Source organism: Flavobacteriaceae bacterium, assembly GCA_014075215.1.
Lineage (GTDB): Bacteria > Bacteroidota > Bacteroidia > Flavobacteriales > Flavobacteriaceae > Polaribacter.
On record CP046177.1, the window covers coordinates 3342639 to 3400309 of the forward strand.

A 57671-nucleotide genomic window follows, 5' to 3' on the forward strand; every position below is an offset into this window, starting at 1 on the left:
TTAACAACAGGACCCCACCTGCACTTCGAGTTGTGGAGTGGTGGATATGCTGTAAACCCATTAAATTATATAGATTTCAACTAAATGAGTTTTAAATCTGCTCTTGCCATTCCCTTTGCTAAATTTGTTACAAAAAAAGTATATAGATGGGCTAAGACCCCCTATAAAACCCAGGAAAAAGTATTTAAAAAATTAATTTCCGAAGCAAAAAACACAGCTTTCGGAAAAGATCATGATTTTAAGAATATTACATCGTATGACGATTTTAAGCAACGTGTAAAAATACAGGACTATGAAGGGTTAAAACCCTATATAGATAGGGTTGTAGCCGGAGAATCTAATGTATTGTGGAAAGGGAAACCTTTATATCTGGCAAAAACATCGGGGACTACTTCCGGAGTGAAACACATCCCGATTACAAAAGATGCTATGCCTACGCATATTAAAGCAGCCAGAAATGCACTGCTGTTTTATATTGCCGAAAAAAAGGATGCAAGCTTTGTAAACGGTAAAATGATTTTCTTACAGGGTAGCCCGGTTTTAAAGGACAAAAATGGTATAAAATTAGGAAGGCTTAGCGGAATAGTTGCACACTATGTTCCATCCTATTTGTTAAAAAACAGGCTACCTCGTTGGAAAACCAATTGCATTGAAGATTGGGATACAAAAGTAAACGCTATTGTAGAAGAAACGGTTCATGAAGACATGTCAGTCATTAGCGGTATTCCCTCTTGGGTGCAAATGTATTTTGAAAAACTGATTGCAAAAACAGGAAAAACGATTTCCGAGCTATTCCCGAATTTCAATTTCTTTATTTACGGAGGCGTTAATTTTGATCCCTATAAAAATAAATTCGAATCATTAATAGGTAAAAAAATAGATTATATAGAGTTATACCCCGCTTCGGAAGGGTTTATAGCCTATCAAGATTCACAAACAACACCGGGAATGTTATTACAATTGAATAGTGGCATTTTTTATGAATTTATTTCTGCGAATGTGTTTTTTGATGAAAACCCGCTACGGATTTCTCTAAAAGATGTTCAAAAAGGAGTAAACTATGTAATCATTTTAAATACCAATGCCGGGCTTTGGGGGTATAATATAGGAGATACCGTAGAATTTACATCCGTAAATCCGTACAGAATTAAGGTAACAGGAAGAATAAAACATTTTATTTCTGCTTTTGGAGAGCATGTCATTGGAAAAGAAGTAGAAAAAGCACTCAATGATGCTATTTTAAATACCAATATAACGGTAAGTGAATTTACGGTAGCACCTCAGGTAAACCCTGATAAGGGATTGCCGTACCACGAATGGTTTATCGAGTTTGAAAACGAACCGGAAGATTTAAATGAACTGGCATTGAAAATAGATGCTTCCATGCAAAAACAAAATATTTATTATTTTGATTTAATTAAAGGGAACATATTAAGACCTTTGATTATTAGAAAAGTACAAAAAAACGGATTCCACAAATATATGAAATCCATAGATAAGTTTGGAGGGCAGAATAAAATTCCGCAACTGTCCGATAATAGAAAAATTGCAGAGGTATTACAGCATTTTTTAAAAGAATAAAAAAGGGTTCAATCATATTCACCCTTTAACGGAACAGGTCGCTTCTATTTACATACTATTTAGCAAAGTCTGGGTGTTTCGGATAACCCTATCAAAAATGACTATATACAGCTCGGAAAATGCAATAGATATTAAAGAATATACGATTAGGAAAAGCGGATGTTACCCTATACGATTTGTAAAGACGTCCAAAATTCAAATCATTTATTTATATAGGTTTGTAACAAAGAGATAATAATTTATCACTTGAAATTACCGTAATAAAATGCTCTTTTTTCCTTTCTTGTTCGCTATAAAAAGAAACCGTAGGACTAAGGCTACGCTTTATTTTTCTAACTCTAATAAAGAAAAAAACGATCATTTTTTTTTACAGTAACTTCAAATAATAACTGGTATAATAGTGCTAAGCAGTTATTATTTTATGCTTTGGTTGTATCTTTGTAGAAATTTTTTTCATGAAAGACCGCTTTCCTTTCATTGTAAAAGCTGCATTAATCAGTTTATATTTAATTTTTATAGCCGGTGCTATTGTACGAATGACCGGTTCCGGAATGGGGTGTCCGGACTGGCCTAAATGTTTTGGTTATTTGATTCCGCCTACATCGGAAGAGCAAATCACCTGGACAGCCAATAAGACATATAAAAAAGGAGCCATTATAGTTAAAGATAAAGCCTTATACGTTGCAGAAAAAAACCTTACCACTACCACGGAATTTAATCCAAAGAACTGGGCCCTTTATACCAAACACAACTATGCCAAATTCAACAAATTTCATACCTGGACAGAATATATAAATCGTTTGGTAAGTGTAGTAACCGGGTTCGTATTCTTATTTTTAATTGTGGGTGCGGTTAAGTTTTGGAAAGAGAATAAGCAAATTACCATTTTGTCATTTATTGCTTTTATTTTATTGCTTTTTGAAGCTTGGTTGGGCAAAACAGTAGTAGATACCCATCTTACGCCAACCATTATTACCATTCATATGGTGGTTGGATTGATCATTGTTGGCCTTGTTTTAAAAATCCTTTTTATTGTATCTGAAAAAGGAAAAACATATCCATATCATTCGCTATTCAATAAGTTGCTGATTGTTTCTGTTATATTCTCGCTGATTCAAATTGCATTAGGAACCCAGGTAAGGCAATTTATAGATGAACAAGTAAAATTATATGGTTTTGAGAATAAGCAATATAGTTTGTTAAATCCCGACTTTAAATTCTATTTCCATCGTTCTTTTACAATTGCTATCATAGGGGTAAATTTAGGGTTGTTTTATTTAAATCAGGTAAAAAGTTTAGGTTATGAATTAATTAACTGGATACTTCTTTTATTATTTCTGGAAACGATTACAGGTGTTTTAATGTACTACGCAGATTTTCCAATAGGAACACAGGCAGTTCATTTGTTATCCGGGGCATTATTGTTTGGAGTACAATTCTATTTGTGGTTGCAAAGCAGGAAAATACAAATGAAATAATGCAGTTAGTTATTCTGGTATTTTAAAGGAATTGTCTTAAGAACTTTCAACTTTTATACTTTCAAACTTTAAGAGCATTCGGAAAACTCAAAAGATGTTGCTGATAATCGCATATTTGAAAAATTTCATGTCTGGATAGAAAAAATAGGCACAAGCTAAAAAGTATCAGACGAAAATTTGATTACACTCCAGATGAGTTTTTCTTAATATGTTGATTTATAACTTTTTATTGAACTCGTTTAGATTTTTTGGGTTTAAGCGAACATTAGAAGTTTTTAGATATGTTGAAAGCTTTTTTGAGTTGCATAGCAGCGCTACGGAAGGAAAAAAAGACAAGAACAGAGCTAAAAACACCCATTTTTTAGCAAATTCAAAAAGTTTAAACGAGTTCATTTCCATTTAACTATAATTCCATAGATTTTAAAATAAAAATTGTATTTTTTGGATATCAAAAATATCATATTATGAAATTTCTATTAAAATTATTCTTCTTAGTCTCAATTATTACATCTTGTAACAGTCAAAAACCTATAATTAAAAAATCAATAGAAGACTACAAAAAAGAAGGCTATATTCTAGGTGTAATCGAATTTAAAGATATAACTGATTGTCGCTGGGTTATTACTGTAGATAAATCCAAATTACAATATGATCCTATAAATATTGAAAACAAAAAATTTTCTCACTTTACATCATCTAAAAAAACAAGTATTTTTTTTAAATTTTTTCCTCTTAGAATGAAAAACAGATGCGACGGAATTGTTCCAATACAGCTTATTGAAGTCATTAAAAGCTAAACAAAAAAGAGAATTTTTAAATTCTCTTTTTTGTTTAGCTTTCTCTGTTTATTATTATTCTACAACAATCCTCTTACTGATTCCGGAAGAATTGTTCCCAATCCTGATTAAGTAAATTCCTGAAGAAGCATGCGACATATTTAGTTTGTATCTATAACTACCCGATTCTTTCTTCAGCGTTTTCCATAGTAGGTTTTGACCCAACATGTTGTATACATTCAAATCTAGATCTTCGAATAAGATGTCAGAAGTTATTACAACCTCAAATAGGTCATTTCCTAAATTCAAAATTTTAACATCACTCTCTAAATCATTTTCATCTAAAGACAAAGTAGGGGTAGAACAAATTTGCAATGACCAATCTGATAATACACCTCCATCATTATTAAATTCATCTAAAATTCTCAATGTCTAATCTCCTGCTGATTGCATTCCATTAAAATCTGACAAGCTTCCTTGAGGGCTAAATGTTCCACTAAATGGAGGTGAGCCATCTTCAACAGGAGTTGATGCATCATCATCTAATACAGTGTTTAAGAAATTATCCTGAAAGTTTCCAACATTTTCAAACAAAACAACCTCAGTACTATTATCCGGCGCAATCAATCTTACATCTAAATCGGAAGTATAAGTATGCCTTATGTTTAAGATAACATTCATATCGGAGATAATAACATTATCTGTAATTGTAATTACTGATTCTATTTGAAAATTAGGCGTAGTATCAATAATAATTGCCGTATCGTTGATAACCGTGTCACATGCTGTATTTTCAATAGTTACTTGAGTTGAATTATTAGAAGCGTCAGAATCAGATGGAAGTTGTGTTTGCGCATTTAATACATAGGAACCATCTACAGAAAAATCTCCTAAATTTGTAAACGCATATTCCATGCTCATATTAGGGAGTAAAGGCCCGGTTATTTGTTCTACTACCGGTACACCCCCATTAATTGAGTATGAAACATCAAAATTAGACTGAGAAGTAGTCCCAAAATTTTCAACGGTTACGGTTATTTGCTCATTCCCTATATTTTCTCCACTTACCGGAGAACTTATAGCTGTAACTCCTATATCATTTGAAAAAATATGGGTAATTGATGCAGAGGTAGAGTCGTTCGTATTATCCTCATCACTTTGATAGTTTGCAGAGGCAATAATATTATAGGTTTGTCCTTCTACAGACATATTAGCCGTAGTTGAAAAAGTAAACTGAGCAGATCCTGCGGAAGGAATTGGTTGTCCGGTATATGCTTCACTTATTAGAGCACCTCCGTTTATCTGATAGGTAACATTGAAATTAGAAGCAGTACTTTCGCCAAAATTGAAAATAGTTACTGTTATGCTTTCATTTGACGAGAGAGCTCCTGAGATTGGATTATCAATACTTATGACCCCAATATCATTATTAAAATTTGGTGCAATTTGGAAAACTCCTGCAACATTCTTTCTACCATTATTCATTACTTCATTTACAAACCAGAATTTCTTGTCGTTGGATGGGTCAACATCTATCTTACTATAATCTCCATACCGAGTTGATGGAATGGCACCATCTCCTGCTAAGATTGTCCCTTCAGCAACTGTCATAGTACCTGGAGGATCGTTTACAAAACGGCCCGTATAATAAGAGCCTACAAACACTTGAGAATCCGTACTTTTGGCACTAGACATTCCTGTATATCCCATACCGATATTTCCCTGAACATCCATAATCAAACTTGCATTCCATGCATGCCTACTATCCGGAGCTGTATACGTCCCTTCTTGATGAACTGTCCATGGTTGCCCATCAGCAGTTTGCCTTAATTCGTACCATCTAATACCAGCTTGTTCAGTTGCACTACCATCAACATCTGCAACAAAGTTAAAAACTGCAGAATTGTGTGCCCCAAACTTTCTATACTGTGCTTGATTCATAATTGTCGCCTGTAAGGCATCTACTGATGATCCCCCATTAGGTTGCTGAAGGTTTGAAAAACTTCCTCCGTCAAAGACACCAATGTAAGAAGTGACCCCTTCTGCTGCACCTAAAACCTGTGCCGCTGATACTGTTGAGTTACTTGTGTCTGTCCAATCCATATCTATGGTCCAAATTTTAATATGATCTTCTGTTACTCCTGTCCACGCATCATCTTGCATATATACCACGGTAGCACTTCCCGAGGTTGGCCATGTCCCTCCACTAATATTTAATACTTGAGGGCTATGAAATCCACTAGTAACTAGTCCCGGTAAATTAAAAGAAACAATTTGTGGAGTTGTTCCCGCACTAGCTGCATCAATCATAGCAGACCTTTCAAATACGTGAACTTTATTGGCATTCCCTGTATTCTCTGTCATATAATAACCATCTCTCCAGACAGATAGTTTTTGATAGTCAGTTACCACAGAATAAGTATAAACTGTCCAACCATCGTTTACCGGATCCGGTCCGTCTGAAACTGCTACCTGTACTCCTCCTCCTAAAAATGAGAGTATCCAACGATCTGCATTATTATCATAACTAGCTGTCAAATCACAACATCCGCCAGATGGGAATATCGTAGGGTTTGGAGATACAAGCCCATTTGTAAGTGAGTTTCCACTTTTATCAAATATTTGAAATGCAGTATTAATTACAGAAATATAGTGGTTAGGCCCTACTGCTCCGGCTGGATCCGTAGGCTGAGAACTAGAAGCGCCTGTTTCAAAAACTAATTCTGGGGTTCTGGCAGGGATTCTTCCTGCCAACCTGTGTTTACTTTTAGTCAAAGCATCATCACCTGTAGATCCTTTACCAATAACTACATTGTATTTTGAAGATCTACCATCTTTTATGATGTGTTCTTTTGATAAGTCAGGTCTTATAAGAGAGTTCATACGTGAAGCTAATGATGGAACTTTTTCTACTTTAGAGGGAACTCCCACATAAAAGGGCTTTTGAGGTTCATTTTTCGCAATCTGTGAAAATGCTGTTTGTAATGCAATGAAGAACAAACAAACAATAATTGAGGGGTATTTTTTATTCATTTGATAAAAGTTTAAATAATTAATTTATTAATTAAGTATAAAAGTAGGTTTTTTTCTATTCCACCCCAAAGATTCTATCAGTTTAATTATGTCTTTTTTAATATAAGCTGCTGCCGGTAATACGGAATCGTAGTTGGGCTTTGCATAGAAATACAATGCTCCTTTTAAGAAATTTTTAGTACTGTCCGTTACATGAAATTGAATTTGAGATGCCGCATTACCAGTTATTTCATGTAAGCTACCATATACTTTTTTTTCTTCGTTTATAAAATCTTTAGGAATAATCTGCTCTGCTTTTAGCGTATGTTTATAGACTAGCTTTTCAGATTCAATCAATAGCTCTTTTAAGTTATCTTTTACAGGCCTGTATGTTATATCTATGGAAGCTTTTAGTTTCGGATACATAATTTTAAGCCAATGATTCTCTTCATCTTTAATAACAGCTTTATCAGAAACTAAAAATACATAGGGTCTTTTTACAGCTAGTTTTTTATACACTGCTTTTGCATACGTTAAACTCAAGTATGCTTTAGGTTTGGGCAGTACATCATTTTTGCAGGCAAAAAATATTGATGAAAAAAGGAATATGATTGTTTTAACTTTTAATGTTTTCAAAAAAACAACACCGGTTCCCCAATGTTTTAAAAGAGCTGAGTACACTTTAAACTTGGAACTTTCATACGTTAAATCTGAAACTTTCAAACTATACAACTTTTCTTTCTGCTTTTATTTGAATAATTCGTTTCCTATCTGAAACCTCTATAGTAAACGTATAATTGTTGAAGTTTATTTTGTCTCCTTTGCGGGGAAATTTTCCCGATATTTCCAAAATAAAACCAGCCAATGTTTCCGATTCTCCTTTTTCTTCCTCAAAAATAGCTTCATCTCCTTCAAAAACCTTGCAAAAATCTTTAATACTTATTTTTCCTTCAAAAACATACGTATGGTTATTTATTTTAGAATAAGACAAATCATCCGTATCAAATTCATCATTAATATCGCCGACAATTTCCTCAATAACATCTTCAAGAGTAACAATTCCGCTTGTTCCTCCATACTCGTCAACTACAATTGCTAAGTGGTTTTTCTTTTCTTGAAATTCACTCAGCAAGTCATCCAGTTTTTTGTTTTCCGGAACAAAGAAAGGCTTTCGTAACAACTTTTGCCATTTAAATTGTTTTTTATTCAAGTGAGCTAATAAATCTTTTGCATATAAAACGCCAACAATAGTATCTATATTTTCGTGGTAAACAGGGTTTCTTGAATAGCCGTTTTTAAGGATCTTTTTCACCACATCTTCATAAGGTTCATCATCGGATAATGCAAAAATATCTATCCTCGGTTTCATGATCTGTACCGTCTCCGTACTTCCAAAGTTTACGATTCCTTGTAATATTTTCTGCTCATCTTTTGTCGTAGATTCGTCTGAGGTCAGCTCCAGAGCTTGCGATAGTGTTTCCACTGAAAAATAATTGCTTTTATAGCCGAATCTTTTTTCGATAATTTGAGTAAAATGAATAAGAGGATAGCTAAATGGAGTAAATATAATATTTAAAAAACGGATAGGTTTATGCATCAAATTAGAGAAAAATAGCGCTTTTCGAGAGGCATATATTTTTGGTAAAACTTCCCCGAAAAGTAAAATCAAAAACGTAATAAGTACGACTTCTATTAAAAACCGAATATGAATTTTTAATAAATATAAATCTAAATAATAATTTAAATCCTTAAAAACAACTTCCCCGATTGAGGCAAATAAAAATACAATAAGAATATTGATAAAATTATTGGTTATTAAAATGGTCGCTAGTAATTTTCTGGGCTTTTCAAGGAGTAGGACAATACCATTTTCTCCTTTGGATTTTTCAGATAATATATCCAAATCTGTTTGTGAGAGTGTAAAAAAAGACACTTCACTTCCGGAGATTAACGCAGAGCACGCCAAAAGAATAGTAAGAGCGAGTAAACTAACAACGAGCATATTATTTATACCGGAAAAAAACAGAAAAATACATATAGACTCTGGTGCCAAATTTTAAGAATTCGTTAAACTAAAACAGAAGGTATTTTTCCATACAGCTATAATTCTTTGCTCCGTAATACTACTATGCAATACAAAAAATCCTTCATACGGAAACAAAACCATCAATTTTTGTTTCAATTCAAAAAGTGTAAACGAACTCATTAACTGTTTCGGCTATCATACAAAAATTAGATACTCAAATATACTAAAAAAATCAATCTCTCCCGGATGAAAATGATTTGATGAAATTTGATATTAGCTTAGGTACGGGAAATACTTCTATTGAATTCCAGGAAATAGTTGAATGTCTCATTTCAGGAGTCTCAATGATCCAAAAACGAGTGTATAAATGCTGATGAGAGAGCTTGTGAATAATTTCTTTTTCATTAAACAATGTTATTGATGATGTGGTTGGGAATAATTTTGAGAATTCTTCGGATTGGCAAATATATTTTTCACCTACTGTTTTTTTTGATTCTACAAGCGGGAATTGATATAGTCCCTGCCAAATTCCTTTTCCTTTTCTTTCCTTTAAAATGGTTTTTCCATCATCAGTAACAGTAACTAAATAATTAAAATATCTTTTTTTGACTTTTAACTTTTTCTCTTTAACCGGTAATTTGTGTATGCTTTTTTTTGAAGTGCCAAACAGCTTGAGGAAAACGGACAGGTTTCGCAAAGCGGATTTTGAGGTTTGCAATGTAAAGCTCCAAATTCCATGATGGCTTGATTGTATACTCCGGGTTGGTTTTTATCAATTAACTCTTGGGCTAACCCTTTAAATTTTTTTACGCCTTCAGGTGAATTGATGGGAATATCAATATTAAAATATCTGGCCAACACTCTGTACACATTTCCGTCTACAACAGCATGAGGTTCATTGAAACATATAGAGGAAATTGCCGAAGCAGTATAGTCTCCTACTCCTTTTAGTTTCAAAATCTCTTTATATGTATTAGGAAAATGTCCATCCAAATCATGCACAATTTGTTTTGCGGCAAAGTGCAAATTCCTGGCACGAGAATAATAACCGAGCCCTTGCCACAGTTTTAGAACAGTTGCTTCCGATGCTTTTGCAAGATGAAAGATAGTAGGAAAAGAATGTACAAATTTTACATAATATGGCATTCCCTGAGCTACCCTGGTTTGTTGTAGAATAATTTCCGATAACCAAATAAAGTACGGGTTTTTTGTTTTACGCCACGGGAGATCTCTGTCGTTCTGTAAGTACCAGTGAATTACTGTTTTAGAAAAAATCATGATCACTTTTAAGGACTACAATATTACATTAAACTGTTCATTATTGTTTGATTAAAATTAAAATGTGTTTTTTGTACTGGTAATTTATCCCCGATACTTTTTTCGAAATAGATTAATTATCATATATTTGCCTCCGCATTTTTGAAAATAAATAACTAAAAACAAGAAATATGACGAAAGCGGATATTGTATCGAAAATCTCTGATAAATCGGGTATTGAAAAAACAGATGTATTAACCATTGTAGAAGCATTTATGACCGAGGTAAAAGATGCATTGGAAAATGGAGAGAATGTTTATTTAAGAGGCTTTGGTAGTTTTATTATTAAAACCAGAGCAGAAAAAACAGGAAGAAATATCTCTAAAAATACAACTATTAAAATTCCTGCACACAACATACCGGCTTTTAAACCATCAAAAACGTTTACTGAAGGGGTAAAAAACAAGGTAACAGTAAAGTAAAAAAACAATAATCAAGGCCATAAAGACCTTAACATAAACGAATAATTATGCCAAGTGGTAAAAAAAGAAAGAGAGCAAAAATCTCTACACACAAGCGCAAAAAAAGAGCTAGAGCAAACAGGCATAAGAAAAAGTAAGATCATTTTTCTCTTAACATTTAGTTTAGACGTTCATTGACATTGAGGTTGTTAGACCTCGCACGGTATAGTACCTGACAATATTAAACCATCTGCACAGTTCTGTGTAGTATAAAAACCATTTCAGTATGAAAATAACGTTAATCATTCGATCTAATTCATCTGATATTGATTTTGCCCTGCTAAAAGATGGAAAACTTATTGCATTAAATAGAGAAACAACCGATAACAAATTTTCAGTTGGGGATATTTTTTTAGCCAAAATAGGAAAAGTGTTAACGGGCTTAAATGCTACTTTTGTAAATGTAGGTCATCCGAAAGACGGATTCTTACATTATCATGATTTAGGCGCGCAAGTTCAATCTTTAAATGCATTCATTAAAAAAGTAAGCACAGGTAAGTATAAAGAATTCACTTTAAAAAATTTCCGTTTTGAAAAAGATATTGATAAAGACGGTGGTATTAATGATGTACTAAAATCAGGCCAGAATTTACTAGTACAAATTGTAAAAGAACCAATATCTACCAAAGGGCCGAGAATAAGTTCGGAGCTTTCAATCGCGGGTAGATATTTGGTATTAGTACCTTTTTCCAATAGAATATCAGTATCTCAAAAAATTGAAAATACTAATGAAAAAGAACGCTTAAAAAGATTAGCAAAAAGCATTAAACCCAAGGGGTTTGGTGTTATTTTAAGAACGGTTGCCGAAGGCAAAAAAGTAGCAGAATTGGATAAAGACCTACAGAACTCTTTAGAACGTTGGAAAATGATGTGTAGAAGAATCCCTAATACAAATACGCCAACAAAAATATTGAGTGAATTAAACAGAGCATCTTCGATTTTGAGAGATGTAATGAATGAATCTTTTACAAGTATAATCACCAATGATAAAGACCTTAACCTGGAAATTAAACAGTATTTAAGGGAAATTTATCCGGAAAAAGAAAAGATTGTAAAACTTCATAAGTCTGCCATTCCTATTTTTGAAAGATATGGGATAGAACGCCAAATAAAAACATCTTTTGGTAAAACGGTTTCTATGAGCAAAGGCGCCTATTTGGTAATAGAACATACGGAAGCTTTGCATGTTATCGATGTAAATAGCGGAAATCGATCCAATAAAATAGGATCTCAGGAAGAAACAGCTTTGGAAGTAAATTTAATTGCTGCAACCGAAATTGCACGACAATTGCAATTACGCGACATGGGAGGAATTATTGTAATTGATTTTATAGACATGCATAAAGCTGAAAATAGAAGTAAGTTGTATCTTCATTTAAAAGAGCAAATGTCTTTTGATAGAACAAAACACAAAATATTACCTCCAAGTAGATTTGGTTTAGTACAAATTACACGTCAACGAGTAAGGCCTGAGTTGAGTATAAAAACAACTGAACCTAATCCGAACAAAAACGGAGAAGTTGAAGCACCCATCGTTTTAATTGATAAAATTGAAACGGAGATGAAAAAAATCATCTCTAATCCTAAAAATAAAAAGGTAGTGTTAAATACACATCCTTTCATTGCTTCTTACTTAACCAAAGGGATTTTATCTATCCGGTTCGGCTGGTATTTAAAATACAAAAAGTGGATTACTATTGTGCCCAGAGATGCTTACACATATTTGCATTATAAATTTAAAATAAACCGCAAATAGGGCAATACGCATATATCAAAAAAACCCGCTTCTTACTAAAGATACGGGTTTTTTTATTTAATGAACTCATTTAAACTTTTTGGATGTAAGCGAAAATTAGAAGTTTTTAGGGCTGTTGAAGGATTTTTTGAGTTGCATAGCAGCGCTACGGAAGGAAAAAAAGACAAAAACAGAGCGGAAAACAGTAATTTTTCAGCAAATTGAAAAAGTTTATAGAGATCAGTAGTTAGTTACATATAATTTCACTTTGATAAATTTTATCACTCATGACCATTTTAGTTATTAAGTTATTGAATATTGTGTTTTTGTTTTGCGAGCGATTAATTCTAAAACAAAACTCATTAAAGTATCGGTTTAGATTAAACTCACTTACCCAAGAATAAGTTGTCCTAATCCATGATTTTATTTGATGAATCATCGTATGTAAGGCTTTAAAGTTTAATCCTTTGTCGCTATCAATCTGGGTAATGTTATAGGCTTTTGCAATAGGCCTGTAGCCTTTCCATTTGTGAGTGATTACTTGAGCCTTTCTATCAATATGCTTAATGAACATATATTGCAACGATTGTGCAGAAAAATCTTTGATGTTTAAAGCATACATACGCTTTACTTTGCCCTGGTCTGTGAACTCAACAGCAGTAATAGCCTTCTTTTTCTTAGCATCATAACTACGACCTATCTTGTTTTGCTCATAACCACCCAACACAAATTCATCAACCTGTACATGACCATCCATAGGGTTATTTTCACTAGAAGCCATAGCTTCTCTTACTTTAAGCATAAACAATCGTGCTGTCTTTTCTGTAATACCATAGCGTACACCCATTTGTGTAGCTGATAAACTCTTGGTGGTAGTTGCCATTTCAAAACAGATAAAAAAGGCTTTTCGTACACCAAATCGCACTCTGTGAAAAATGGTGTTAGCCGTTGGGCTTTCTGTATCACCACATTTATTGCATGTTCTTGAAAAGTTCTTACGTACTTGGTAACTGGTATTACCACATTTACGACATACATAACCCTCTTTCCACTTGATTTGACCTAGATATGCTTTGCAATCTACATCTGTTTTAAAGCGTTCAGCGAACTCTAAAAGGTTTTGACCCTTGAAAATTTCCATAAAATCCCTATTTTTATTGACATACAAGTTATGAAATTATCTACTGACCTCTAAAAGTTTAAATGAGTTCAATACCAAAATGAATACTGAAGTGGTCTAAAGATTGTGTGAGGAAAATTTTAAAGTTCGAGTTAAAAAACACAGGCATAACCTTAGCTACGCCGAGTATTTTTAGTGATGAAATTTGAAATTTTCATAGCGAGATTGGACTATTTTAGTATTCATTTTGGTATAATACCTATCTCTTGATATTTTGATTTTTTAATCACTTCTTCCAAACTATATATACTAAATACTAAAAACATACGTTGTTAATGCCATAATGAGTTTTTTACCTGCTATTTTCTTTTTGCTATAAGAGGAAGAAGTAGTATGAGGGAGTTTTATTAATATTTTAATTGACTTAGGCGTTTTATAACTATAAATAAAAATAGTAAATTCAATGGATTAAGTCCAGGTACTATAGAGCAAAGATTTAAAGCCTATCCTTATTTGAATTTCAAGATCGTTTTAAGGCCTCAGAAGATTGTTTAATTTATCTTTCCGAGCTTAAGTGGAAAGATGGTTTTGTATGTAAAAATGGTAATGGCGAATCCTTGTCCTATCAAAAATATTAGTGGTTAAATGCCTAAACCAATATTTTAATTACCAACTAAAACCAATAAAAAAATGGATAGAAAAAAATTTTTAAAAAAAGGTGTATTGGGAATAGGTAGTATCATTGCTATTCCATCTGTTATTTCATCTTGTAATAGTGACAACAATAATATAGGTGATAATAATACGGGTGTTGTTGACCCTAATTGTTCCGTATCTCCTGCGGAAACAGCAGGGCCATTCCCCATTAGGACACCGGCACAACTAATACGTGAAAACATTGTCGGCAACCGCAGTGGAGTAGCCCTGATGATCACACTGAATATCCAAAATACAAATGCCAACTGTAGTCCGATACAAGGGGCATTAGTAGATATATGGCATTGTGATGCAAAAGGCAACTATTCAGAATACGACGGGCAGATAGAAGGCGATTTTACCAGTGAAAATTTTCTCCGGGGAAGGCAAACAACAGATGCTAACGGAAATGCAACATTTGTAAGTATTTTTCCGGGGTGGTATCCGGGTCGTACACCTCATCTTCATGTAGAAATAAAACGTAGCAACGGAACTTCTCTGCTGATTACCCAAGTTTCCTGGTCGGAAGCCATTTCCAATACGGTATATGCCTCTCCAAACTATAACGGAAATGCGGATACCAATAACTCAAACGACGGAATTGTATCCGATGCTAATCTTGCGGATAGTCTTGTTGGAAATGTAACGGACGGATATGTCTTGATGAAAAATATAAAGGTTGCAGGTTGATCATTTTGAGTAATAGAAATTTTACCACAAGTTATTATAACTGGCTGCCACCCTGCTACTAATATACTTTTTAGAAATTTGAGACCTTTGCAAAATAGTGATATATTCTGTATTGAAATTGATTTGGCTTCAAATTTCTTCCTTCTCGAAAATTTTAAATCCTCAAAACCAACAGGTTATTCCGGTTTAAAATTTTCTTCGGGTGTCGAACTTTTTTGCCAAATCAATTTTGCAAAGGTCTCATTTATTTAAACCCCGTCAGCAATTCGTTGAAGCGATTTGGAATCCAAAATATAAATCTGTTTTCCTTTGAGGTCAATTAATTTTTCTTTTTTGAAGGCGGATAACAACCGAATTGTAGATTCCGTGGCGGTTCCGACAATACTGGCAATATCTTCGCGGGAAAGCTGAATATTTAAAGGCTCGTTGTCAGTTGTTTTGAAATTTTCCTGCAAATGCAGTAAAGCTTCAGCCAGTCGTTGCTTCACATTTTTTTGTGCCATGTCTACCACCATATTATCAGCTTCTTTAAGAGACAATGCCAGGCTCTTGAGAACACTCATAGTAAACTGGTTGTTCTTTTTCAAATATTTAACAATCTCTTCTTTAGGAATAAAGCATACCTCCATATCATTAATAGCTGTGGCTTTTAGATTTGAAGCCTCTTCGCTAATCAGACTACGTTCACCTATCAGATCTCCTTTTTTAATCAGTTTAACAACTTGATCTCTCCCGTTTGTACTCATTTTAGTTACTTTACAAACACCCTCTTTGATACAAAAAATTCCATTGATATATTGGCCTTCCTCAAAAAGCACATCTCCTTTTTTAACAAATTGAGATGTTTTACAGGTAGAAATACGAATCAACTCATCCTTAGATAGTTTCCCCAATGAGTTGAGTTGACGGATAATACATTGTTCACATCTGTTGCTCATAGCCTGTTCAAACTGGCAATCCAAATTAGTAAAAAAAGCTGACAATTATCATGTTTTTTGATGAAAGAATGCTCGAATTTTGCCATAGGCAAAGAGCAAATAATATTTATGAAATCACAACCTTGTTTTCATTGTGGTACGCTGTGTGATGATAAGCTTATACAGATAGAAAACAAACCGTTTTGCTGCATGGGTTGCAAAACGGTTTACGAATTACTGTCAGAAAATAACATGGCTTGTTATTACGATTTTGAAAACAATCCCGGAGCCATACCCTCAGAGTTCAAAGGAAAATTTGATTATTTGTCAAATGAGAGTATTGTTTCTAAACTGATTGAATTTGAAGACGATTCTTTTCAAATTGTCAATTTATACATTCCGCATATCCATTGCAGCTCCTGTATTTGGGTTTTGGAAAATCTACAACGATTAGATAAGGGAGTTATTTCCTCTCAAGTGAATTTCCCTAAAAAAACAGTTAGGGTGCATTACGATAATCAACGGACTTCTCTGAAAGATCTGGTTATTTTACTCAGTGCTATCGGGTATGAACCCTACATCAGCTTGGAAGATACCGTACAAAAGAAAAATACTGTTAATAGAACTATTTATTATAAACTGGGAGTTGCAGGGTTTGCATTTGGTAACATTATGTTCTTATCTTTTCCGGAATATTTTGAGGTTTCGGAGTATTGGCTGGAAAAGTACAAATATGTGTTTCGGTGGTTGATGTTATTGTTTTCGCTTCCCGTTGTGTTTTATGCGGCAAGCGACTATTTTGTTTCCGCATACAAAGGGCTGCGGTCAAAATTGTTGAATATTGATATTCCTATTGCTTTGGGAATTTCAGTGCTCTTTGTACGAAGTTCGGCAGAAGTAATCTTTGATTTGGGAACGGGCTTTTTTGACAGCTTGACAGGGTTGGTATTTTTTTTGCTTTTAGGTAAATTTTTTCAGCAAAAAACGTATAGCTTTTTATCTTTTGAGCGCGATTATACCTCTTATTTTCCTGTTGCCGTAACCAGGATGAGGGACAGGAAAGAAGAAAATATCGAAATCTACGATATTGAGAAAGGAGATAGATTGCTGATCAGAAATCAAGAACTTATTCCCGTAGATGGAATATTAATAAGCGCTGCTACACAGATTGATTATAGTTTTGTTACAGGCGAATCCAAACCTGTAATTAAAAAATCGGGGGACAACATCTTTGCCGGAGGAAAACAACTGGAAAAAGCCATTGAAATGGAAGTACTTACATCAGTATCTCAAAGCTACTTGACACAACTTTGGACAAATGACGTTTTTAATAAAGATAAAATCTCAACATTTCAATCACTAACAGATAGTGTTAGCAAATACTTTACAATTACAGTAATAGGCATTGCTCTCATAGCAACTATATACTGGTTATATTTTGATACCGGCAAAGCACTGTCCGTTTTTACTGCAGTACTCATCATTGCTTGCCCTTGTGCCATTGCTTTGGCTGCACCATTTACATTAGGGAATCTATTGCGCATTTTTGGTAAGCATAAACTCTATTTAAAAAATACGGAAGTCATAGAAAAACTGGCAAAAATTAACAGTGTTTTTTTTGATAAAACCGGAACAATTACCAGCAATAGTGAAAGTGACATTATTTACGAAGGGGAAGAACTAACCGATAGGCAAGTTTCTGCTTTGGGCACATTACTGAGAAATTCGAATCATCCGCTAAGTCGTAAAATTTACCATCAGATACGAGAGCCCGAACCACTGACTTTGAAACACTATCAGGAGTTCGCGGGAAAAGGAGTTCAAGCTTGTGTTGAAAGAGATTTTATCAAAGCAGGATCCGCATCATTTGTCCGGGCTGTAGAAGCTCAACACCATTACGATACGGCTGTGCACTTGAGTTTTAATGGCCATTATAAAGGGAAGTATGTTTTAAAAAATACGTACAGAAAAGGCGTTAAAAAGGTATTTATCTCATTAGAACCAAATTATGAATTATCGATTCTTTCGGGAGATAACTCAGGAGAAAAACAATATCTCCAATCAATATTACCGGAGAAAACTACGTTGTATTTCAACCAAAAACCAGAACAGAAATTAGCTTTGATTCAAAAAAATCAACATAAAAACCTGAAAGTCATGATGATTGGGGATGGATTAAATGACTCTGGAGCCCTTGCTCAAAGTGATGTGGGAATTGCTATTTCAGAAGATATCAATGTATTCTCCCCTGCTTGTGACGGAATACTATCAGCAGAAAATTTTGAAAAAATACCTTTATTCTTACAACTGGCTCAGCATTCCATCAAGATTATCAGGCTGGCATTTTTAGTATCGTTAATTTATAATTTGATAGGATTGTACTTTGCTGTCACCGGACAATTATCACCGGTTATTGCTGCAATTTTAATGCCTTTGAGTTCTATTAGCATTGTTGTTTTTACAACCTTAGCAACAAATTTCACCAGCAGGAAATTAACCCGGATGATGTATTAGAGAATCTATTACAGCTTAAAATCGCTTCAAAACAGATCGCTTCACTACATTTTTGAAATGAAGCTATAAACATTGTCCTTCAAAAAAGTCCCCGGATGTCAAAAAAAAATCAAAACATGATAAATGTCATTTTTTAGAATCTGATCCCGAGGTAATTTTACCTTGATTTTATCAGGCACTTATGAGCGTAATTTACCTACTTCTTGCACTAAGTATATTAGTTGCTTTAATATTTTTTGTAGCATTTATCCTATCGGTAAAGAGTGGTCAATATGACGATTCGTATACGCCTTCTGTCAGAATATTGTTTGACGATGAAATCGTAGAAGAAAGTAAGGAAAATTCATCAACTAACAACGTTTAAACGATTTAATTATGGAAGTACAACAATTTTATTACGATAACAAGATCGTAAAAAAATTCATCTATGCAACCATGCTCTGGGGAACTGTTGGATTTACCGTTGGGTTATTGCTTGCATTTATGTTTTTGTTTCCTAACATTACAGACGGTATCGCTTGGTTGAGTTTTGGCCGTATCAGGCCTTTACATACCAACGCAGTGATATTTGCATTTGTTGGGAATGCCATCTTTGCGGGGGTTTACTACTCGTTGCAACGGCTTTTAAAAACAAGAATGGCGAGTGATGTTCTTAGTAATTTCAATTTCTGGGGTTGGCAGCTAATTATTGTCGCTGCAGCCATTACACTACCATTAGGGTTCACAACATCTAAAGAATATGCTGAATTGGAGTGGCCTATTGATATTGCCATTGCATTGGTTTGGGTAGCCTTTGGAGTAAATATGATCTGGACTATCTTAAAGCGAAGGCAAAGACATTTATATGTAGCAATTTGGTTTTACTTAGGAACCTTTGTTACTGTCGCAGTACTTCATATATTCAATAGTCTGGAATTGCCTGTAGGGTTTTTAAAGAGCTATTCAGTATATGCAGGAGTTCAAGATGCTTTGGTTCAGTGGTGGTATGGACACAATGCCGTGGCTTTTTTCCTGACCACACCTTTTTTGGGACTGATGTATTATTTTGTTCCCAAAGCTGCTAACAGACCTGTATACTCATACCGATTATCCATTGTACATTTTTGGTCACTCATTTTCATTTACATTTGGGCAGGGCCACATCATTTATTGTATTCGGCTTTACCCGATTGGGCTCAGAATCTAGGAGTTGCTTTTTCAGTGATGTTGATTGCTCCATCTTGGGGAGGTATGATCAATGGGTTATTAACGTTGCGCGGAGCATGGGATAAAGTAAGAACGGATCCGGTTCTAAAATTTATGGTTGTGGCAATTACCGGGTATGGGATGGCTACTTTTGAAGGCCCCATGTTGTCTTTAAAAAATGTCAATGCTATTGCACACTTTAGCGATTGGGTAATCGCCCATGTACACGTTGGGGCTTTGGCCTGGAATGGGTTCCTGACTTTCGGAATGTTATATTGGCTGATTCCGAGAATGTTTAAAACACAATTGTTCTCAAGAGCCCTTGCAAACTTCCACTTTTGGATCGGAACATTGGGTATTGTGATGTATGCCTTACCCATGTATGTGGCCGGATTTGTACAGGCTTCTATGTGGAAACAATTCAATCCGGATGGAACTTTAACATATGGAAACTTTTTAGAAACGGTCAATGAGATTATCCCGATGTACTGGATGAGAGCCATTCTTTAGATTAGCAAATAGAAATAATTACTTAAAATAAAAACATAATAGTTATGATGAAATTTCTTTTTTTGCTTCTTTTTTTCTTTGTTAATAACTCTTATTTTGTTGATAACCAAAAACACAAAAGAACGGAGTGAACTTTAGCGGCCAGCTAGCTTTTTAGAGCCATCCCCCGTATTAGTCTCCGTTCTTTTTAAAAGTTACTTAGAACCATATAGAATTTCAGTTTCTGCCCTTATTAAAGGTCTTAGTTTAAGTAACTATTATTAATATCTAATTACAAAATTATGAAAACAAATGAAATTATCGGAATCGATGTCAGTAAATTATTAATTGATGTTTGTATCTATTCTAAACAAATTGTTCAACAGTTTGAGAACAGTAAATCTGGATTTAAATTAATGCTAAAGTGGAGTTTTAAAAATTCGTCTTTCTCTAAAGAAGAAACCATGTTTGTATTTGAACATACAGGAATGTACTCTCATTTATTATCTGTGTCTTTAACTGAACAAAAATTATCTTTTTTCATAGCTTCTGGTTTAGAAATTAAAAGATCTATTGGTATTGCTCGTGGAAAGGATGACCAAATTGATGCCAAACGCATTGCTCTATATGGGTATCGATTAAAAGAAGAACTTAAACCCAGTAAGCTACCTAAAAGAAGTATATTACAACTAAAAAGTCTCTTATCTTTAAGGACAAAACTTAACAAACAAAGAGCTGGTTTTAAAGTTACTTTGAAAGAACAAAAAAGAATTTATAAAGCAAAAGAGTATAAAATAATCTTTGACGTTCAACAAAAAATGATTGCAGAACTAACCAAACAAATACACAAGATTAATACTCAAATGCAAGCTATTATTGACCAAAATATAATGTTAAAAGAAACCTATAAACTTGTTACTAGTGTTAAAGGTATAGGAATGCAAACTGCTATAATGATGATTGTGTTTACTGACAATTTTTCAAAATTTGAAAACTGGAGAAAGTTTGCCTCTTATTGTGGTGTTGCTCCTTTTCCTTACCAATCTGGAACTAGTATTAAAGGACGTACAAAAGTCTCTCATTTGGCTAATAAAAAATTGAAAGCAATTATTAATATGTGCGCTATTTCTGCTATACAACATAACCCAGAAATGAAATTATACTATCATAAAAGAATAAAACAAGGCAAAAGTAAAATGAGTACCGTTAACATTATTAGAAACAAATTAATAGCAAGAGTGTTTGCCGTTGTCAAACGACAAACACCCTATGTAGATACTTTTAAATTTGCTGCATAAATTAGTAAAAATAATATCTCAACTTTTACTTGTTTTTATCATAGAATACGGGGGGAGCTTGTTTATTATAGGGTCATTGGTAATGCTTTACAATGTAATCATGACGGTTCGTTCAGGATCAAAAGTTACAGATGAATTGGCAGAAGCACCGGCATTAAAGAAAGTGCCTAAGAAAAGACAAAAAAAGGAAGGATATCATACCTGGTTGGAAAGAAAGCCGGTAAAGTTGACCATCTATGCAACTATTGCTATTCTCATTGGAGGAATTGTACAAATTGTTCCAACCCTATTAGTAGATTCTAATATCCCGACTATCACCAGTGTAAAACCTTATACTCCCTTAGAATTGGAAGGCAGAGATCTCTATATCAGAGAAGGGTGTGTGAGTTGCCATTCACAAATGATCAGGCCATTTAGAAGTGAGGTTGAGCGTTATGGCGAATATTCCAAAGCGGGAGAATATGTATACGATCATCCTTTCCTGTGGGGAAGTAAACGAACGGGCCCCGATCTTTTTAGAATCGGAGGGAAATATCCGGATAGTTGGCACTTCAATCATATGTACGATCCGCAGAGTACATCGCCGGGGTCTATTATGCCGGCTTATCAATGGTTGATCCGAGATAAGCATGACCGATCTCATATTGAAGATAAAATGAAAGCCATGGTAGCTCTTGGAGTTCCATATACGGAAGAAGATATTGCCAATGCTCAAAAGCATATGGCAGAACAATCTCAAAAGATAGTAGCGAATTTATATGAAGATCCGGATATCACGAGTTCTTTTGAACAAGAGAAAGCAGATTTGGGAGGTGATTATATACCGTTGAAAGAACGTGAAATTGTGTCGTTGATTGCTTATTTACAACGATTAGGAACTGATATCAAACTCATAAATACAGAAGATAGCCTAAGTATAAAAAAATAATACCATGTTGAAATTTGTAAAAAATCATTTAGAGACTATTGTTGGAATTGAAGTGTATCCTTTGATATCGCTACTTATCTTTTTTACCTTTTTTGCCGCTCTTTTTTGGTGGGTATTCACAGCGAAGAAAGAGCATATCAAAAAGATGAGCAGCATGCCGTTAGACGAACAGATAAAATTATAACCCATGAAAAAATATTTTCAATCAATAGCATACACTCTGTGTTTATTTGCGGCTTTGTATGCATTATATATAGCCTTAGCATCTTATGAAAATCCATTCGATATTTATGAAAACCCTCTGGTATGGATCATTATCATAGCAATTGTTGTGATGATCATTATGAAGGAGATCCTCAACGTGGTTACATTGGAAAAAGTAGAGCAACTGGAACTCGAAAAACAAGGAATCAGCTCGGTAGCTACCGATAAATATATGTGGCTTAAAACATTATTGAAAAGGTGGGCTAAAACCAAATCTATCGAAGAGGAGGAGGAAATCATCTTAGATCACAATTACGATGGAATTAAGGAATTAGATAATTCACTTCCGCCATGGTGGCTGTACTTGTTCTATGTTACCATTCTATTTGGGGTAGTTTACCTGGCAAAATACCATATTTTTGGCGGAGATAGCCAAGCTACCGAATATAGAAAAGAAGTAGCGGACGCAATGAGAAAGCTAGACCAACATAAAGGTAACACCAAAGAAAAAATCGTAGATGCCTCCACAGCGCAATATTTAACAGATGAAGCATCTCTAAAGAGAGGAAAAGCCATTTTCAATCTCAACTGTGCCAGTTGTCATGCAAAAGACGGAGGTGGAGGCATTGGCCCTAACCTTACCGATAAGTATTGGATCCTTGGCGGAAATATGGAAAGCATATTCACCACCATCAATGACGGGGGAAGATCAGGAAAAGGAATGGTAGCCTGGAAGACCACATTGAAATCTGTTGATATTGAAAAAGTGGCCGGTTATGTACTGTCACTCCAGGGAACCTATCCGCAAAAGCCGAAAGATCCTCAGGGCGAACTTTGGGATGAAGAATAAAGCAGCGTGTTAAGTTAGTTTTAATAGTTGTAATGGAAACACCCGGGAACGAACAATTTAGAGATAATATTGGAACTATCAATGAAGAAGGAAAGCGATCTTGGGTGTATCCTAAAAAACCCGGTGGAAAGTTTTATACCTATAGAAAATGGGTAAGTTATTTTTTACTGACTTTCTTATTCTTGGCACCATTTATAAAAGTAAACGGGAATCAGTTTTTGCTATTCAACGTTTTGGAAAGAAGATTCAATATTTTCGGATTTCCGTTCTGGCCGCAAGATTTCCATTTATTCGTGATATCCATGATCATAGGAGTTGTTTTTGTGACCCTTTTTACCGTAGTTTTCGGGCGAATCTTTTGTGGTTGGGTGTGTCCGCAGACTATTTTTATGGAAATGGTTTTCCGTAGAATTGAATACTGGATAGAAGGCGACAGAGGAAAACAAATTCGGTTGGATAAACAACCCTGGAATACTAATAAGATTAGGAAAAGAGTACTGAAATGGAGTATTTTTTTTATCATTTCTTTTTTGATAGCGAATATTTTTTTGGCCTATTTGATAGGAAGCGACAGGTTAATAGACTATGTATTTTCTTCTCCGTTTGATCATGTAAGTACATTAATTTCACTGTTGATTTTTACCGGGGTTTTCTATTTTGTATTTATATGGTTCCGTGAGCAAGTATGTATCATAGCTTGCCCATACGGAAGATTACAAGGCGTCCTCTTAGACAATCAATCTGTAGTAGTTGCTTACGATTATAAACGCGGTGAAAAAGAAAAGGGAAGAGCCAAATTCAAGAAAAATGAAGACAGGGCAGCCAGCGGAAAAGGGGATTGTATTGATTGCCAGCTATGTGTACATGTTTGCCCGACAGGAATTGATATCAGAAATGGAACACAACTGGAATGTGTAAACTGTACAGCTTGTATTGATGAGTGTGACCACATAATGAAAAAAGTTGGTTTGCCAACCGGGCTCATCCGTTATGCGAGTACTGATAATATTGAGAAAAAATCACCTTTTAGATTTACTGCCAGGATGAAAGGCTATACAGCAGTTCTGGGAATTTTAATTGCTGTTTTAGTAGGAATGTTGTCTTTAAGAAATGATGTGGAAGCTACTATTTTAAGATTACCCGGTCAGTTATATGAAAAGAAAGGACATGATAGCATCAGTAATGTGTATACCTATAAAGTGATTAACAAAACAACTGAGAATATTAAAAATGTAACGTATAAATTATTATCACATGAAGGAACCATCAAACTAGTGTCAAGAGAAACATTTCTAATCCCAAAGCAGGGATTGGCAGAGGGAACTTTGTTTATTGAGATTCCAAAAAAAGAATTAAATAAAAATAAGATACGGTTGCGAATTGGAGTCTACAGTGGATATAAGTTAATAGAAACGGTAACGACAAATTTTCTAGGCCCCAGGAATTATAGATGATTAATGTAACAATGGGGCAATGTAATGATTTGAAGGTTTGAAAATATACGATGTTTGTAATCTTTGATTTTTAAATGCTTCAATCTTTAAATTTTTAAAATCATTCAATAAAAAATAAATACCATGAAAATCAATTGGGGAAAAGGCATTGTAATTGCTATCATCTTTTTTGTAGGATTTATCATGTATTTTGTGATAACGATGACTACGAATACTAAATTTAATTATGATTTGGTAACTGAGAAATATTACGAAAAAGAGTTGACTTATCAGCAAAAGATCGATGCAAGTAAAAATATTCAAGCACTTGAAGGGAAAATTTCTCTGGAAAAAATAGCGGATGGCTTACTTATCAAATTTCCAAGAGATTTTCAAGATAAAGTTTTGGAAGGAAAAGTGTTCCTATACAGGCCATCTGACAAACAACTGGATTTTGAACTTCCGCTTTCAAAGATCCGGAATTATTTGCTCGTGCCTGACAAACGTTTGTTGGATGGCCGTTGGAACATTAGTATCGAATTTACGGATCAAAATAAAAATTACTTTTTTTCCGAAGAAATTATTTACTAATGATTTACACTGCACTACTTTTTGGATTGTTTGGAAGCTTTCATTGTTTAGGAATGTGCGGCCCTATTGCTTTTATGCTTCCCATTGACAGGCAGCAAAAAGGAAGAGCTATCTGGCAAACCGTTTTGTATCATTCGGGACGGATTTTTTCATATGCTTTGATCGGCGGCTTATTTGGATGGTTAGGTAAAGGGTTTTATTTTTTTGGTTTACAGCAACAGTTGTCTATTGCTGTTGGATTGATTATGATTTTACCTGTTATTAGCCCTGGGCTTTTTTTAAGATTTTCGGTAACCCGGCCTCTATTGCGATTTACAGGTAAGATAAAAAATGCTTTGGGGGCATCTTTGAAACAAAAAGAAAACACTGCGTTTTTTACTATTGGGTTTTTGAATGGTTTGTTGCCTTGCGGATTGGTCTATATAGCCATGATTGCGTCCTTGACTTCAACCACTATTTTAGAAGGAATCTCCTATATGACTTTATTTGGATTAGGTACTGTTCCTTTGATGAGTGCTGTGGTTATCCTGGGAAATCTTACTCATTATGTGAATCGGCGAAAGGTTCAAAAACTGATTCCTTTTGTTGTTTTCATTATTGGATTTGTCTTCATATTGAGAGGCCTGGGTTTGGGAATTCCATATATCTCTCCCAAGCCTATTCTTGTGGATGCTTTGGAGGTAACCCAAACTTGTCATTAATCCTTTAATTTTCGAATCCGTGAAGCGCTAGACCAGTATAAAATGTCATCATTTAAAGATTTAATTGACTCTGGAATCAAGAACCATAGCTTTCTTGATTCTTAATTCTAGTAGTGTAAGCGGTCTTGTTTTAAAATCTATCCACAAGTCTTATTTATGTTAAGTTATGTTGATTTAGCCCTTATGTTTGTAGAAGTAGCTGAAAGAAAATACCTGTGTATTTTTAAGTACCTTTAAGTCTTTAATATAATACCCGTCACGTGTATTTTAAAAGCACTTTCGATCCCATTTTTTTCAAAAAAATAAGCTCACTTTTTACACTTTTTCCGACTTTAAACTATATTACTTCAGCTTATATTCTCCGAGTCAGAATTGTATAATCGGAAGATAATTCTTACATTTAAAACCGTATTCCTAATAATTTTAACGGATATTATAGTATATTTATCCCTTGATAAAGGTTTCGCAATTATATAAATTACCTAAAAAAATTATATCCACGATGATACAAAAAATTATTTTTCTTTTTTTTGCATTACTTCTTAGTAAGAATAGTTATTCCCAGGTAGAAGCATCAGATTGGGTAAAAGGTTCTTACTCTAACGTGGAAGGGAAGAATTCAAAAGAAAAAATCATGGGCCAATTGCCAACAAACTATTCTGTTTGGAAAATATCTACTGAAGGATTTACAAATAGAATGCATAGTATTGAAAATCAGGAAATTACGTTACCTACCCCCGATGGAAAATTTGAACAATTTATAATCTCTCCGTCTCAAGTAATATCAGATGAAGTAACGCACCTATATACAATTAAAACGTTTACGGGTTACAAAAAAGATAATCCGGGCACTCTCATTTCTTGTGACATAAGTGAAACAGGGTTTCATGCGGCCGTTTATAACAAAGATAATTCATTTTTTATAGAGCCTGTTTATAAAGAATCTTCGGAAACAGTGATCGCTTATTATAAAAAAGATTATATCACTGAAAAATTAAAATGTAATACAGAAACTGCACCCATAGAAGAAATGACAACAGAAATTCTTAACAGGCAAACACCTACTACTAAAATAACATACAGATTGGCTATTGCGGCAGCCGGAGAATATTCACAGCAATTCGGAGGCAGCCCATATAGTGCGACAAACGTATTAAATGCTTTAGCTTCCGGAGTTAATATGATCAACCCTGTTTTTTTAAGAGATTTGGGGGTTACATTTACACTAGTTAGTAATACTGCTTTAGTGTATCCGGATCCAAATACAGACCCATTTAACATAGGAGATGATGTCTCTGCGGCTCATACAGCCTGTACCAATGCCCTAGGCTCTTCAGGTTTTGATGTAGGTCATATGGTTATTTGGGCTAATACCGGTGGAGCGGCAGCTTTTGGAGTGGTCTGCAATGATGCTGCAAAGGGTCTCGGTTTTTCCGGGAATACTAATAGTACTACAACGTTATGGATAGATTATGTATCACATGAGATTGGCCACCAGTTCCGTTCGGAGCATAATTTTGTATCGCAAGAATGTAACCAATCTGCGTCTGGTTTTAGGTATGAGCCCGGGGAAGGATCTTCAATTATGTCGTATGCTAATGTTTGCGGAGGAGCTGCTCAATATGCACCAGGCTCCGATCCGTTTTTCCACTACGCCTCTATCGATCAAATGCAGGCTTTTTTAAATACCATATCTTGCGGAACCATGGATAGTTCGGGAAATACTGCTTCCCCTACCGCTAATGCCAACGCTGATATTACGGTACCTAAACAAACACCGTTTATCTTGGTAGGTACGGGAACTGATGCAAATGATCCTTCCGGTAATTTAACCTACGGATGGCAACAATACGACGGTTCCGGTACTGAAGTTACCGGTTCCCCCAATTGTAACGCTACCAATGCACCTATGTTTCGGTACCGTCCGCCAACAAGTAATAATTATCGTAGTTTTCCACAGTACGGCGATATATTGGCCGGGAATAATGACCGGCAATGGGAAAGACTGCCTTGTGTAGCAAGAACCATGAATTTTTCATTAGCTGTAAGAGATAACAATAGCTCTTTTGGGAGAATTGGGGAAGACAGGGCCGTAGTTATGGTGGCTGATACAGGTCCATTTAATGTAACGAGTCCGAATGGTGGGGAAACGTTAACAGGTAATGCTTCACACACTGTAACGTGGACTGTCAACGGAACGAATGCGCATTGCGGAAATGTAGATATCTTGGTTTCAACTGATGGCGGAAATACCTACTCGGTAGTGGCGAACGCAACTTCTAATGATGGTACAGAAAGTATAACCGTTCCAAATACGGCTTCAACTACGGCTCGTGTATTGGTTAGATGTGATGTTGCAGGAGGCTTTAGAGCTGCTTCTACATTTTATGATGTATCGAATGCTAACTTTACTATAAATACTGTTTTGGGTATTGATGATGTAGAAAGTTTAGGGGTTTCTGTATACCCTAATCCGGTGTCAAACGAAGTATTTATTAAATTAACAAATTCTGAAAATTATACTTATCAATTATTCGATGTTAGTGGCCGAAGTATTAAGAAAGGAGAATTCAATGATTCTATCTCTATTCAAACAAGTTATTTTCAGACAGGAATCTACTTCTTAGAATTAACTCTGGTAAATTCCGGTAAAAGAGTGGTTAAAAAACTTATCATACAAAATTGACTCTGAACTCATTTAAACTTTTTGGATTTAAGCGAACATTAGAAGTTTTTAGATATGTTGAAAGCTTTTTTGAGTTACATAGCAGCGCTACGGAAGGAAAAAAAGATAAAAACAGAGCTAAAAACAGCAATTTTTTAGCAAATTCAAAAAGTTTAAATGAGTTCTCTTATAAGTTTCAAACGCAGTATGATGTTCAGATTACAAAAACTTATTTTTAACATGACTCTAATAAGTTTTGTTATCATATTATATAACTGTTCATCAGTAAATACTAAAACATACGATTTTCAAGTTACGTATGCTAAAACAAAAGGTAGACTAAAAACAAAACCACATTATATAATAAGGCTAAAAGGCGATTCCGTTTCCTATAACGGAATCGCCAATATGTCGATTATTGGTGAAAGAAATTTCAAAATTTCAAAATCAGAGCTCAAGCAAATTAGAAAAGCTTTTGAGGAGAGTGATTTCTCAAGTTTTGATCAACTATACCAGGGTAATGTAAGGGATTTACCTATCACAAATATCACTTATAATGATTATGAAGTAAGATTTCAATCAAAACAAGCCCCGGAAAAATTAAAAGAATTGGCTCTTTTAATGGAAGAATTATTGCATCATTTGAGTCTATAGTGATAACTTACCGAAATCTTTTCTCTTGATTATATTGTGCCGTGACCAGAAAATTAAACTTCTCAATTTTTACAGTATTTCATCGCCGGTTTTTATCTGTTTTACCCGTCAACCAAACGTCAACTGTCCGTGGCAAGTTGCGATTTGTACTCTATACTATTTTTACAATTATGTCATATATGGTATTTGAAAAGATACTTTCTCATTTGACATATCTACCCAGAGAATCATACTACAAACCGTTTATTTATTTTGAATTTGTAAAACATTTCTTTTCCGGGAAGAACTTGCTTTTTTCTATCCCAGTAGTTGGGTTTCTTATATATTTTCGCAATGCTGTTCTTGTTTCCTGGAAAGAGTTTGAGAAAGGAAGTTTACTCAAATTTATCATTGTAATGATGTCTGGCTTACTCACTTGGTTTTATATTTCCTATGACTATAATTTATTTTTTAACCAGAGCCATTTTTTGGATCGGATTTTATTATTTGTATTATTGATTAGCATTTTCTGGAAACCCATTTTTGTATTTCTTTTCCTTACGGTTTTGCTGCCTGTTGTAAATCAATTTAAAATACTCGCGGGTTATTCAGGAGAGGCTATTGTTCACTTGCCTCTCAGTATTTTAATCCTTTTTAGTGTCTTTTTAATCTGTTTTTTTTTCACAAAAAAGTATCGGATTCATAATTTTATCTTTTTATCATGCTGTATAATCGCCGCTCATTATTTCCCTTCCGGATTGGGAAAATTAAATATGAACTGGATAGTACATGATAAACTGTATTATCTTTTATCGGCAACGTATACTAGTGGTTGGCTGGGGTTTTTAGAACCTGAAACAATTACCGTTATTTGTAAGTGGTTTCAACCTTTTAATCAAATTCTAAAAATTTTCACATTAATTATAGAAGTAGGTGCTATTTTCTTTTTTGCTCACAGGTGGTTTGCTCGTTTTTTATTATTAGGTTTTGTATGTGTTCATTTAGGAGCGGCATTTCTTACAGGAATATTTTTTTGGATATGGATGGTTATAGCCATTATGATGTTTATTTTTATCACGAAGAAGAACTTATTTTTTGAGGTTTTAATTTTTAGCAGATTTCATTTCCTGACTGGATTTTTTTTGATACTAACCTCAAGTTATTGGTGTAAACCTGCTAAATTGTCATGGTACGATTCCCATTACAATTATACATTCCGATTTGAAGCTGAATTGGAAAGCGGTAGAAAAGTTCAGTTGATGCCACGTTTTTTTGAACCTTATGATATTCAATTTACATCTACTTTTTTTAATTATTTACACCGGACACCCTTCACTGGATGCTTATTGGGGAGCTTCTAATTACAAGTTAGTATCTTCTTTAGAGAAATTATCTTCTATAGATGAAGTATTGGCTTATGAAAAACAATATGGGAGTTCAAGGTTTGATCCAAAGGCTAGCGAAAAATTACTAGGTTTCGTACGACAATATATTCAAAACTGGAATCAGCGTTTATCAAAAACGTCTGCTTTTAGTGTACTAAAATCACCACGCTTTTTTTTGACATATCCTAATCAAAAAAGTTTATATCCTAATGAGAAAATTAAAAAAATTACAATCGTTCAAGTAACTTCGATTTTTCAAAATAATACCTATCAGGAAATCAGAAAGAGAAACATAAAAGACTTTATCATTTATGAATAGTACTAAACAATCATCTTAAACAGTAGCAGCAACATTGATAAAGTGATACGGATTTTTAGGGTCTTTTGAAAAATTTTCAATGGGTATTTTAGTACCAAGTCCTAATTCCTGAGCTATATCCATAAACAGCTGCATGATGATATGATCTTCCAAAGCCCAACCCGTAGAGTCAAACACACTTCATTGTTTATAAACAAATGAATATTTTTCACTGTTTTGAAGTAATGTAACAATATCCGGGCCTATCTCATCTATAGAGAGTTGCTGACACTCTCCTTCAATCACAGCTTGTTCTATAAAGTCCGGGCATATAAAACTTTTCTTTAAAAAGTTTAACGGCAATTCTATTTTTCCGGGAAAATCAGAACCAATAGCATTGATATGCAATGCAGGATTTGTTTCAAAATCACCGAACAGAGGTCCGGCTCCCGCTTCTATTGATGTGGCCGTACAAACAATATCTGATTGAATTAATATATCTTGGGTAGATGACGGGATGATCTCTATGTCTAAATGTAATGATCTACATCTGTTTTTAAACGACCTTTCAGCTACACTGTCTATATCATGAATCAATACTTTTTTGATAGGAAATATGCGAGATAAGGCATGAAGTTGTGTCACCGACTGAGCTCCGCAACCTATTAGTCCTAGTACAGTTGATATAGGAGAGGCCATATGTTTGCTGGCAACAGCAGAAGCAGCTCCTGTTCTAATGGCCGTTGGCAGTACACCATCCATCACTCCCAAAAGATGCCCTGTTGTTGCATCATAACTAGAAATCGTAGAGATTATCGTAGGAATATTTTGTTGTTTAGGGTTTCCGGGGTGATAACCAACGATTTTAATTGTTACACTTTTCTTATTTGCGTAAAGAGGCATCCATTCTATTAAGCCTGTTACCGGTTTGGTGTAATGAAATCCTGATCTTGCCGGAATTTCCATTTCAGATGCATCGTAGTTTTTAAATGTATTTGTAAGCTTATCAATAACCAAATCCATAAGACGGTCCGGTTCGTAATGTAAAATAATGTACTGAATATCTTCTTGAGATAATATAAGTGAGTGCGTTAAATGGGTATTCATATTACATTTTTAAGAAAATTTATATTGTTTCAAACAACTATATCTTTCTAAGTGCTAAATGTAAATTACATAAGTTTCAGTTTTAGCTTGACAATATACGTAGAAATACATTGATGTTCTATAGACAAACGAAAATAAGATTAATTATTTGAGACCTTTGCAAAATAGTGATAAATTCCGTATTAAAATTGATTTGGCTTCAAATTTCTTCCTTCTCGAAAATTTTAAATCCTCAAAACCAACAGGTTATTCCGGTTCAAATTTTTCTTCGGGCGTCGAACTTTTTTGCCAAATCAATTCTGCAAAGGTCTCATTTTTTACTTCTTTGTTGTTCTCCTGTGATTACAAAAATAGTTCTTTCTTTATAACCTGAAAATATCACCGTTGTAAATAATTCCTTTTTAACACAGAAAAGTAGGATATAATTTCCATTTCTAATGTATATTTGTTTAATATCATAATATGGGTAATTTGTTTTGAACGCATGACATCACGATATAAATAATTGTAAATCACTTCTTTTATTTATACAAGTTTAAATGACTTCTTTATTAATTTTTTTAATATGAATATCAATCTTGACACTTTAAATAAAAAATCCAATTTATCTGATAATCAATTGCTTATATGGATAACACAACAAAGCCATCCTTGTATACCTCTTTATAATTCTCCTTTCCTATTTACTTTCAAAACAAAAATAAATGTCAATTATTTCAAAAAATCGTTTCAAGAATTACTGAATCAACATGATGCATTACGCACTAGAATTATTAATAAAGATGATACTCCTTTTCAGGAAATTGCAGATAAGTTTGATCATGACCTCGAGTTTATAGACTGGGAGCATGATATTGAGAAGGATACTAATATTAATAGCTATCTACAACAAAGAGCCGAAAAGGTTATTGACATTCGTAAATCATGTTTTGACAGCAGTTTGATTAAAATACATTCTGATAAATATATCTGGTTTTTTAATCAACATCACATCACTACAGATATGTGGTCATTTTCCATTTTATTTAAAAAAATAATGGCTTATTACCAAGCGTTCCTCACAGGTAAGCCAGAATCTAACATTTTAACACCTCAATACAAAGAGTATTTAAAGTATCAAGGTAAGTTAGTGAGTACTCCAAGATGGAAACAGGCACAAAAATATTGGTTGGAAAAGGAGAAAGAACTGAAAAAATCTCATGGGCTTCATCAATTAAGAAATAATGAAACACCAACATCTTCCGTTAGAATTACAAATTCACTTGGTGAAGACAGATCTAAAAGATTACTAGAAATAAGTGCGCTTAATGAGTTTAGAAGTTTTACTAAAAATCTAACAGATCTAAGTATTCTTGCCACAATAGTGATCTCCTATATTCATAGAACAACAGATGAAGAAAAAATAACCATCGCCCTGCCCATTCACAACAGAATTAGCAAAGAGCAAAAAAATACATTAGGGCTCTTTATGGATTTGCTTCCATTATCTCTGACAGTAGATAAAGAAGATAGTTTTCTGCAATTGTTTGAAAAGGTAAAGATTGAAATTAACAGTTTTATGCTGAATGCTCAGGCATGTATGGCGACACCCAAAATGCATAGGAATTATGAATATATACTTAGTTACAACAATGTAACTTTTCCAGATTTAGAGGACATTCCGTATACTGTAAAATGGATACACCCAAACGCCATTGATTCTCACCATGTATTTAGAATAGAAATACACGATTTTTTCGATACGGGCCACTATTTATTTGAGTTTGATTTCAATTCATCATTAATTGATAAAACCAGGCAACAAAGTGCTGTAGATCAAATATTCAGATTGTTTGATGCTTTTTTAGAAGATTACAACCAACCTATCAATTCAGTCAAAATTATCAGTGAGGAAGAAGAAAGAAAATTAATGGTATTTGGTAATGCCGTTACAACACTGATTCCCATTGAAGATTCTATCATTGACAGGTTTCGGGACATGGCTAATACCTATCCAAATCGTACAGCAGTTTCTACGGAAGAAGAAAAAGTCACGTATTCTGAATTGAATAAAAAAAGTAATCAAATTGCGCATTATTTAATCAATACCGGAATAAAAAGTGAAACTGTAGTTGCAGTACATCTAGCACGTAATGTGAATCTTATTGCCAGTATTTTGGGTATTCTAAAAGCGGGTGCTGCTTATTTGCCTCTTTCAAAGATATATCCAAAAGAGCGAATAAAGTTTATGATTGAAGATGTAAAAGCAGACTACCTTATCACTAGCAAGGAATTAGAAAATGATGTTGACTTTTTTAGCGGGGATAAAATTATAATAGATACTTTAGATACTACGGAGCAAACAAATAGTTTGCAGAAGATCTTACCAAGCCAGCTGGCATTTATTATTTACACTTCAGGTTCTACCGGTAGGCCAAAAGGAGCAATGAACGAGCATAAAGCCGTTGTCAGATTAGCCCAAGTAATGCATGATGAAATTTGTGAAGATTATAAAAGCCATTTAAATATAGCTATGGTAGCACCGATAGTTTTTGATATTTCTGTTATGCAGATTTTCACTTCTCTTCTATATGGCCATTCGCTTTTTTTGGTGCCGGAAAATATGAGGTTTAGTGGTGCTCAACTCCATAAATTCTTTATTGATAATAATATTCATTTCTCTGACGGAACACCAGCTCACTTATCTTTATTGCTAGACTCACCAAAAAACGGAAGCTTACCAACTCACCTAAATATTGCAGGAGAAAAACTTACTCATAATGCTATTGAAAATTTGCAAAACCATTTTAATATTTGCAAAACAAAAATTTCAAATGGGTATGGAGTTGCCGAATGTGGTGTTATTTCTACGATGTTTACTTTTCCGTTAAGCAGAAAGTTTAAAAATATATCATCAATACCCATTGGTCGACCTCATTCCAAAGACCGGATATTTATATTGAGTGAGCACAATCAGTTACAGCCTATAGGAATTTCCGGAGAACTTTGTATAGGGGGTTTAGGTGTTGGAAGAGGATATGTAAATAATATAAACTTAACTAAAGAAAAATTTATAACCAATCCGTTTAATAAAAATGAAAAATTATACAAAACGGGAGATTACGCCAAATGGCTCGAAGACGGTACTATAGAATATATAAACAGAAAAGATAATCAAGTTCAAATCAGAGGATATAGGGTAGAGCTTGGTGAAATTCAAAATCAATTGCTCAAATTCATTAAAAATCATCATTCTAATACTATTAATATTGGCATTAACAGTGCTGAAATTACTGTTATTGAGGATAAAAATAACGAAAAATATATCTGTGCTTATTTTATGTCTGATCACTTACTCAAAACTGCAGAGATAAGATCGTTTATGGCAAAACAACTTCCTCATTATATGGTACCTACTTATTTTATACAGATAGAAAAAATGCCATTGAATTTTAATGGCAAAATAGACTATGACGCGTTGCCTCGTCCGGATTTTAAAAAACTAAAAAGAGAAAATGATTATGTAGCGCCCAACAATGAAATTGAAAGATTGATTGCAGAAATATGGCAGGAGGTATTTGATATAAAAAAAATAGGTATTTATGACAACTTTTTTGTTTTGGGAGGTCATTCGCTAATGGCTATTAAAATCGTTTCGAGAATTAAAGAGGTTTTAGACTTGACCGTTCCATTACTAGAAGTTTTCAATAAACCTACGATTTCAGATCTGGCAATTCTGGTTGAGAAGATCATTAAGCAATCACTGGTAAATGAGGGATCGGTGTAGTTCCTATGTCTCAGATGACATTAAAAAATAAAGTTTCACTAAGACAACTGTTAGGTTTTTAAAAACCTGTAAGGTCTCTTAATTAGTTGTTGCCAACTCCAGTAGTTTGTATACTGTTCTATAATTTCGGGAGGTGGCAGATACCTTTAATTTTTTTTCGAATAATTGATTACTCAACTTCGTATTCCCGTATCCTCCCAAACAATATAAATATACAACATCATTAACAATTGTATACGCATCATCTTTGGTTCCGTTGACCTCAATATCAGTATTTTTTGGTATCTCATTCAGGAAGGTAAAATACAATAATTTTTCTTCATCTGTCGGGTATGGATTATTCGTAATTGCTTCCTTCCATTCATCAACGGTTCTTATAATCACAGGGACATTATACTCAAATCTGTTTTCAATACCTTCTTTTATTTTCCAGGCAATCTCCGGCTTGTCTTCATCGGAGTTTAAAATAATATTCCCGCTCTGAATATAGGTTTGTACTGTCTGATAATCCAGATTATATAACAAGTTTCGTAAATCTTGCATCGGAAGTCTGTTTTTCCCTGATACATTGATTCCTCTTAGTAAGACAATATATTTTTCCAACATCTTCTATGTTTCTTTTTGTATTTTTTTAAGAACAGTTTTTAATTCTTCTTTTGACCTATTGAGAGAATCAAAAATCACATTATTTTCTATCATGTTAAAAAGCACTTTGTCTTGCGCTCTGCCTTGTGTCATAGCTTGGTAATATCCGATATCTTCACAAAATGTAACCAGGGAGTATTTTGAAAAATATTGAGTTGGAAAATTCTTTTCCAATTTCATTTCTATTTTTCGCTTTTCCTTGAATAAGGGATTTGCAACATGATCTCGCATTTCATAGTAATTGTCAATGGCTAAATCTGCAATGGCATCGGTATCTTGTTTTCTTTTTTTCTGATATTCGGAAAATACCGCTTCCCAGTTCCCCTCAAATTCATTTAATACTTCATCAAAAACAACGATATCTTCAAAAGAAGCATTCATACCCTGTCCGTAAAAGGGAACAATAGCATGTGCTGCATCTCCTATTAATAATGTATTTCCTTTGTAATTCCAGGGAAAACATTTTACAGTTCCTAATTTTCCGGTAGGATTATTTTCAAACTCTTTTACAATATTGGGAATGAATGCCAACGCATCCGGAAATTGGTTTTTAAAGAAAGTGGTTATGTCTTTTTTGGTCTTTAAATTTTTAAAATGGTATGTCCCTTCCGAAAAGCTTAGAAATAACGTTACCGTAAAACTCCCATCCGTATTTGGCAGGGCAATTAACATATAATTACCACGAGGCCAGATGTGCAAATGGTTTTTACTGATTTGATGGTTTCCTGTAGGGTCAGCAGGAATTTCCAGTTCTTTGTATCCATGTGTTAGAAAATCCTGAACACATTTAAAATTACCTGAAATTTGTTTTTCATAACTTTTTCTTAAAGAGGAACCGGCTCCGTCTGTTCCGAAAATAACATCCGCCTTAACCGTAAACTGTTTTTTAGCTTGATAAGACTCAAACATAGCAATTTTATTTTTTACATCAACTCCCAAACAACTACTGTTGAAGTGAATATTTACATTTTCATGCTTTTCGGCTTCGGTTAGTAAAATGCCATTTAGATCACCTCTTGAAATAGAATTAATATATTCTCCTGCTCTGCCGGAGTAATTATACTCAAAAGTATTCCCCTTGATATCATGCATTAAGCGCCCTTTCATAGGGATACAAATCTTCTTGGCTTTTTCTTCTACTCCCACCATACGCAGTGCTTTTAAACCGCGATTTGACAAAGCTAAGTTGATTGACCGGCCTGCTGATATATCCGTTTTACGCAAATCCGGACGGCTTTCATATACTTCAACGTAATATCCTCTTTGTGCCAATCGCAAAGCCAGTAAAGAGCCACATAATCCGGCTCCGATGATGAGTATGTTTTCTTTTTTACTCATGCATGATTTTTCCGTAATAAACTTCCCAATATCTCTGTCATTCTATATACATCTTCAAAACTATTGTATAATGGAACCGGTGCACAACGAATGACATCAGGTTCTCGCCAATCCGTAACCACATTATTTTCCATAAGCTTTTGGTGTAAACTTTTATCTGCATTTTTGACCTGTATAGATAACTGGCAACCTCTCTCTCCGGGATTACCCGGTGTGATAATTTTAACGGTATCCGACTCTATTTGATCTATTAAATATTCAAAATATCCTGTTAATTCGATCGACTTTTTTCGCAATGCATTCATTCCTACACTGTCAAAAATAGCTAAGGAAGCTCTGATAGCTGCCATCGATAAGATCGGCGGATTACTCAATTGCCAACCTTCTGCTCCTTTCATCATATCAAAAGATTGACGCATATGAAAACGGGTTTCTTTGTTATGGTTCCACCAACCGGCAAAACGCAGTAAATCTTCTCTGTCAGCGTGTTTTTCATGTACAAATAATCCTGCCAGACTTCCCGGCCCGGAATTCAAATACTTGTACGTACACCATGCTGCAAAATCAACTCCGCTTTCATGTAAATCCGGTTGAATATTTCCTGCTCCATGCGCTAAATCAATTCCAACCATACAATTTTTAGCATGACCTAATGCTGCAATTCGTTGGATATCAAAATACTGACCTGTATAATAATTGACTCCGCCTATCAACAACAAAGCAATTTCATTGCCTTGCTTTTCTAATATAGCTTCCAGGTCTTCTATTCTAAGAAGTTCTTCTCCTTCTCCGGGTTTCCATTCAATGAGTCCGTATTCGATATCAAATCCGTGAAATTTTAATTGGGATTGTACTGCATATCGATCGGAAGGGAAAGCATCGCTTTCTATAACGATCTTATATTTTGTTTTTGTAGGCTGATAGAATGAAACCATCAATAAATGCAGGTTGGTGGTCAATGTGTTCATCACCACAACTTCAATTGGTTTTGCTCCGACAATTTCTGCCATCGTTTCCGTCAAGAACTCATGGTAAGGCATCCAGGGATTTTTCGCTGCAAAATGACCTTCTACTCCATATTGGGCCCAGTCATCCAATTCTTGCTGAATATATTGTTGTGTAATCTTAGGTTGTAGCCCTAATGAATTTCCCGTAAAATACAACCGGTCATTTCCATTTTTATCTTTCGGAATATGAAACTCCTGCCGTAAATTAGAGAGCGGGTCTTTTTGGTCGAGTTGCTGCGCGTATTTTAGTGAATTTTGGTAGGTCATCAAACAAAATGGCATTTATAGGCCGGTTTGGTGTTTTGTGTTGTGTAAAAATAGCGAATAAATTTTGGTATGCCATCAATAGTTCAATCTATAAGGCGATACATTTGAAGTCAAATAATAAAAAAAGGAATCATTCTAATACAACACCCGAAACTTAATAGTTCCTCCTACACTTTTAAGTGCTGTGATCACTTTTTTGTTGTACTCTTTGTCAATATCCGTAATGACATATCCAACTTTTGCATCGGTAGATAAATATTGACCGGTGATGTTTAATTCAAATTCCGCCAACACCTTGTTGATCTTTGCCATCACCCCGGGAACGTTTTTATGAATGTGTAAAAAACGATGTGCATTGACTTGTCTTGGTAAACGGATTGCCGGGAAATTTACCGCATCGACTGTATTTCCTGAATTGATGTACGCCATGATCTTTCCGGGAACAAAATCGGCAATGTCTTTCTGTGCTTCTTCGGTGCTTCCTCCTACGTGGGGAGTGAGAATCACGTTGTTTAATCCTTGTAATTCCGTATGATAATCTCCGTTAGCTCTTGGTTCTTTCGGATAGACATCTACTGCCGCTCCGGCTAATTTCCCTTTTTGTAAAGCGTCTCTTAATGCTTTAATATCTACTACAAATCCACGTGAAAGATTTACCAGATAAGCTCCGTCTTTCATCCGGCTTAGTTCTTCTTTTCCTATGAAGTTCTTGTTTGAAGGATTATCATCAATGTGTAGCGTAATAACATCGGCTATTGCCAATAAATCTTCCAGTTTTTCAATACGTGTGGCATTTCCAAGTGCCAATCTGTCTTCCACATCATAATAGTAAACATCCATTCCCAGGGCTTCCGCCAATACGGATAATTGTTTTCCAATATTTCCATACCCTACTATGCCCAGTTTTTTCCCTCGAACTTCTTTTGACCCTTGTGCTGTTTTGTTCCATTGTCCGTTGTGCAGTTCCGTACTGCGTTGAAATACGGAGCGCATCAGCATAATGATTTCTCCTATCGCCAGTTCAACCACGGAGCGTGTATTACTGTATGGAGCATTGAATACGACAATTCCATTTTCTTTACAGGCTTCCAGGTCGATTTGTTTGGTTCCGATACAAAAAGCACCTACCGCCATCAACTTTTTGGCAGATGCTACGACTCGCTTTGTCACTTGTGTTTTGGAGCGGATTCCCAGAACGTGAACTCCTTTTAGTTTTTCAATCAGTTCTTCTTCTGATAGACTTTTAGAAACAGTTTCTACTGAAAATCCATCGCTCGATAATTTTTGAAAAGCATTCGGGTGGGTACTCTCCAAAAGTAAAATTTTAATTCTGTTTTTCGGATATGATATGTTTCTCGGTAGCTTATTTACAAAAAGAAACTCATCTAAATTAGGGGCAATATGATCTGCATTTTCAACCGTTTTCTCTCTTTCCACATTTTCCGTATAGGCAAAAAACCGATCTGCTACTCCTGCTTCTTTTGTAACATAATCACTATAGCCGTCTCCTATCACCTGTACTTCTCCTTCTAAATTCAGATCTTTTAAACATTGAATTTTTCCATTATGCGCAGACAATACATTTTTAGAATCAAAACCAACAATCCTGTCATTTTCATCAAATTCAAATGTATTGGCATATACTCTTTCCGATGGAATATTATAATCTTTTACAATGGCATCTATAAACTCTTTGAAACCGCATGAGATTACATATATGTTTTCAGAATACGCTTCAAAAAACCCTTTATTTCTTTCTATGGAGGCAGATACTTTTTTTCTGAGTTCCTCAATGAGAAGCACTAGATCCGCTCTTTTAGCATTTAGTAGTTTTATCCTTCTGTCTAAAGATTCCGTAAATGAAATTTCACCATCAATTCCCAAATTGGTAATATCCGAAATCTCTTGAATAATATCTTCCTTTCTGGGATTATCTGCAAGAGTGATATCTGCCAGAACGTCCAATGCTTCTACTCTTGTTAGTGTACTGTCAAAATCAAAAACAAAGTTCCTTTTAGTCTGCATCATCTTTAAAAATTCTAATGGATAAACTTACAAAATGAAGCATCAAAATAAGGTATTTAACTGTGATTTTTACTACATCGTTTTCTTTATTGTTTTTATTCCAATCTAATCGTATGTATCCCCCAAAGTGAGAGCCACCAAAATATGGGAATTGCTTCTACCCAAAAAGAACTGTAATATGTTGGTTGATTTTCTGTAGCTCTCATCAATACTACGGTAGCGCTAAAGAAGAATAACATGAATATATTTTTTACCGTTGAATCCGGTGCTATGATAAACTCTATACTTATAGCAAATAACAATAATGCCAATCCGATTCTTTTTGCCTGTGCAATACCTGTTTTTTGCGGTATCGTTTGTAATGACAGTTGATCATATTTCATATCTCGGATATCAAAAGGTAAAGTAAGTACAACAAGAATAAGGAAACGTTGTATGGTGTATAAAATAATATTACTCCTATTACCCTCTATTGTATCATTCTCATGATACAGTGGTAATAAAACAGTCATAGATGCCCATACAAATGCAATTACCATAATTTTCAAATGTCTTATACCGCGTAAACTCTTTTGAAATCCGCTCAGAAAAGGAATGGCATACAAGATGGTCAAAATTCCAAGGGGAAGTATAAATAATAATATTCTTATTGGTAAAAAACAGCCATAAAAACACATCCATACGAAACTAATGAAAGAGAAAATCTGAATACTTTTCAAGTTTTTAGTCAAACGTATATGATACCATTTTGCTACTCCCGCATATTTTATAAAATTATAACCGGAAACGGTTGCAAAAAAAATAAAATAACTTAGGTTTTCCTGATACGAAATATCGAAATATATTTCTGTAATCCTGGTAAAAGAACATACAGATAAAGCTACATGAATACTGGAATTAATATAAAAATCAAAAAGTATTTTTAACACGTTCATCTGACAAAAATAATCATTCTTTTTCCAATAAAATTTCTCTTTAAATTGAACTTCCTTTTTATTACGGCCAACCTATTTTAAAGCTCTTTTTTTATAGAATTCATTTAGACTTTTTGAATTTGCTAAAAAATTACTGTTTTCTGCTCTGTTCTTGTCTTTTTTTCCTTCCGTAGCGCTGCTATGCAACTCAAAAAGTCTTCAACAGAGCTAAAAACTTCTAATTTTCGCTTAAACCCAAAAAGTTTAAACGAGTTCATTATTTTTCTTCTGTAAAAAACTAAATTTTGATTAAAAAATACAAAATTTAGTTTCACTTCAGTAACCACTTCGTTAGTCCATAAATTTTTTTTCATTTGTTTTTTGTAAATTTTCAAATGAAAAAATTCATGTACTTTTGATATGCAAAAATTCAACATCCGATTAATGAATACAAATTCATTTCAATTAAGACATATCGGGCCTGATTTGTCCGAGCAAAAACAATTACTATCAGCTGTTAACGTATCTGATTTGGAACAACTTATAGATGAAACGATTCCGGATGATATCCGGCTAAAAGAACCTTTGCAATTAGATGCTCCCATGAGCGAGTATGAATATCTAAACCACCTTGAGGTTATTGCTCAAAAAAATAAGGTTTTCAAAAGTTACATCGGACTCGGATATCATGAAGCAATTTTACCCGGTGTTATTAAGAGAAATATTTTAGAAAACCCGGGCTGGTATACTGCATATACTCCCTATCAGGCAGAAATTGCGCAAGGCAGACTGGAGGCTTTGCTGAATTACCAAACCATGATCTGTGATTTGACAGGAATGGAAATAGCAAATGCTTCTTTATTGGATGAATCTACAGCTGCTGCCGAAGCGATGGCCTTATTATTTGATGTAAGAGACAGAGCTCAAAAAAAAACTGCTGTAAACAAATTTTTTGTTTCCGATCAAATTTTACCGCAAACCTTATCCGTACTCAAAACGAGAGCTACTCCTATCGGAATAGAGATTGTAATTGGAAACCATGAAGAGTTTCATTTTTCTTCCGGTTTTTTTGGAGCTATTGTTCAATATCCCGGGAAATACGGACAGGTATACGATTATACTTCTTTTGTAGCAAAAACTAACGAAAAGGGTATGAGAATAGCTGTTGCTGCCGATATATTATCATTAGTAAAATTAAAAACTCCGGCAGCATTTGGTGCCGATGTTGTTGTAGGTACCACGCAGCGTTTCGGAATTCCGTTGGGATACGGAGGACCACATGCAGGGTATTTTGCCACTAAAGAAACATATAAGAGGAGTATTCCCGGAAGAATTATTGGTGTTACCAAAGATATGGGTGGTAACAGAGCCTTACGTATGGCCTTACAAACCCGTGAGCAACATATCAAAAGAGAAAAAGCAACCTCCAATATCTGTACTGCCCAGGTTTTACTGGCAGTAATGGCAGGGATGTATGCTGTCTTTCACGGAAAAAAAGGACTACAATTTATTGCCGATTCGGTACACTCGGCTACCGTAACCTTAGCAAATGCTCTGGAAAGCTTAAGATTTACTCAAACCAATAGCTCCTATTTTGATACTATTGCCGTAAAAGCTGATACAAAAGTGGTAAGGCCAATTGCAGAGGCTAACAAAATAAACTTCAATTATATAGATGCCGGTACCATTTCTATTTCCATTAATGAAACTATCGGTTTAAAAGAAATTAATGAAATCATAGCAGTATTCGTACAAGCTTTTAATTTAAAGGAAAAAGTAATTCCGGCGTATGCAAAAACAAATGTCATTCCATTGGCAATACAGAGAAATACTTCTTTTTTAGATAATGAAATATTTAACTCTTATCATTCCGAAACAGATATGATACGCTATATCAAAAAATTAGAACGCAAAGATCTGGCATTGAATCATTCTATGATCTCTTTGGGATCTTGTACTATGAAGTTGAATGCTGCTTCGGAAATGTTGCCTTTGAGTCAGGCAAATTGGGGGAATATTCATCCGTTTGTTCCGTTAGAGCAAGCCGAGGGCTATCAAGAAATATTGCATAAACTGGAGCAGCAATTAAATGTGATTACCGGTTTTGCGGGTACGTCATTACAACCTAATTCCGGAGCTCAAGGTGAATTTGCCGGATTGATGGTCATTCGGGCTTATCATCAAAATAACGATGATCATCATAGAAACGTTTGTTTAATTCCGGCTTCTGCTCATGGGACAAATCCGGCTTCTGCGGTAATGGCCGGTATGAAAGTGGTGGTAACAAAAACAGACGAAAGAGGGAATATTGATGTTGAAGATTTAAAAGAGAAAGCTATTTTGCACGCTGATCATTTGGCAGCATTAATGGTTACGTATCCTTCTACGCATGGCGTATTTGAAAGTGCTATCAAAGAAATTACACAAATCATTCATGATCATGGCGGACAGGTGTATATGGACGGTGCAAACATGAATGCTCAGGTTGGGTTGACAAACCCTGCTGCAATAAGTGCCGATGTTTGTCATCTAAACCTGCATAAAACTTTTGCCATACCACATGGCGGCGGTGGCCCGGGTGTTGGCCCTATTTGTGTGGCTCCTCAGCTAGTGCCGTTCTTACCTTCTAATCCTCTGGTGACTACCGGTGGAAAGCAGGCAATCACAGCAATTTCCGCTGCTCCGTGGGGTAGTGCTTTGGCTTGCTTGATTTCTTACGGATACATTACCATGTTAGGAGCACAGGGAGTTACAGAGGCTACTAAAATAGCCATCCTAAATGCCAATTATATAAAAGAACGCTTAAACGGACATTACAAAACTTTGTATACCGGAGAGATGGGAAGAGCGGCACATGAAATGATCATTGACTGTCGTGATTTCAAAGAAAACGGAATTGAAGTAACAGATATTGCCAAACGTCTCATGGATTATGGTTTTCACGCCCCTACGGTTTCTTTTCCTGTGGCGGGAACGATGATGATTGAGCCTACGGAATCCGAGAGTATTGCTGAATTGGATCGTTTTTGTGATGCGTTGATTTCCATAAGAAAAGAGATTGCCTCTGCAACTAAAGAAAATCCTGACAATGTATTGAAAAATGCTCCTCATACCATGCAAATGGTAACAAATGACGAATGGAATTTTCCATACTCCAGAAAAGAAGCAGCATTTCCTTTGGATTTTGTAGCTGCTAATAAATTCTGGCCAAGCGTACGGAGAGTAGATGAAGCGTATGGAGATAGAAATTTAATTTGTTCTTGTAATCCTATTGAAAATTATATGGTTTCAAGTTAAAAGTTTCAAGTTAGCTCAATGTTCTTTTTTGTTTAATATATTCACCAAAGCCTGATACCAAGTTTTTTGACATTATTTTTTGGACAAATATCGTCCTAAAACATGGAATATGCTAATTTATTCGGGTCAACGACAATTTATGGGGATTGATTATTTTAGATGCATAAAAAAAGACGATGCATTTAGAATTATTAGCATCTATCCTCCCTCAAGATTTATTACTTCATTTTGATATTGTATTTTTTGAAGAATTAGGAGATATTTCAGTTAAAAAGGATGCTTTTCACATTTATTTAGAAGAGAAGAATATTCTACCAGAGGGTTACTCAAAGGGTAATTATGAGTCCAAAGGTTTTATTAGCAGTAAACAGATTCAAGATTTTCCCATACGCGGTAAAGCAGTTTATCTACATATAAAAACAAGACGATGGCGAGATAAGAAGACTAAAAAGGGAGCGATTAAAAATGATTATTCATTCATTGCAGAAGGTTCTGGACTTGCTACATTTAGAGTGACAAAGAGTTAAGCTAATTTTATCTAAAATAACTTAACCATATGAAACGAAGAAAATACAGTAAAGAGTTTAAAATTAAAGCAGTAGAATTAAGCAATGTACGAGGTAACACAAAGCAGATTGCCATGGAATTGGGAATCAGTGCAGATCTTATTTACAGATGGCGTAGAGAATTAGAACAGCGTCCTGATTTAGCTTTTAGCGGTAATGGCGTCAAACAACTCACAGAAGATCAGAAAGAGTTAGAGCGATTACGTAAACAGCTCAAGGATGTTACCATGGAGCGGGATATCTTAAAAAAGGCCGTGAGCATCTTCTCCAAGAGCGATCGGAAGTATTGAAATTTATCAAAGATTACAGTAGAGAATATCCGGTTGGGAAGATGTGTAAAATTTTTAAAATTAGTAGAAACAGTTATTACAGGAGTAAGAATTATGTTCCATCAGATAGAGATGGAAAAAATCGTATGCTACTCTCTGAGATTCACCGTATCTGTGAGCGAAGTAAATCTACTTATGGAAGTCCTAGAATTACAGAGGAACTCAAAGCTAAAGGGTTTAAAGTATCTAGGCCTAGGGTAGCACGATTGATGAAAAAACACGGGATTAAAGCAGTTCGTAAAAAGAAATTTGTTGTCACGACAGATTCTAAGCATCAATATCCAGTAGCTGATAATGTATTGGATAGAGATTTTAAAGCTACCGCTGCTGCACAGAAATGGGTTTCTGATATTACCTATTTAAAGACTGCACAAGGATGGCTGTACTTAACGGTAATTATTGACCTGTTTGATCGTAAAGTCATTGGTTGGTCTTTGAGCAATGGACTCAAAGCAAGACAAACTATCATTGCTGCATGGAGAATGGCTGTAAACAACAGAATGCCTTGTGAAGGTATGATTTTTCATTCTGATCGAGGTGTACAATACGCATCTCATGCGTTTGTTAATATCCTTAAAAGTTATCATGTAACACCCAGTATGAGTAGAAAAGGAAACTGTTGGGATAATGCAGTAGCTGAATCTTTTTTTAAAACAATCAAAACAGAACTAATGATAGACAATAAGTTTATATCCAACAAAAGTCTTCAAATTAAAGTCTTTGAATACATAGAAACTTGGTACAACAGATACAGAAGACATTCTGCTCTTGGTTACAAAAATATCATCGAATTTGAAAAATTATATCAAATCAAAAATGTAGCTTAACTTTTTGTACCATTTTTTGTTGCATATCCAAGTTACCGTTTTACCTTGTATCTTAATTACATTATCGTCTGTTTTTACTCCTGGCAATTTGTTAAGTACGTCCTTCATCTTAAATTCATTCCCATTGGTAAATGCTTTTAAATTATATGTAATCGTATCTTTATTTTTTTTAATTGGTTTGTATTTGTAATTGATGACAATCTCATCTAATTTTTCACTTTTGATTTTTAATCTAATATTATAATCAGATTTATCTTCAAAAAAAAGAAGTTCTTTTTTTATTGAATTATAACTTAAATGTGAAATACTTAATTTGTAAGCTACTCCCTTTATTAATTGAAGTTTATAATTGCCATTAACATCTGATATAGCATATTTTATATTGATTCTTTCCTGTTTTGGTTTAGCAATTAAAGTTACATTTGTTAGGGGTTGTTTTAAGCTATCAGTAATAATACCGCTTACAGTTACAGTATTATTTTGTGCAAAAGTTACGTAGTTTAATGATAAAAAAAAGTAAACTATTAAGTTTTTTAAACTCATTTTTTATGGAGAAAAGTAAATATTATTTATTTCTATTTCTCCAACGTTTTTCATCCTCAGCTGCTAATTTTTCAAACTTTTCTTCTGTAATCAATTTTAATCTTTTTAGTTTAGGCATTTTATTTTTCTTATTTTTTTCATTGTCTTTATAAAACTCTATTTTTTCAACACCATAAGAAAACCTTTCTCCTTGTAGTTGCATAATTAAACCTGGCAAATTTCCATATCCAATAGGGCCAAATTTATAAGGTAATTGAGGGGTATACCATGCTGTAAAATTACGCTTAAAAATTTTACCTTTGGGATTTGTAATAGTATATGATGTTGTGGCTTTAAAGCATAAATAGTCTCCTATCGTTTTAGTTTCATCGTGTAATTCCCATTTTTGATATGGGCGGGATACTAAAAACCTACCAAAAGCTTCCTGTAATTCTTCTGTTATATAATTCTTGGATTGCTGTTTAATACGCCCAAAATAACCTGAATTTGTAATTACAAAGCCAACTGCTCTATTATCTGAAAATAATTTTTTTTCTAAATAGAATATGGAAATGGAATCATTAAAAACTAAAGAAAAATCAACTTCGGAATCTACTGTTTCTGCCTTGGCAACCAACCCGGGTGAGTATTTCTCCATGATTTTATAAACTTCTTGATTCTTATCTATACGGATCTTCACACTATAACTAACCTTAGCTTTGGCATATTGTTTTTTTGTTTGCGAGTAAACCGAAATATTTATCAACAAAAAAGATAAAAGTAAGTTTAATGATTTTATGCTCATAATTTAAAATTTAAAAAGAGGTTCGTTTTATTTAAAACAAACCTCTTATAGTTTAGATAAAAATCTATGTGTTTTTAAAAAATTATAATTTATCTTGTTGTTATAGCCAACCTATAAAAATAGATAACCACCCATCAGGTCCATTTCCTCTGCATTCTCTAACAAAGGCTCTTCTTTCAGCTCTAGCTTCTCTATGGGTGTAATTCCCTGTTGCCATTAAAGCATTATAAAAAGAATTCCCTTCACTTCCACATCCAAAAAACATATCATCTTTAGAAATTTCTTTAAATTTATTTGTCAAAACTTCCTTTTCAATAGTAACATTATCTACAGTTTCTCTAAAATCGTTTATCTCAATTTCTTTTTTCTCCGTGGTATTTGCGGATCAAGCAAAAAAGTTGTGGGGAAGACTTGAATAAAAATTTTATCATTTCAGATTTTTTTTTAAATGAATATCCATTAAATAACTGTTTATTAAGTTTTTAAACTCTATTGAATGATGCTTTTGCGATTGACTCAACTTAAATGTTTTCAATAATATCTTTAAAATCCCACAAGTTTTCGGATTGATCCGCATTTACCATAATTGCAACGCTAAATAGTATAATGAATAATAATTTTCTCATGAGTTTAAAATATTTTGTTGATTAATACACAAATAAATAACAAAATACCTAAAAGAACAATAAAAATTAAGATTTTCTTAAGAGTCGACGCAACATAATATTTAATGACTATCGGACTCTTTGCACAAGACGATAAATTTCCGTATCTTTCTTTAAATCCTTAAAAGTCGAATGGGTATACAAACACGACTACCGGCAAAAATCACAAGCAGAACTATCTATATTTGAATGGATAGAAACTTGGTATAATAAAAGAAGGAGACATTCTTATTTAAACTATAAAACAATTAACGAATTTGAATTAAATATGTGTAATCAAAAGTTAGCCGCATAGCCTCTTAACTTATTGTCCGGTTTTTTGTTGCAAGTCCACTGTTTACAGCCTCTGTTTTGTAATACTATTTTAAAGAAACACCTACAATAGTATTTGCCCAACCTAAGTACAGCATATCTTTTTCTACGGTCATGGAAAATGCTTCTATTGTTTTGTCTGTTTTAGACACAGGTGCTTTTATACGGACTACATCTTTGTCTTTTTTATAGGAATATGCTCCCCATTCGTTGGTTGCCGAATTCAGAATAATAGTCCACTCCTGTTCTCCGGGAATGGTAAATAACGAATAGGTACCTGCCTTTACATTCTTCCCGCCAAAAACGACATCTTCGTAAAAGGTGATTTGAGTAGCTTCATTGGCACCTGTTCTCCAAATTTTATCATTCGGTGCCAGTTTGTCTAAGCTTCTTCCTCTTAACTGAGGTCTGCTATATACAATTTTTAATATTTTTTCCGATGCTCTTCTGGAGTGTAAAACAATATCTGCGGGGCTTTTATCCAATCCCGGAAATTTCTGTGCATTGACTTCATTTGAAGTGCTAATTGCAAGTAATACGACAATTGCTGAAATAAATTTTTTCATCATATATTGGTTTATGGAGACTTCTGCAAAATAGTGATATATTCTGTATCGAAATTGATTTGGCTTCAAATTTCTTCCTTCTCGAAAATTTTAAATCCTCATAACCAACAGGTTACTCCGGTTGAAAATTTTCTTCGGGCGTCGAACTTTTTTGTCAAATCAATTTTGCAAAAGCCTCTTATGTTAATAATTTTTCAAATGTACAGTTCCTTGCGGATACAAACTATTAATGTTCTGTTAAAGATTTTCAGGGAATTATTGTCAGGAACAGTTGCAATCTGAGTTACACCTTTTGTTTTTAGCAGAAGAAAATGCATATTTTTTTAGCAGATAAAACGCTGCAATCCCCACGATAATATATACAATGATCTCTTGCATTTAACTTAGTATTTGAAAGGTTATAAACGATGCTGCATAGGCCATTAACCCCATGCCAAATAATTGAACTAACGGCCACTTCCAACTTTTGGTTTCTTTTTTTACAATGGCCAGTGTTGCCATACACTGCATGGCAAAAGCATAAAATATTAATAACGACATTCCTGTCGGAAAATTAAACCTCTTTGTTCCTGTGGCCATATCAATTTCCGATGCCATTCGTTCTTTAATGGTAAAGGTATCTTCTTCTTTGTTTTCAACACTGTAAATGGTAGCCAATGTTCCTACAAAAACTTCCCTTGCGACAAAGGAACTTATTAATGCGATTCCTATTTTCCAATCATACCCCAAGGGTTTAATTACAGGCTCTATGGTTTTTCCAATAATTCCAATATAAGAGTTTTCTAACTTTTCAGTGGCAATTTTTTGCTGTAAATCATCTTCGGACAGGAATCCTTTAGCTGTATTTTTGATAACGGTTTCCTCGGCATCAGCATAAGCTTTCGGGCCATTGGACGCTAAAAACCACAGGATGACAGATATGGCTAAAATTATTTTTCCTGCTTCCAGTACGAACGACTTTGTTTTTTCAATAACATCAAACAATACATTCTTCATGGAAGGGATTTTATAGTCGGGCATTTCTATTACAAAAAAAGAGGTGTTCTTTATTTTTATCACTTTATGTAATATATAGGCAGCTATAATAGCAGTTATGAACCCTAAAGCATATAAAAATAATAGTGTTAATCCTTGTAGGTTTAAAAACCCAAAGATTTTTTTATTGGGAATAATTAAAGATATTAGTATGGTATATACGGGTAGCCTTGCCGAACAGGTGGTAAAAGGGGTTACTAAAATAGTGATCAATCGTTCTTTCCAACTTGCAATGGTTCTTGTTGACATGACAGCGGGAATGGCACAAGCGGTTCCTGAAATTAACGGGATAATACTCTTTCCGTTCATTCCAAACCGGCGCATCATTTTATCCATCAAAAATACGACTCTGCTCATATACCCGGTTTCTTCCAATATGGCAATAAATAAAAAGAGTATGGCAATTTGCGGTATAAAAATGAGTATCCCACCAACTCCCGGGATAATGCCTTTGGTTATTAAATCATTTAAAACTCCTTTCGCTAGTTTTGTTTTTACCAGCTCGCTGAAATCAGCAAAAAAACCATCTATATAATCCATTGGAAGGGTAGCCCAATTGAAAATAGATTGAAATATGAGTAATAATATTCCAAAAAATAATAAATATCCAAATATTTTATGTGTAAATACTTTATCGAGCTTAGCTCTTAGATCTGTTCCTCCGGATCGGTCTATTTTGTATGTTTTTTTTAGTATTTCGTTAATTTTTTGATATCGATAGATCGTTTCTTTATGTTGGTATTTTTTTAATTTGGAGACATCGTGTTTAAAAGCTGTTAATTGTTCTCTTTCTTTTTTTGATAGGGTTGGGGGGTAATTGTTTTGAGTGATCATTAGCCATAATTCATACATAGAATGATTGGGGCTAATTGCTGTTAAGGCATTAAAATAACCGGCATCTATTTTATGATGTATAGCACATAGCGGTGTTGTTTTTGCTTCGATATACGATTTGATAATAGCTGACTTTACTGCTGCTATCCCTTCCCTTTTTCTGGCGCTAACCAACACTACCTCAGAACCTACTTCTTTTTCAAATGCTTCTGGGTCAATAGAAATTCCTTTTCGCTTCATTTCATCTGCCATATTTATAGCTAAAACGGTGGGAATTTTCAGGTCTTTAATTTGCGAAAAAAGAAATAAATTTCTTTTCAAGTTTTCAATATCCACAATGACTAAAATAACATTCGGAACTTCTTTTTTTAAAGGATTTAACAGTGTTTTTAAAACAATACTTTCATCAACGGAAGTAGGATGTATGCTATAGGTTCCGGGTAAATCCGTGATCAATGCTTTATATTTTTCGGATAACTGGCTGGTTCCTGTTTTTTTGTCCACTGTGACTCCCGGGTAATTTCCTGTTTTTTGATGTAACCCTGTAAGTTGGTTAAATAACGAGGTTTTCCCTGTATTCGGATTTCCAATCAAAGCAACATTTATGGACGTCGTAAAAGCCATTATTTTAAGATGTAATGATACCGATTTTTTCGGCTGCTTCTTTTCTAATGGCTAAATGACTTCCGTGAACGCAGATATATAAAGGGTCATTTAGAGGGGCTAGTTGTATGAGTTTTACCTCTGCGCCCGGCAAACAACCCATTTCCAGTAACTTTAGCGGAATTTTATCTAATGCTTTTTCGGAAATATACCCTGTTTCTCCTATTTGTAAAGATGCTATTGTTGCCAAAACAAAACGATATTAAACCGTAAAGGTAATAAATTAGAATGATTCTAAACAGCATTATTTTTCTGTTTTGAATTTAAACGAGCTCTTTAAAAAAATAAGGTGACGAGGTGTTTTAACAACCCAAAATACGTCCATTCTCTCCTTTTAATTCAAAGTTCGAACTATGTCAAATACAGTTAAACAATTAATCGAATCTACCGCTACTACCGCAAGGTGGGTTAGTGACGGTTAAATCAAATTCAATATTTTATAACGCTGCTTCGGAACAACATCTTGAATTTTGAATAAGATAGGTGAGATTATCTTATTCTCCGAACCCGAGAAGTAACAGTAGTTCTAACACGAACTGTTCTTCTTACTGACACCTGTACCTTGACAGGTCTTCTGACTACGGTACGTCTAGTCATTTTTACAAATTAAAATGTTTAGATTTAACTAAATTACAATCCTCTAATGGTACGAACATTAGGGGATTTTTCTTTTCAGCATTCGCTGTACCCTCTTTAAAAGATTAAATGACTATCGGAATCTTTGCGCAAGGCGATAAATTTTCGTATCTTTCTGATTATTAGATATTTAATATTATGACGATTCACGAATTTTTCAAGGAATTTCCAGACGAAGCAAGCTGTAAAGCACATTTTAAATCCAAAGAGATAAAAAGGGTGTCACCTGTAAGAGATACCAACACCAAGAGCATTATTGGATATCCACACGAGATCAATACCAATGTAAGAAGTGTAACTATAGAACCACATTAAAGAGTGGTACGCTTTTACATGGCTCTCACCTACCCGTCACTATTGGTATTTTGGAATGATCTGCGCATCTGTAATTAAATTTTGAGCAATAATATGAATTGCCTGGCCATTTGGTGCTTGTATTTTTGTATATTTTACAAACGTAGAATAATTTCCGGATGTAACCGGCATGGGGATTACACCATTTTGGGAGGTACTAATGTCATAATTATCAGCCAACTGAGCATTAGATGAACAATAAATCATTAAGGTTAGTAGTAGTAGAGAAATTTTTTTCATATTTACAAGAAGAACTCATTTAATAAATAATTATCAAAGCATAGCTTAATATATTTTTACGGAAAAGTCATCTATTGTCGGTTGGTTTGAAGTGATGACCGTATTTTCGGCAAAACCCATGATCCCAACATCGATAACGTCTGTATCTCCTAAGCCCCAATTGTCTAACCCTGATGCATCAATAGACCTTCCAACACCAACCATTGCATTATCTATAAACAGGCTTAACGTTTTGTTAGAATGGCAAAATTGTATTTTTAATATAGCGGTTTCCAATGATTGAGCTAAAATCGTTCTTTGAACATCGATAGGGGCCCCTCCTAACCGGTTTGCTACCAATTGGGCCTGAACAAAACGTTGGGCTCCATTTATGGTTGCTAAATTGCATTCATATACCTTTGAAGACTGACCTGAAGCAACAGGCCTTCCGGCAAAAATACCCGCTCCCACCTGTGCATTTGCTCCTCCATTGCTATTCCAGTGTAGCGGGACGGTCACAGTTAAAGAAATCTCCCAGGATTTATCATATGGCATCTGTGTTTTATATAGTTTCCAGACTTCAAGGGCCTGAGTCGATGCCGTACTGGCAGTTAATTGCCCTTTTCCACCTACCAATGTTATATCAGCACCTTCGGATTCCCAACGTGTACTTTGAGAAAAAAAGCCGGAGAAATTGTTGTCAAAAGCATAGTTTTCTGTTGATGTAGTAGTCATGAATTGACAAGATGGCATTACAGGAGGGTTCGTAGTACTATTACTTGATGAGCATGCGGTAATAAAAACTAGCAAAAAGCTAATAACGGTGATTTTAAATATTGGTTTCATAAATATATAACTAATGATTATTATCTTCTGTAAGTTCCATCCGGTAAGACCGTTGGCAATATATAAGTGGGGTTTGTAAATATTGTATAAGCTGCCGGATCTTGACTTTGTACAAGAACTCTTGTATTTAATTTCCATTCATGAGAAATATCGCTAAGCCTGTTTTCCTGCGCACCCAACATAGAGGTCATAATCCAATATAAATACTCACTTACCTGGCAGCTATAATTACAAGTTGTGTCAGTATAAGTATACCAGGCTCCCGCAGGATAACTCGCAGGCGGGTTTTCAAAACGTCCCCCTCTGGCAATATCCATAGCTGCGGAAATTTCAGAGCCGGTTTGTGAACTAAAAACAGTCGGATATGCTCTTTCGTGACCGGCAGTAGTAATGATATGCCAAACCTCTTCCAGCGAAGCATCAAATGTCCCCGTATGACCATTTGTATGCCAGACCGGAACCGTTTCGTCTGCTCCCAAGTCTTGTCCTGAAAAACCGCTTGGAGGGTTAAAATTATTCATATCAGCTGATGTTTTCCACATAAATAAAAAGGCTTTGTTAGCTTTCATAGTATTATGCACTGTTGTATTGTCTACGGTACCATCTTCATTATTGTCTAAATATTGTGCCATTATATTTGCAGCGTGCAATAATTTGGTATCTTCAACAGCACTTACGGCATAAATAGGAATATCAAATACCATCACTTTTCTATTAAAGTTTGTAAAGCCTATATCTGAATTAGCTACGATGGTAAAATTAGGATCGTTTCCCGGATTTATGGTGCCATTGTTTCCTCCGACATTTGTATTGTCATTTGAAGAACAAGAAATATAGCTGATTAATGTAATAGCACTTATTACAACTGATAGCAACCTCATTGATTTTTTCATAATTCTATATTATTTTTATAAATTAATTTGTTTTTAATTATCGTAGTAAAAAACCATAAAACTTTACACATTATTGCAATAAAAAAGTCCTATTGCTGTTATTCGGACTTATTCAATTGCTTTTGATATTGCTTTGGAGTAATGCCTTCCGTGTTTTTAAAAACACTATAGAATGTTGATTTTGAAGAGAATCCCGCCTCTTGGGCTAATCCTAAAATAGATAGTTGCTTTGATTTTGGAGAAGAGAGCAGTTTTTTAAATTCATCTATTCGAAACCGGTTAATAAAATGGTAAAAATTGTTTTTAGTATTTTTATTGATAATTATAGAAAGTTCTTTTTCTCCTAAATTTAGATGGTTTGATAGCGTTTTTAGATTTAAATGGTTATCTGTAAAGAGCTTTTCTTGTAGTATAATTTTTGAAATTTGAGCGAATTTTTCATTCATTTTAATAGTAACATCCGGCTTCTCGGAAATATCTCCTGTAGTATTTTGAAATTGGATTGACGTAAATATTTCGGACTGAGAAAACCCATTGTGCCCTATCCAGTAAAGCATAAAAAAAGTAAGAATATCAGAAGCAATAACAAAATAGAATGTTACCGCTTCGTTGTATATACCGATGATATCCTCGAAAACCCATATGATGTGAAAAAACAAAGCGATGTATACTAATTGTTTTATCCAGGAAAGCATTTTATTTTCTGTATCGGAATAAAAATCTCCTATGCTTCTTTGGTGCAATTTTAAAATATACAGGATAAAAACAAGTAATGAAATATTAAAAACATAATCAAAATATGTAACGGCATAAACTAAAAAGAGGCTTAAATTAAATAGGATACCCGGAGCAAATAACAAAAAATAGCCCCATTTTATTTTTTTATTCAGGGTTTTGATGATATATAAAAACAAAAAAGGAAATGTAAATAAGGAACACTGTGGAATAGAAGCGGGAATGCCATCCACAGAATAAAGTATAACATCTAAAACCTCCAGAGATATAGACCATAAAAAAAGGCTCAAAAAAACATTCGCTTTTTTATTCTTTGATTTAGCCGTGATAAACAAGAACCCTAATACTAAAGCTACCGAAAAAGACATGATATTCAGGAAAATCCGAAAATAAAAATCAATTACCATAAACTAAGTTTTGATAAAATTACAATAACTTTTCAATACATTTCTTCCGTAAAAAAATAAATTTTGATTGAAAAATAATTTAGTTTCACTTCAGTAACCACTTCGTTAGTACATGAATTTTTTCATTTGAAAATTCACAAAAAACAAATGAAAAAATTCATGTACTTTTGTTTATATGGGATGTATTCAAATAAATAATATAAAATTATATGCTTTTCATGGCTGTTTGGAAGAAGAAGCTAAAATAGGTTCCAAATACCGTGTAGATATAAAAATAAAAGCAAACCTCATAAAACCCTCTCTTTCCGATGAGCTGTCAGATACTGTAGATTATGTGCATGTAAATCATATTGTTAGAGAAGAGATGGCTATCCGGTCCAAATTATTAGAGAACGTGGCCAAACGAATTTTAGACAGAATTTTTAGAGAATTGAAAACAGTTAAAAAAGGAACGGTAAGTATTGCTAAGATAAACCCACCTGTCGAGGGCAATGTAAATGAAGTAGTTGTCGTTCTTTCAAAAAAACGCAAAATCTAAAAAAACTTGCCTGAAAAGATAAATGATGTAAATTTGCAAGTCTTTATCAGGTGTCGTGGCCGAGTGGCTAGGCAGTGGTCTGCAACACCATCTACAGCGGTTCGAATCCGCTCGACACCTCAGAAGCACCGCCTAAAAAACGGTGCTCTTTTTATTCTCATTCCATTCACCGATAAAAAACTGCCATTCATCGATATTATGGATAGATTCAACTAAAGTAAAAAACACTTTTATTTTTTTTTCTTCAATTTGTCCTTTGAATTACAAAGGTCTTACATTGAAAAAACTTAGGATACTTCTTATAGAGGATGACGAAATTGAGAGAATGAAATTTAAAAGAGTATGCACAAAAAATGGTTTTGAACACATCATTGTAGAAGCTCCAAATGGAGAAATAGCATTACATCTTTTAGATAGCAATAAATTACCTGACTTTATATTGCTGGATCTGAATATGCCTAAAATGAATGGAACGGAATTTTTAAAAAGTTTAAAAGCAAATCCTGCTTTACAATTCATCCCAATTGTTGTTTTATCAACGTCAAATAATTACGAAGATGTGAAAAAATG

General features: G+C 34.2%; 52 protein-coding genes, 1 tRNA gene and 3 pseudogenes (2 of these 56 cut by a window edge). 31 read left to right on the plus strand and 25 right to left on the minus strand.

The annotated features are described in order from the left end of the window. From GKR88_16585 to GKR88_16605, 5 genes are all read left to right on the plus strand, one after another. Positions 1-84 carry the end of a peptidoglycan DD-metalloendopeptidase family protein gene (locus tag GKR88_16585; protein QMU65731.1) on the plus strand. Its footprint begins 786 nt before the window's first position, so 84 of the gene's 870 nt are visible here — the last part of the coding sequence; its start codon lies off the left edge, out of view; the stop codon is at positions 82-84. Then, positions 85-1581: a hypothetical protein gene (locus GKR88_16590; GenBank protein QMU65732.1), complete on the plus strand. Its 1497-nt coding sequence runs from the start codon at positions 85-87 to the stop codon at positions 1579-1581. Positions 1582-2036: 455 nt separating this feature from the next. Next, positions 2037-3059, plus strand: a complete 1023-nt coding sequence (locus GKR88_16595; protein QMU65733.1) for a heme A synthase — start codon at positions 2037-2039, stop codon at positions 3057-3059. A gap of 229 nt (positions 3060-3288) precedes the next feature. Next, complete coding sequence (locus GKR88_16600; GenBank protein ID QMU65734.1) at positions 3289-3462, plus strand: hypothetical protein; 174 nt, start codon at positions 3289-3291, stop codon at positions 3460-3462. A gap of 61 nt (positions 3463-3523) precedes the next feature. Then, positions 3524-3856, plus strand: coding sequence for a hypothetical protein (locus GKR88_16605; GenBank protein ID QMU65735.1), 333 nt, complete (start codon positions 3524-3526; stop codon positions 3854-3856). 54 nt (positions 3857-3910) lie between these two features. Here the strand turns inward: GKR88_16605 and GKR88_16610 are convergent, their stop codons facing one another. From GKR88_16610 to mutY, 5 genes and pseudogenes are all read right to left on the minus strand, one after another. Then, positions 3911-4264 (minus strand): T9SS type A sorting domain-containing protein, encoded by a 354-nt coding sequence (locus GKR88_16610; GenBank protein ID QMU65736.1) that lies wholly within the window; start codon positions 4262-4264, stop codon positions 3911-3913. 3 nt (positions 4265-4267) lie between these two features. Then, positions 4268-6868: a hypothetical protein gene (locus GKR88_16615; protein QMU65737.1), complete on the minus strand. Its 2601-nt coding sequence runs from the start codon at positions 6866-6868 to the stop codon at positions 4268-4270. A 27-nt stretch (positions 6869-6895) separates the two neighbouring features. Beyond that, positions 6896-7483 carry a gliding motility lipoprotein GldD gene (gldD, locus tag GKR88_16620; protein QMU66763.1) on the minus strand — a complete coding sequence of 196 codons (588 nt, stop codon included), beginning with the start codon at positions 7481-7483 and terminating at the stop codon, positions 6896-6898. 88 nt (positions 7484-7571) lie between these two features. Continuing rightward, a complete protein-coding gene (gldE, locus tag GKR88_16625; GenBank protein QMU65738.1) occupies positions 7572-8849 on the minus strand; it encodes a gliding motility-associated protein GldE in 1278 nt (425 codons plus the stop codon). A 256-nt stretch (positions 8850-9105) separates the two neighbouring features. Continuing rightward, a pseudogene (mutY, locus tag GKR88_16630) lies at positions 9106-10151 on the minus strand (A/G-specific adenine glycosylase). 170 nt (positions 10152-10321) lie between these two features. On the opposite strand from mutY, the gene GKR88_16635 reads away from it, so the two are divergent. From GKR88_16635 to GKR88_16645, 3 genes are all read left to right on the plus strand, one after another. After that, complete coding sequence (locus GKR88_16635) at positions 10322-10612, plus strand: integration host factor subunit beta (GenBank protein ID QMU65739.1); 291 nt, start codon at positions 10322-10324, stop codon at positions 10610-10612. Positions 10613-10877: 265 nt separating this feature from the next. Then, positions 10878-12407 carry an Rne/Rng family ribonuclease gene (locus tag GKR88_16640; GenBank protein ID QMU65740.1) on the plus strand — a complete coding sequence of 510 codons (1530 nt, stop codon included), beginning with the start codon at positions 10878-10880 and terminating at the stop codon, positions 12405-12407. 60 nt (positions 12408-12467) lie between these two features. Then, positions 12468-12611 carry a hypothetical protein gene (locus tag GKR88_16645; GenBank protein ID QMU65741.1) on the plus strand — a complete coding sequence of 48 codons (144 nt, stop codon included), beginning with the start codon at positions 12468-12470 and terminating at the stop codon, positions 12609-12611. 22 nt (positions 12612-12633) lie between these two features. On the opposite strand, the gene GKR88_16650 is transcribed toward GKR88_16645, so the two are convergent. Next, positions 12634-13527, minus strand: coding sequence for an IS1595 family transposase (locus GKR88_16650; GenBank protein QMU65742.1), 894 nt, complete (start codon positions 13525-13527; stop codon positions 12634-12636). Positions 13528-14196: 669 nt separating this feature from the next. Between GKR88_16650 and GKR88_16655 the strand changes: the two genes are divergently transcribed. Continuing rightward, positions 14197-14892: an intradiol ring-cleavage dioxygenase gene (locus GKR88_16655; GenBank protein QMU65743.1), complete on the plus strand. Its 696-nt coding sequence runs from the start codon at positions 14197-14199 to the stop codon at positions 14890-14892. Positions 14893-15140: 248 nt separating this feature from the next. On the opposite strand, the gene GKR88_16660 is transcribed toward GKR88_16655, so the two are convergent. Beyond that, the gene (locus GKR88_16660) at positions 15141-15830 is read right to left on the minus strand and encodes a cyclic nucleotide-binding domain-containing protein (GenBank protein QMU66764.1); all 690 of its coding nucleotides are present in this window, start codon (positions 15828-15830) and stop codon (positions 15141-15143) included. 108 nt (positions 15831-15938) lie between these two features. On the opposite strand from GKR88_16660, the gene GKR88_16665 reads away from it, so the two are divergent. The 13 genes and pseudogenes from GKR88_16665 (at position 15939) to GKR88_16725 (ending at position 31004) form a co-directional block, all read left to right on the plus strand. Next, positions 15939-18323 (plus strand): HAD-IC family P-type ATPase, encoded by a 2385-nt coding sequence (locus GKR88_16665; protein QMU65744.1) that lies wholly within the window; start codon positions 15939-15941, stop codon positions 18321-18323. 181 nt (positions 18324-18504) lie between these two features. Continuing rightward, a complete protein-coding gene (ccoS, locus tag GKR88_16670) occupies positions 18505-18687 on the plus strand; it encodes a cbb3-type cytochrome oxidase assembly protein CcoS (protein ID QMU65745.1) in 183 nt (60 codons plus the stop codon). A gap of 11 nt (positions 18688-18698) precedes the next feature. Then, a pseudogene (ccoN, locus tag GKR88_16675) lies at positions 18699-20012 on the plus strand (cytochrome-c oxidase, cbb3-type subunit I). Between the two features lie 287 nt (positions 20013-20299). Further along, positions 20300-21295: a transposase gene (locus GKR88_16680; GenBank protein ID QMU65746.1), complete on the plus strand. Its 996-nt coding sequence runs from the start codon at positions 20300-20302 to the stop codon at positions 21293-21295. An 82-nt stretch (positions 21296-21377) separates the two neighbouring features. Further along, complete coding sequence (gene ccoO, locus GKR88_16685) at positions 21378-22223, plus strand: cytochrome-c oxidase, cbb3-type subunit II (GenBank protein QMU66765.1); 846 nt, start codon at positions 21378-21380, stop codon at positions 22221-22223. 187 nt (positions 22224-22410) lie between these two features. After that, on the plus strand, positions 22411-23277 hold the full coding sequence (locus GKR88_16690; protein QMU65747.1) for a c-type cytochrome: 867 nt from the start codon (positions 22411-22413) through the stop codon (positions 23275-23277). A gap of 32 nt (positions 23278-23309) precedes the next feature. Then, positions 23310-24731, plus strand: a complete 1422-nt coding sequence (gene ccoG, locus GKR88_16695) for a cytochrome c oxidase accessory protein CcoG (protein QMU65748.1) — start codon at positions 23310-23312, stop codon at positions 24729-24731. Between the two features lie 123 nt (positions 24732-24854). Continuing rightward, positions 24855-25301, plus strand: a complete 447-nt coding sequence (locus GKR88_16700; protein ID QMU65749.1) for a cytochrome C oxidase Cbb3 — start codon at positions 24855-24857, stop codon at positions 25299-25301. Then, the gene (locus tag GKR88_16705) at positions 25301-26002 is read left to right on the plus strand and encodes a sulfite exporter TauE/SafE family protein (GenBank protein QMU65750.1); all 702 of its coding nucleotides are present in this window, start codon (positions 25301-25303) and stop codon (positions 26000-26002) included. The genes GKR88_16700 and GKR88_16705 overlap by 1 nt, the downstream gene beginning before the upstream one ends. A gap of 502 nt (positions 26003-26504) precedes the next feature. Next, positions 26505-28688, plus strand: coding sequence for a T9SS type A sorting domain-containing protein (locus tag GKR88_16710; protein QMU65751.1), 2184 nt, complete (start codon positions 26505-26507; stop codon positions 28686-28688). Then, positions 28685-28906 (plus strand): hypothetical protein, encoded by a 222-nt coding sequence (locus GKR88_16715; protein QMU65752.1) that lies wholly within the window; start codon positions 28685-28687, stop codon positions 28904-28906. The genes GKR88_16710 and GKR88_16715 overlap by 4 nt, the downstream gene beginning before the upstream one ends. A gap of 1 nt (position 28907) precedes the next feature. Continuing rightward, complete coding sequence (locus tag GKR88_16720; GenBank protein ID QMU65753.1) at positions 28908-29321, plus strand: hypothetical protein; 414 nt, start codon at positions 28908-28910, stop codon at positions 29319-29321. A 1260-nt stretch (positions 29322-30581) separates the two neighbouring features. Further along, positions 30582-31004 (plus strand): hypothetical protein, encoded by a 423-nt coding sequence (locus GKR88_16725; protein ID QMU65754.1) that lies wholly within the window; start codon positions 30582-30584, stop codon positions 31002-31004. 15 nt (positions 31005-31019) lie between these two features. Here GKR88_16725 and GKR88_16730 read toward each other — a convergent pair whose 3' ends face one another. Then, positions 31020-31181 (minus strand): hypothetical protein, encoded by a 162-nt coding sequence (locus GKR88_16730; GenBank protein ID QMU65755.1) that lies wholly within the window; start codon positions 31179-31181, stop codon positions 31020-31022. Positions 31182-31184: 3 nt separating this feature from the next. Continuing rightward, a complete protein-coding gene (locus GKR88_16735) occupies positions 31185-32090 on the minus strand; it encodes an ornithine cyclodeaminase family protein (GenBank protein QMU65756.1) in 906 nt (301 codons plus the stop codon). Between the two features lie 565 nt (positions 32091-32655). On the opposite strand from GKR88_16735, the gene GKR88_16740 reads away from it, so the two are divergent. Beyond that, positions 32656-35856 (plus strand): amino acid adenylation domain-containing protein, encoded by a 3201-nt coding sequence (locus tag GKR88_16740; GenBank protein ID QMU65757.1) that lies wholly within the window; start codon positions 32656-32658, stop codon positions 35854-35856. A 78-nt stretch (positions 35857-35934) separates the two neighbouring features. Here GKR88_16740 and GKR88_16745 read toward each other — a convergent pair whose 3' ends face one another. The 6 genes from GKR88_16745 to GKR88_16770 form a co-directional block, all read right to left on the minus strand. Continuing rightward, the gene (locus GKR88_16745) at positions 35935-36462 is read right to left on the minus strand and encodes a DUF1697 domain-containing protein (GenBank protein QMU65758.1); all 528 of its coding nucleotides are present in this window, start codon (positions 36460-36462) and stop codon (positions 35935-35937) included. Positions 36463-36465: 3 nt separating this feature from the next. Then, positions 36466-37839 carry an NAD(P)-binding protein gene (locus GKR88_16750; GenBank protein ID QMU65759.1) on the minus strand — a complete coding sequence of 458 codons (1374 nt, stop codon included), beginning with the start codon at positions 37837-37839 and terminating at the stop codon, positions 36466-36468. Further along, positions 37836-39113, minus strand: coding sequence for a kynureninase (gene kynU, locus GKR88_16755; protein ID QMU66766.1), 1278 nt, complete (start codon positions 39111-39113; stop codon positions 37836-37838). Before kynU ends, GKR88_16750 begins: the two co-directional genes overlap by 4 nt. A gap of 135 nt (positions 39114-39248) precedes the next feature. Then, the gene (serA, locus tag GKR88_16760; GenBank protein QMU65760.1) at positions 39249-41141 is read right to left on the minus strand and encodes a phosphoglycerate dehydrogenase; all 1893 of its coding nucleotides are present in this window, start codon (positions 41139-41141) and stop codon (positions 39249-39251) included. Positions 41142-41233: 92 nt separating this feature from the next. Continuing rightward, entirely contained in the window at positions 41234-42073 is an 840-nt protein-coding gene (locus tag GKR88_16765) for a hypothetical protein (GenBank protein ID QMU65761.1), read from the minus strand. 122 nt (positions 42074-42195) lie between these two features. Then, positions 42196-42426, minus strand: a complete 231-nt coding sequence (locus GKR88_16770; protein ID QMU65762.1) for a hypothetical protein — start codon at positions 42424-42426, stop codon at positions 42196-42198. A gap of 70 nt (positions 42427-42496) precedes the next feature. Between GKR88_16770 and gcvP the strand changes: the two genes are divergently transcribed. The 3 genes from gcvP (at position 42497) to GKR88_16785 (ending at position 47071) form a co-directional block, all read left to right on the plus strand. Beyond that, positions 42497-45349 (plus strand): aminomethyl-transferring glycine dehydrogenase, encoded by a 2853-nt coding sequence (gcvP, locus tag GKR88_16775; protein ID QMU65763.1) that lies wholly within the window; start codon positions 42497-42499, stop codon positions 45347-45349. 176 nt (positions 45350-45525) lie between these two features. After that, entirely contained in the window at positions 45526-45876 is a 351-nt protein-coding gene (locus GKR88_16780) for a hypothetical protein (protein ID QMU65764.1), read from the plus strand. A gap of 29 nt (positions 45877-45905) precedes the next feature. Then, a protein-coding gene (locus GKR88_16785; GenBank protein QMU65765.1) for an IS3 family transposase occupies positions 45906-47071 on the plus strand; the annotation gives its coding sequence in 2 pieces (ribosomal slippage) (positions 45906-46155 and positions 46155-47071; 1167 coding nt in all). Here GKR88_16785 and GKR88_16790 read toward each other — a convergent pair. The 3 genes from GKR88_16790 to GKR88_16800 all read right to left on the minus strand — a co-directional run bounded on the left by GKR88_16790 (position 47045) and on the right by GKR88_16800 (position 48699). Then, a complete protein-coding gene (locus GKR88_16790) occupies positions 47045-47614 on the minus strand; it encodes a hypothetical protein (GenBank protein QMU65766.1) in 570 nt (189 codons plus the stop codon). The genes GKR88_16785 and GKR88_16790 overlap by 27 nt on opposite strands. Before the next feature lie 22 nt (positions 47615-47636). Then, entirely contained in the window at positions 47637-48398 is a 762-nt protein-coding gene (locus tag GKR88_16795; GenBank protein QMU65767.1) for a GLPGLI family protein, read from the minus strand. A 100-nt stretch (positions 48399-48498) separates the two neighbouring features. Next, on the minus strand, positions 48499-48699 hold the full coding sequence (locus tag GKR88_16800) for a hypothetical protein (protein ID QMU65768.1): 201 nt from the start codon (positions 48697-48699) through the stop codon (positions 48499-48501). 461 nt (positions 48700-49160) lie between these two features. On the opposite strand from GKR88_16800, the pseudogene GKR88_16805 reads away from it, so the two are divergent. Next, a pseudogene (locus GKR88_16805) lies at positions 49161-49358 on the plus strand (transposase). A gap of 64 nt (positions 49359-49422) precedes the next feature. Here the strand turns inward: GKR88_16805 and GKR88_16810 are convergent. The 3 genes from GKR88_16810 to GKR88_16820 form a co-directional block, all read right to left on the minus strand. After that, the gene (locus GKR88_16810; GenBank protein QMU66767.1) at positions 49423-49941 is read right to left on the minus strand and encodes a DUF2911 domain-containing protein; all 519 of its coding nucleotides are present in this window, start codon (positions 49939-49941) and stop codon (positions 49423-49425) included. Between the two features lie 378 nt (positions 49942-50319). Then, the gene (gene feoB / locus GKR88_16815; protein ID QMU65769.1) at positions 50320-52434 is read right to left on the minus strand and encodes a ferrous iron transport protein B; all 2115 of its coding nucleotides are present in this window, start codon (positions 52432-52434) and stop codon (positions 50320-50322) included. 4 nt (positions 52435-52438) lie between these two features. Further along, positions 52439-52663, minus strand: coding sequence for a ferrous iron transport protein A (locus tag GKR88_16820; protein QMU65770.1), 225 nt, complete (start codon positions 52661-52663; stop codon positions 52439-52441). A gap of 584 nt (positions 52664-53247) precedes the next feature. Between GKR88_16820 and GKR88_16825 the strand changes: the two genes are divergently transcribed. Continuing rightward, positions 53248-53424, plus strand: coding sequence for a hypothetical protein (locus GKR88_16825; GenBank protein ID QMU65771.1), 177 nt, complete (start codon positions 53248-53250; stop codon positions 53422-53424). Positions 53425-53463: 39 nt separating this feature from the next. Here GKR88_16825 and GKR88_16830 read toward each other — a convergent pair whose 3' ends face one another. The 4 genes from GKR88_16830 to GKR88_16845 all read right to left on the minus strand — a co-directional run bounded on the left by GKR88_16830 (position 53464) and on the right by GKR88_16845 (position 56563). Further along, positions 53464-53703 carry a hypothetical protein gene (locus GKR88_16830; protein ID QMU65772.1) on the minus strand — a complete coding sequence of 80 codons (240 nt, stop codon included), beginning with the start codon at positions 53701-53703 and terminating at the stop codon, positions 53464-53466. 45 nt (positions 53704-53748) lie between these two features. Continuing rightward, a complete protein-coding gene (locus GKR88_16835; GenBank protein ID QMU65773.1) occupies positions 53749-54417 on the minus strand; it encodes a hypothetical protein in 669 nt (222 codons plus the stop codon). 131 nt (positions 54418-54548) lie between these two features. Continuing rightward, positions 54549-55421 (minus strand): hypothetical protein, encoded by an 873-nt coding sequence (locus GKR88_16840; GenBank protein QMU65774.1) that lies wholly within the window; start codon positions 55419-55421, stop codon positions 54549-54551. Positions 55422-55519: 98 nt separating this feature from the next. Continuing rightward, complete coding sequence (locus tag GKR88_16845) at positions 55520-56563, minus strand: helix-turn-helix domain-containing protein (protein ID QMU65775.1); 1044 nt, start codon at positions 56561-56563, stop codon at positions 55520-55522. Positions 56564-56738: 175 nt separating this feature from the next. On the opposite strand from GKR88_16845, the gene folB reads away from it, so the two are divergent. The 3 genes from folB to GKR88_16860 form a co-directional block, all read left to right on the plus strand. Beyond that, the gene (folB, locus tag GKR88_16850) at positions 56739-57101 is read left to right on the plus strand and encodes a dihydroneopterin aldolase (GenBank protein QMU65776.1); all 363 of its coding nucleotides are present in this window, start codon (positions 56739-56741) and stop codon (positions 57099-57101) included. Positions 57102-57150: 49 nt separating this feature from the next. Next, a tRNA-Cys gene (locus GKR88_16855) sits at positions 57151-57221 on the plus strand. Positions 57222-57378: 157 nt separating this feature from the next. Next, positions 57379-57671 carry the 5' portion of a response regulator gene (locus tag GKR88_16860; GenBank protein ID QMU65777.1) on the plus strand. 115 nt of this gene lie beyond the right edge of the window, so the window shows 293 of its 408 coding nt (coding positions 1-293); the start codon lies at positions 57379-57381; its stop codon lies beyond the right edge, outside the window.

What these genes read in the sequence shown, in the direction of transcription:
- GKR88_16590 (QMU65732.1), top strand. Translation starts at nt 85, where the DNA reads ATGAGTTTTAAATCTGCTCTTGCCATTCCCTTTGCTAAATTTGTTACA.
- GKR88_16595 (QMU65733.1), top strand. Translation starts at nt 2,037, where the DNA reads ATGAAAGACCGCTTTCCTTTCATTGTAAAAGCTGCATTAATCAGTTTA.
- GKR88_16605 (QMU65735.1), top strand. Translation starts at nt 3,524, where the DNA reads ATGAAATTTCTATTAAAATTATTCTTCTTAGTCTCAATTATTACATCT.
- GKR88_16615 (QMU65737.1), bottom strand. Translation starts at nt 6,868, where the DNA reads ATGAATAAAAAATACCCCTCAATTATTGTTTGTTTGTTCTTCATTGCA.
- gldE (QMU65738.1), bottom strand. Translation starts at nt 8,849, where the DNA reads ATGCTCGTTGTTAGTTTACTCGCTCTTACTATTCTTTTGGCGTGCTCT.
- GKR88_16635 (QMU65739.1), top strand. Translation starts at nt 10,322, where the DNA reads ATGACGAAAGCGGATATTGTATCGAAAATCTCTGATAAATCGGGTATT.
- GKR88_16640 (QMU65740.1), top strand. Translation starts at nt 10,878, where the DNA reads ATGAAAATAACGTTAATCATTCGATCTAATTCATCTGATATTGATTTT.
- GKR88_16645 (QMU65741.1), top strand. Translation starts at nt 12,468, where the DNA reads ATGAACTCATTTAAACTTTTTGGATGTAAGCGAAAATTAGAAGTTTTT.
- GKR88_16650 (QMU65742.1), bottom strand. Translation starts at nt 13,527, where the DNA reads ATGGAAATTTTCAAGGGTCAAAACCTTTTAGAGTTCGCTGAACGCTTT.
- GKR88_16655 (QMU65743.1), top strand. Translation starts at nt 14,197, where the DNA reads ATGGATAGAAAAAAATTTTTAAAAAAAGGTGTATTGGGAATAGGTAGT.
- GKR88_16660 (QMU66764.1), bottom strand. Translation starts at nt 15,830, where the DNA reads ATGAGCAACAGATGTGAACAATGTATTATCCGTCAACTCAACTCATTG.
- GKR88_16665 (QMU65744.1), top strand. Translation starts at nt 15,939, where the DNA reads ATGAAATCACAACCTTGTTTTCATTGTGGTACGCTGTGTGATGATAAG.
- ccoS (QMU65745.1), top strand. Translation starts at nt 18,505, where the DNA reads ATGAGCGTAATTTACCTACTTCTTGCACTAAGTATATTAGTTGCTTTA.
- GKR88_16680 (QMU65746.1), top strand. Translation starts at nt 20,300, where the DNA reads ATGAAAACAAATGAAATTATCGGAATCGATGTCAGTAAATTATTAATT.
- ccoO (QMU66765.1), top strand. Translation starts at nt 21,378, where the DNA reads ATGCTTTACAATGTAATCATGACGGTTCGTTCAGGATCAAAAGTTACA.
- GKR88_16690 (QMU65747.1), top strand. Translation starts at nt 22,411, where the DNA reads ATGAAAAAATATTTTCAATCAATAGCATACACTCTGTGTTTATTTGCG.
- ccoG (QMU65748.1), top strand. Translation starts at nt 23,310, where the DNA reads ATGGAAACACCCGGGAACGAACAATTTAGAGATAATATTGGAACTATC.
- GKR88_16700 (QMU65749.1), top strand. Translation starts at nt 24,855, where the DNA reads ATGAAAATCAATTGGGGAAAAGGCATTGTAATTGCTATCATCTTTTTT.
- GKR88_16705 (QMU65750.1), top strand. Translation starts at nt 25,301, where the DNA reads ATGATTTACACTGCACTACTTTTTGGATTGTTTGGAAGCTTTCATTGT.
- GKR88_16710 (QMU65751.1), top strand. Translation starts at nt 26,505, where the DNA reads ATGATACAAAAAATTATTTTTCTTTTTTTTGCATTACTTCTTAGTAAG.
- GKR88_16720 (QMU65753.1), top strand. Translation starts at nt 28,908, where the DNA reads ATGACTCTAATAAGTTTTGTTATCATATTATATAACTGTTCATCAGTA.
- GKR88_16725 (QMU65754.1), top strand. Translation starts at nt 30,582, where the DNA reads ATGATATTCAATTTACATCTACTTTTTTTAATTATTTACACCGGACAC.
- GKR88_16735 (QMU65756.1), bottom strand. Translation starts at nt 32,090, where the DNA reads ATGAATACCCATTTAACGCACTCACTTATATTATCTCAAGAAGATATT.
- GKR88_16740 (QMU65757.1), top strand. Translation starts at nt 32,656, where the DNA reads ATGAATATCAATCTTGACACTTTAAATAAAAAATCCAATTTATCTGAT.
- GKR88_16745 (QMU65758.1), bottom strand. Translation starts at nt 36,462, where the DNA reads ATGTTGGAAAAATATATTGTCTTACTAAGAGGAATCAATGTATCAGGG.
- GKR88_16750 (QMU65759.1), bottom strand. Translation starts at nt 37,839, where the DNA reads ATGAGTAAAAAAGAAAACATACTCATCATCGGAGCCGGATTATGTGGC.
- kynU (QMU66766.1), bottom strand. Translation starts at nt 39,113, where the DNA reads ATGACCTACCAAAATTCACTAAAATACGCGCAGCAACTCGACCAAAAA.
- serA (QMU65760.1), bottom strand. Translation starts at nt 41,141, where the DNA reads ATGATGCAGACTAAAAGGAACTTTGTTTTTGATTTTGACAGTACACTA.
- GKR88_16765 (QMU65761.1), bottom strand. Translation starts at nt 42,073, where the DNA reads ATGAACGTGTTAAAAATACTTTTTGATTTTTATATTAATTCCAGTATT.
- GKR88_16770 (QMU65762.1), bottom strand. Translation starts at nt 42,426, where the DNA reads ATGAAAAAAAATTTATGGACTAACGAAGTGGTTACTGAAGTGAAACTA.
- gcvP (QMU65763.1), top strand. Translation starts at nt 42,497, where the DNA reads ATGAATACAAATTCATTTCAATTAAGACATATCGGGCCTGATTTGTCC.
- GKR88_16780 (QMU65764.1), top strand. Translation starts at nt 45,526, where the DNA reads ATGCATTTAGAATTATTAGCATCTATCCTCCCTCAAGATTTATTACTT.
- GKR88_16790 (QMU65766.1), bottom strand. Translation starts at nt 47,614, where the DNA reads ATGAGTTTAAAAAACTTAATAGTTTACTTTTTTTTATCATTAAACTAC.
- GKR88_16795 (QMU65767.1), bottom strand. Translation starts at nt 48,398, where the DNA reads ATGAGCATAAAATCATTAAACTTACTTTTATCTTTTTTGTTGATAAAT.
- GKR88_16810 (QMU66767.1), bottom strand. Translation starts at nt 49,941, where the DNA reads ATGAAAAAATTTATTTCAGCAATTGTCGTATTACTTGCAATTAGCACT.
- feoB (QMU65769.1), bottom strand. Translation starts at nt 52,434, where the DNA reads ATGGCTTTTACGACGTCCATAAATGTTGCTTTGATTGGAAATCCGAAT.
- GKR88_16825 (QMU65771.1), top strand. Translation starts at nt 53,248, where the DNA reads ATGACGATTCACGAATTTTTCAAGGAATTTCCAGACGAAGCAAGCTGT.
- GKR88_16830 (QMU65772.1), bottom strand. Translation starts at nt 53,703, where the DNA reads ATGAAAAAAATTTCTCTACTACTACTAACCTTAATGATTTATTGTTCA.
- GKR88_16835 (QMU65773.1), bottom strand. Translation starts at nt 54,417, where the DNA reads ATGACTACTACATCAACAGAAAACTATGCTTTTGACAACAATTTCTCC.
- GKR88_16840 (QMU65774.1), bottom strand. Translation starts at nt 55,421, where the DNA reads ATGAAAAAATCAATGAGGTTGCTATCAGTTGTAATAAGTGCTATTACA.
- GKR88_16845 (QMU65775.1), bottom strand. Translation starts at nt 56,563, where the DNA reads ATGGTAATTGATTTTTATTTTCGGATTTTCCTGAATATCATGTCTTTT.
- folB (QMU65776.1), top strand. Translation starts at nt 56,739, where the DNA reads ATGGGATGTATTCAAATAAATAATATAAAATTATATGCTTTTCATGGC.